This window comes from Cohnella sp. CFH 77786, assembly GCF_019400745.1.
GTDB lineage: Bacteria > Bacillota > Bacilli > Paenibacillales > Paenibacillaceae > Cohnella.
This window is the reverse complement of sequence record NZ_WJIB01000012.1, coordinates 1-57,671: the sequence shown is the minus strand read 5'-3', so window position 1 is coordinate 57,671 and position 57,671 is coordinate 1. Positions and strand designations below refer to the sequence as shown.

General features: G+C 59.7%; 47 protein-coding genes and 1 riboswitch (1 of these 48 running past the window's edge). Of the genes, 38 read left to right on the top strand and 9 right to left on the bottom strand.

What is annotated here, in order from left to right; translation table 11 throughout:
• On the top strand, positions 1 to 1,109 hold the 3' portion of the coding sequence (locus GE107_RS18110; protein WP_219641403.1) for a response regulator. 112 nt of this gene lie to the left of the window's left edge; the window shows 1,109 of its 1,221 coding nt (coding positions 113-1,221); its start codon lies beyond the left edge, outside the window; its stop codon occupies positions 1,107 to 1,109.
• A 714-nt stretch (positions 1,110 to 1,823) separates the two neighbouring features.
• On the opposite strand, the gene GE107_RS18105 is transcribed toward GE107_RS18110, so the two are convergent.
• A complete protein-coding gene (locus GE107_RS18105; RefSeq protein ID WP_219641402.1) occupies positions 1,824 to 2,015 on the bottom strand; it encodes a hypothetical protein in 192 nt (63 codons plus the stop codon).
• Between the two features lie 158 nt (positions 2,016 to 2,173).
• On the opposite strand from GE107_RS18105, the gene chvE reads away from it, so the two are divergent.
• From chvE to GE107_RS18045, 12 genes are all read left to right on the top strand, one after another.
• Positions 2,174 to 3,271 (top strand): multiple monosaccharide ABC transporter substrate-binding protein, encoded by a 1,098-nt coding sequence (chvE, locus tag GE107_RS18100; protein ID WP_219641501.1) that lies wholly within the window; start codon positions 2,174 to 2,176, stop codon positions 3,269 to 3,271.
• 82 nt (positions 3,272 to 3,353) lie between these two features.
• On the top strand, positions 3,354 to 4,883 hold the full coding sequence (mmsA, locus tag GE107_RS18095) for a multiple monosaccharide ABC transporter ATP-binding protein (RefSeq protein ID WP_219641401.1): 1,530 nt from the start codon (positions 3,354 to 3,356) through the stop codon (positions 4,881 to 4,883).
• A gap of 4 nt (positions 4,884 to 4,887) precedes the next feature.
• A complete protein-coding gene (gene mmsB / locus GE107_RS18090) occupies positions 4,888 to 6,051 on the top strand; it encodes a multiple monosaccharide ABC transporter permease (protein ID WP_219641400.1) in 1,164 nt (387 codons plus the stop codon).
• Between the two features lie 179 nt (positions 6,052 to 6,230).
• Complete coding sequence (locus GE107_RS18085) at positions 6,231 to 7,208, top strand: substrate-binding domain-containing protein (protein ID WP_219641399.1); 978 nt, start codon at positions 6,231 to 6,233, stop codon at positions 7,206 to 7,208.
• A complete protein-coding gene (locus GE107_RS18080; RefSeq protein ID WP_219641398.1) occupies positions 7,205 to 8,671 on the top strand; it encodes a sensor histidine kinase in 1,467 nt (488 codons plus the stop codon). Before GE107_RS18085 ends, GE107_RS18080 begins: the two co-directional genes overlap by 4 nt.
• Complete coding sequence (locus GE107_RS18075) at positions 8,646 to 10,184, top strand: response regulator (protein ID WP_219641397.1); 1,539 nt, start codon at positions 8,646 to 8,648, stop codon at positions 10,182 to 10,184. The genes GE107_RS18080 and GE107_RS18075 overlap by 26 nt, the downstream gene beginning before the upstream one ends.
• Positions 10,185 to 10,290: 106 nt before the next feature.
• A complete protein-coding gene (locus tag GE107_RS18070; RefSeq protein WP_219641396.1) occupies positions 10,291 to 11,985 on the top strand; it encodes a methyl-accepting chemotaxis protein in 1,695 nt (564 codons plus the stop codon).
• 130 nt (positions 11,986 to 12,115) lie between these two features.
• The gene (gene xylF, locus GE107_RS18065; protein WP_219641395.1) at positions 12,116 to 13,210 is read left to right on the top strand and encodes a D-xylose ABC transporter substrate-binding protein; all 1,095 of its coding nucleotides are present in this window, start codon (positions 12,116 to 12,118) and stop codon (positions 13,208 to 13,210) included.
• 87 nt (positions 13,211 to 13,297) lie between these two features.
• Entirely contained in the window at positions 13,298 to 14,818 is a 1,521-nt protein-coding gene (locus GE107_RS18060; RefSeq protein WP_219641394.1) for a xylose ABC transporter ATP-binding protein, read from the top strand.
• Positions 14,815 to 15,993: a sugar ABC transporter permease gene (locus GE107_RS18055; RefSeq protein WP_219641393.1), complete on the top strand. Its 1,179-nt coding sequence runs from the start codon at positions 14,815 to 14,817 to the stop codon at positions 15,991 to 15,993. Before GE107_RS18060 ends, GE107_RS18055 begins: the two co-directional genes overlap by 4 nt.
• Positions 15,994 to 16,165: 172 nt before the next feature.
• Positions 16,166 to 18,673 (top strand): ATP-dependent helicase HrpB, encoded by a 2,508-nt coding sequence (gene hrpB, locus GE107_RS18050; RefSeq protein ID WP_219641500.1) that lies wholly within the window; start codon positions 16,166 to 16,168, stop codon positions 18,671 to 18,673.
• Between the two features lie 537 nt (positions 18,674 to 19,210).
• Complete coding sequence (locus tag GE107_RS18045) at positions 19,211 to 19,882, top strand: tetratricopeptide repeat protein (RefSeq protein ID WP_219641392.1); 672 nt, start codon at positions 19,211 to 19,213, stop codon at positions 19,880 to 19,882.
• A gap of 77 nt (positions 19,883 to 19,959) precedes the next feature.
• On the opposite strand, the gene GE107_RS18040 is transcribed toward GE107_RS18045, so the two are convergent.
• Positions 19,960 to 20,259: a hypothetical protein gene (locus GE107_RS18040; protein WP_219641391.1), complete on the bottom strand. Its 300-nt coding sequence runs from the start codon at positions 20,257 to 20,259 to the stop codon at positions 19,960 to 19,962.
• A 350-nt stretch (positions 20,260 to 20,609) separates the two neighbouring features.
• On the opposite strand from GE107_RS18040, the gene GE107_RS18035 reads away from it, so the two are divergent.
• Positions 20,610 to 21,791 (top strand): RluA family pseudouridine synthase, encoded by a 1,182-nt coding sequence (locus GE107_RS18035; RefSeq protein WP_255570603.1) that lies wholly within the window; start codon positions 20,610 to 20,612, stop codon positions 21,789 to 21,791.
• A 63-nt stretch (positions 21,792 to 21,854) separates the two neighbouring features.
• Here GE107_RS18035 and GE107_RS18030 read toward each other — a convergent pair whose 3' ends face one another.
• The 3 genes from GE107_RS18030 to GE107_RS18020 are packed head-to-tail and all read right to left on the bottom strand — an operon-like array spanning position 21,855 to position 25,331.
• The gene (locus GE107_RS18030) at positions 21,855 to 23,114 is read right to left on the bottom strand and encodes a hypothetical protein (RefSeq protein ID WP_219641390.1); all 1,260 of its coding nucleotides are present in this window, start codon (positions 23,112 to 23,114) and stop codon (positions 21,855 to 21,857) included.
• Positions 23,104 to 24,273: a glycosyltransferase family 4 protein gene (locus GE107_RS18025; RefSeq protein WP_219641498.1), complete on the bottom strand. Its 1,170-nt coding sequence runs from the start codon at positions 24,271 to 24,273 to the stop codon at positions 23,104 to 23,106. The genes GE107_RS18030 and GE107_RS18025 overlap by 11 nt, the downstream gene beginning before the upstream one ends.
• Before the next feature lie 14 nt (positions 24,274 to 24,287).
• Positions 24,288 to 25,331, bottom strand: coding sequence for a nucleotidyltransferase family protein (locus tag GE107_RS18020; protein WP_219641389.1), 1,044 nt, complete (start codon positions 25,329 to 25,331; stop codon positions 24,288 to 24,290).
• A gap of 547 nt (positions 25,332 to 25,878) precedes the next feature.
• Between GE107_RS18020 and GE107_RS18015 the strand changes: the two genes are divergently transcribed.
• Positions 25,879 to 27,675 carry a phospholipid carrier-dependent glycosyltransferase gene (locus GE107_RS18015; RefSeq protein WP_219641388.1) on the top strand — a complete coding sequence of 599 codons (1,797 nt, stop codon included), beginning with the start codon at positions 25,879 to 25,881 and terminating at the stop codon, positions 27,673 to 27,675.
• A gap of 26 nt (positions 27,676 to 27,701) precedes the next feature.
• Positions 27,702 to 28,712, top strand: coding sequence for a glycosyltransferase family 2 protein (locus tag GE107_RS18010; protein ID WP_219641497.1), 1,011 nt, complete (start codon positions 27,702 to 27,704; stop codon positions 28,710 to 28,712).
• A gap of 109 nt (positions 28,713 to 28,821) precedes the next feature.
• On the opposite strand, the gene GE107_RS18005 is transcribed toward GE107_RS18010, so the two are convergent.
• Positions 28,822 to 29,709 (bottom strand): LysR family transcriptional regulator, encoded by an 888-nt coding sequence (locus GE107_RS18005; protein ID WP_219641387.1) that lies wholly within the window; start codon positions 29,707 to 29,709, stop codon positions 28,822 to 28,824.
• 395 nt (positions 29,710 to 30,104) lie between these two features.
• Between GE107_RS18005 and GE107_RS18000 the strand changes: the two genes are divergently transcribed.
• Entirely contained in the window at positions 30,105 to 31,133 is a 1,029-nt protein-coding gene (locus GE107_RS18000) for an asparaginase (RefSeq protein ID WP_219641386.1), read from the top strand.
• 265 nt (positions 31,134 to 31,398) lie between these two features.
• Positions 31,399 to 31,542, top strand: a complete 144-nt coding sequence (locus GE107_RS17995; protein WP_219641385.1) for a hypothetical protein — start codon at positions 31,399 to 31,401, stop codon at positions 31,540 to 31,542.
• Positions 31,543 to 31,872: 330 nt separating this feature from the next.
• On the opposite strand, the gene GE107_RS17990 is transcribed toward GE107_RS17995, so the two are convergent.
• Positions 31,873 to 32,739 (bottom strand): AraC family transcriptional regulator, encoded by an 867-nt coding sequence (locus tag GE107_RS17990; protein ID WP_219641384.1) that lies wholly within the window; start codon positions 32,737 to 32,739, stop codon positions 31,873 to 31,875.
• Positions 32,740 to 32,912: 173 nt separating this feature from the next.
• Between GE107_RS17990 and GE107_RS17985 the strand changes: the two genes are divergently transcribed.
• The 12 genes from GE107_RS17985 (at position 32,913) to GE107_RS17930 (ending at position 46,520) form a co-directional block, all read left to right on the top strand.
• Positions 32,913 to 34,094: a galactokinase gene (locus GE107_RS17985; RefSeq protein ID WP_219641383.1), complete on the top strand. Its 1,182-nt coding sequence runs from the start codon at positions 32,913 to 32,915 to the stop codon at positions 34,092 to 34,094.
• A 1-nt stretch (position 34,095) separates the two neighbouring features.
• Positions 34,096 to 35,082, top strand: coding sequence for a UDP-glucose 4-epimerase GalE (galE, locus tag GE107_RS17980; RefSeq protein ID WP_219641382.1), 987 nt, complete (start codon positions 34,096 to 34,098; stop codon positions 35,080 to 35,082).
• Positions 35,083 to 35,100: 18 nt separating this feature from the next.
• A complete protein-coding gene (locus GE107_RS17975; RefSeq protein ID WP_219641381.1) occupies positions 35,101 to 36,684 on the top strand; it encodes a UDP-glucose--hexose-1-phosphate uridylyltransferase in 1,584 nt (527 codons plus the stop codon).
• 134 nt (positions 36,685 to 36,818) lie between these two features.
• Positions 36,819 to 37,751, top strand: coding sequence for a DUF4380 domain-containing protein (locus GE107_RS17970; protein ID WP_219641380.1), 933 nt, complete (start codon positions 36,819 to 36,821; stop codon positions 37,749 to 37,751).
• 328 nt (positions 37,752 to 38,079) lie between these two features.
• Entirely contained in the window at positions 38,080 to 38,883 is an 804-nt protein-coding gene (locus GE107_RS17965; RefSeq protein WP_219641379.1) for a creatininase family protein, read from the top strand.
• 19 nt (positions 38,884 to 38,902) lie between these two features.
• Positions 38,903 to 39,700, top strand: a complete 798-nt coding sequence (locus GE107_RS17960; protein WP_219641378.1) for an ABC transporter ATP-binding protein — start codon at positions 38,903 to 38,905, stop codon at positions 39,698 to 39,700.
• A 21-nt stretch (positions 39,701 to 39,721) separates the two neighbouring features.
• Positions 39,722 to 41,071: an FAD-binding oxidoreductase gene (locus GE107_RS17955; RefSeq protein WP_219641377.1), complete on the top strand. Its 1,350-nt coding sequence runs from the start codon at positions 39,722 to 39,724 to the stop codon at positions 41,069 to 41,071.
• A gap of 6 nt (positions 41,072 to 41,077) precedes the next feature.
• Complete coding sequence (locus tag GE107_RS17950; protein WP_255570601.1) at positions 41,078 to 41,965, top strand: ABC transporter permease; 888 nt, start codon at positions 41,078 to 41,080, stop codon at positions 41,963 to 41,965.
• Positions 41,966 to 41,999: 34 nt separating this feature from the next.
• Entirely contained in the window at positions 42,000 to 43,319 is a 1,320-nt protein-coding gene (locus tag GE107_RS17945; RefSeq protein ID WP_255570600.1) for an amidohydrolase family protein, read from the top strand.
• Between the two features lie 117 nt (positions 43,320 to 43,436).
• Positions 43,437 to 44,525, top strand: a complete 1,089-nt coding sequence (locus GE107_RS17940; RefSeq protein WP_219641376.1) for an ABC transporter substrate-binding protein — start codon at positions 43,437 to 43,439, stop codon at positions 44,523 to 44,525.
• Between the two features lie 6 nt (positions 44,526 to 44,531).
• Entirely contained in the window at positions 44,532 to 45,227 is a 696-nt protein-coding gene (locus tag GE107_RS17935) for an NAD(P)H-dependent oxidoreductase (RefSeq protein WP_219641375.1), read from the top strand.
• Positions 45,228 to 45,254: 27 nt separating this feature from the next.
• A complete protein-coding gene (locus tag GE107_RS17930; RefSeq protein WP_219641374.1) occupies positions 45,255 to 46,520 on the top strand; it encodes an amidohydrolase family protein in 1,266 nt (421 codons plus the stop codon).
• Positions 46,521 to 46,688: 168 nt separating this feature from the next.
• Here GE107_RS17930 and GE107_RS17925 read toward each other — a convergent pair whose 3' ends face one another.
• Positions 46,689 to 46,910: a DUF1128 domain-containing protein gene (locus GE107_RS17925; RefSeq protein ID WP_219641373.1), complete on the bottom strand. Its 222-nt coding sequence runs from the start codon at positions 46,908 to 46,910 to the stop codon at positions 46,689 to 46,691.
• Positions 46,911 to 47,034: 124 nt separating this feature from the next.
• Between GE107_RS17925 and yyaC the strand changes: the two genes are divergently transcribed.
• The 8 genes from yyaC to GE107_RS17885 all read left to right on the top strand — a co-directional run bounded on the left by yyaC (position 47,035) and on the right by GE107_RS17885 (position 56,350).
• Positions 47,035 to 47,607 carry a spore protease YyaC gene (yyaC, locus tag GE107_RS17920; protein WP_219641372.1) on the top strand — a complete coding sequence of 191 codons (573 nt, stop codon included), beginning with the start codon at positions 47,035 to 47,037 and terminating at the stop codon, positions 47,605 to 47,607.
• Positions 47,579 to 48,373 carry an alpha/beta fold hydrolase gene (locus GE107_RS17915; protein WP_219641371.1) on the top strand — a complete coding sequence of 265 codons (795 nt, stop codon included), beginning with the start codon at positions 47,579 to 47,581 and terminating at the stop codon, positions 48,371 to 48,373. Before yyaC ends, GE107_RS17915 begins: the two co-directional genes overlap by 29 nt.
• Before the next feature lie 32 nt (positions 48,374 to 48,405).
• Positions 48,406 to 49,068 (top strand): DUF6483 family protein, encoded by a 663-nt coding sequence (locus GE107_RS17910; RefSeq protein ID WP_219641370.1) that lies wholly within the window; start codon positions 48,406 to 48,408, stop codon positions 49,066 to 49,068.
• Positions 49,069 to 49,205: 137 nt separating this feature from the next.
• Positions 49,206 to 50,390, top strand: coding sequence for a class I SAM-dependent methyltransferase (locus GE107_RS17905; protein WP_219641369.1), 1,185 nt, complete (start codon positions 49,206 to 49,208; stop codon positions 50,388 to 50,390).
• Between the two features lie 155 nt (positions 50,391 to 50,545).
• Entirely contained in the window at positions 50,546 to 52,207 is a 1,662-nt protein-coding gene (locus GE107_RS17900; RefSeq protein WP_255570599.1) for a histidine kinase N-terminal 7TM domain-containing diguanylate cyclase, read from the top strand.
• A gap of 16 nt (positions 52,208 to 52,223) precedes the next feature.
• Positions 52,224 to 52,898, top strand: a complete 675-nt coding sequence (locus GE107_RS17895; protein WP_219641368.1) for a GGDEF domain-containing protein — start codon at positions 52,224 to 52,226, stop codon at positions 52,896 to 52,898.
• 104 nt (positions 52,899 to 53,002) lie between these two features.
• Positions 53,003 to 53,093, top strand: a riboswitch (cyclic di-GMP riboswitch).
• A 209-nt stretch (positions 53,094 to 53,302) separates the two neighbouring features.
• Positions 53,303 to 54,001, top strand: a complete 699-nt coding sequence (locus GE107_RS17890) for a PilZ domain-containing protein (RefSeq protein WP_219641367.1) — start codon at positions 53,303 to 53,305, stop codon at positions 53,999 to 54,001.
• Positions 54,002 to 54,193: 192 nt separating this feature from the next.
• Positions 54,194 to 56,350 (top strand): O-antigen ligase family protein, encoded by a 2,157-nt coding sequence (locus GE107_RS17885; protein WP_219641366.1) that lies wholly within the window; start codon positions 54,194 to 54,196, stop codon positions 56,348 to 56,350.
• 677 nt (positions 56,351 to 57,027) lie between these two features.
• Here the strand turns inward: GE107_RS17885 and GE107_RS17880 are convergent.
• The gene (locus GE107_RS17880; RefSeq protein WP_219641365.1) at positions 57,028 to 57,339 is read right to left on the bottom strand and encodes a dehydrogenase; all 312 of its coding nucleotides are present in this window, start codon (positions 57,337 to 57,339) and stop codon (positions 57,028 to 57,030) included.
• Positions 57,340 to 57,671: the final 332 nt, after the last annotated feature.

The window sequence follows — 57,671 nt, the reverse complement described above, 5'->3', positions numbered from 1 at the left end:
CGGAAGCGGAGGACGGCGAGGAAGCGCTGGAGAAGGCTTTGGCGCATGATGTCGACGTCATGCTCGTCGATTTGAACATGCCGATCATGAACGGGATGACGCTGATTCGGGAAGTGAGAGAGAAGCTTCCCGGCTGCCGCATCGTAATCGTGAGCGGCCACGACGAATTCGGTTACGCGCAGCAAGCCGTTCATTACGGCGTGGACGAGTACATTCTGAAGCCGGCCAATCCGGCCCATCTGAACGAAGTGCTGCGGAGAATCGGCCGGCAGCTCGAGGAGGCTGTGAGGCAGGAGAAGCATCTGGAGCTGGCGTCGCGCCAAATCCGCAAAAACATTCCGCTTCTGCGGGAGCGGTTTTGCAACGAGTGGATCGAAGACGCAATCGGAGTGGAGGAAGTGGCCGAGCAGCTCCGCTTTCTCGAATTGCCGGACCGGGCGCCTTCCATGTTCGGCATCATCCGCTGGCCCGAGGTCGACCTGGGCCAATCGGTTCGAACCGAGCGCGACCGGCAGCTGCTTCTGTTCGGGATCGAGAATATCGCAGAAGAGCTGGTGCATCCTTGCCCGAACGTGCTGTTCCGCGACTCGCTCGGCTTTATATGTTGCATCGTCTGGGATTCCAGGGACGTCTCTCTGTTCGGGAAAGTCGAACAGTCGGTGGGCAAGTATTTGCAGCTTCAGGTTGTGGCGCATGCCGAACAAATCGAGGGCGGGTTCGAAGGCGTCTCCCCGGCCTACCGCAATGCGCGTGGAGGCGTCTACAAAGAGGCTGCCGTGTCGCCGCTCGTCCGGCGGGCGAGGCAGTATTTGCGCGATCATTTCGACGATCCGCGGTTATCGCTGGATAATACGGCGAAGGCGATCGGCGTTTCCTCCGTTTACTTGAGCCGATTGTTCAAGCAGGAGCTCGGCACGACGTTCGTCGCGCTGCTGACGCAGATCCGCATCTCCAAAGCGGTGCAGCTGCTGAGTTCCACGAGCCGAAGCATCGCGGAAATCGCGGAAGCCGTCGGCTACGAGTCGCAGCACTATTTCAGCACCGCCTTCAAGAAGGCGGTCGGCGTCTCGCCGATCCGGTATCGGAAGGGCGAGTCGGCCGACGAGTGATCGGTCAGGTTGCGGGATTGAGCGGCTTAAGAGGCAGTCGGCGGAAATGAGCGGTGATTTGCGAGTTTGAGCGTCTGCCTGCGGGTTTGAGCGTCGGCTGGGGGGGAGCGTCGGCTGGGGGGGAGTGTCTGCCTGCGGTTTTGAGTGTCGGCTGGCTGTCAAAGTGCTCCCCCCCGGCGGCGCGTAATAACGTTTACTGTACAACGTATCTACATCGGGTCGTACCCGCACGTTAAGCTCCTCCCGCGAGCTTAACTCATCATCCGCACCCCCGTACCGCACGTTAAGCTCCTCCCGCGAGCTTAACTCATCATCCGTACCTCGTACCCGCACGTTAAGCTCCTCCCGCGAGCTTAACTCATCATCCGCACCCCCGTATCCGCACGTTAAGCTCCTCCCGCGAGCTTAACTCATCATCCGCACCCCCGTACCCGCGCGTTAAGCTCCTCCCGCGAGCTTAACTCATCATCCGCACCCCCGTACCCGCACGTTAAGCTCCTCCCGCGAGCTTAATTCGCCTAGATGGGTTTTCGGACGAGAAAGAGAAGATAATTACTTTACTCCGGCGCTTGGACGGGGTTTCGACGAGTAAGGGAAGAAATTTGCTCCGGCGCCCGGAAGGGAAGAAAGTTGACTCCGACGCTTGGCGCACCTCCGTTTCCGTACGTTAAGCCCTTCTCGCGAGCGTATCTCACCCCCGGCAGGCACCAGGCGTTAGAAGTGACATGACGCCGTTTCTCGACGTTGGTGTTTCGGCGCAGCTTCAACGATGGCGAAATAACGCTGTTGCTCATCACCATCACATCCAAAGATGAGGTTGCGCCAGCGCTCTTTGTCACATACGATACGCGCCTTCACCGATGATGACGGGGCAGCGTGGGAAATCACAACCGCATAGGCTCCCATCTCACCCCGCCAACCCCACTTGCTCCGCAAGAAAGGTTATGTTTTTAAAAAAAGTTGTCGATTTCGTCAAAAGACGGGCTCTCCTCCTCCGTGGTACAGTCATACCAGACCATATGGAAGGGGAGTTTGAAGTGAAAAAAGTACTGACAGTCGCCCTCATGATCGCGCTTGTGTTCGCGCTTGCGGCTTGCGGCGGGAGCAAAAACGAAGGAGCGGCGTCCCCGAGCGAAAGCGCGGCGTCTTCCAGCGCAGCAGCGGGCGGCGGAGACAAGGGTACGATCGGAATCTCGATGCCGACCAAATCGTCCGAGCGTTGGGTGAACGACGGCGCCAACATGGTGAAGGAGTTCGAAAAGCTCGGTTACAAGACGGACCTTCAATACGGCGAAGACGTCATCGAGAACCAAGTCTCCCAAATCGAGAACATGATCACCAAAGGCGTTAAGCTTCTCGTTATCGCCGCCATCGACGGCGAATCGTTGACCGACGTGCTGCAAAAAGCGGCCGACGCGAAAATTCCGGTCATCGCTTACGACCGTCTGATCAAGAAAACCGAACACGTCGATTACTATGCAACGTTCGATAACTTCAAAGTCGGCGTCCTGCAAGCTTCCTATATCGAAGAGAAGCTCGGCCTGAAAGATGGCAAAGGTCCTTTCAACATCGAGCTGTTTGCCGGATCCCCGGACGACAACAACGCTTACTTCTTCTTCGACGGCGCGATGAGCGTGCTGCAGCCTTACATCGACAGCGGCAAGCTGGTCGTCAAATCCGGCCAGACGAAATTCGATCAAGTCGCAACGCTTCGTTGGGACGGCGGCGTAGCCCAATCCCGGATGGACAACTTGCTTTCCGCCCACTACACTTCCGCTAACGTAGACGCAGTCCTGTCGCCGTACGACGGCATCACGATCGGTATCCTGTCCTCGCTGAAAGGCGTTGGCTACGGCACGGCCGACAAACCGCTGCCGGTCACTTCCGGCCAGGATGCGGAGGTCGCTTCGGTGAAATCGATCATCGCCGGCGAGCAAACTTCGACGGTATTCAAAGATACCCGCGAGCTTGCGAAAGTGGCGGTTAACATGGCGGATGCGGTACTGAACGGCAAGAAGCCGGAAATCAACGACGAGAAAACGTACAACAACGGCGTCAAAGTCGTTCCGTCCTACCTGCTCGTTCCGGTTTCCGTCGATAAATCCAACTACAAACAAATTCTCGTCGACAGCGGCTACTACACCGAAGATCAACTGAAATAAGGATACGGAAAGATTTCGTGACGGCCGGCAGCGGCCGTCGCGAAATTTATACGCAATTTCAAAGGAAAGGCCGGGTGAACGTATGGCAGGCGAAATCCTGGAAATGCGCGGCATCACGAAAACTTTCCCCGGCGTCAAAGCGCTGGAGAACGTGAATCTGAAAGTCAAGGAAGGCGAAATTCACGCCCTGTGCGGCGAGAACGGAGCCGGCAAGTCCACGCTCATGAAAGTGCTGAGCGGCGTCTATCCTCATGGCTCGTATGAGGGCGACATCCTGTTCAAAGGGCAGACGTGCGAGTTCAAGGACATCAAGCAAAGCGAAAGCTTGGGTATCGTTATTATCCATCAGGAGCTGGCTTTGATCCCTTATTTGTCGATCGCGGAAAACATTTTTCTTGGGAACGAACAAAAGCGAAACGGCATCATCGACTGGAACGAAACGATCGTACGGACGAGAGAGTTGCTCGCGACCGTCGGATTGAACGAAAATCCGAACACGCTCATCACGAGTCTCGGCGTAGGCAAACAGCAGCTCGTCGAAATCGCCAAGGCGTTGTCCAAGAAAGTGAAGCTGCTCATCCTGGACGAACCGACGGCTGCGCTTAACGAGGAAGACAGCGAGAACTTGCTGAAGCTGATCCTTCAATTGAAGGGACAAGGCATCTCCTCGATTATCATTTCCCACAAATTGAACGAAATCGCCAAAGTGGCGGATTCCATAACGATTTTGCGCGACGGAAAAACGATTGAAACGCTCGACATGCGCGCGGACGAAGTGACCGAGGACCGGATCATCAAAGGGATGGTCGGCCGCGATTTGACGCAGCGCTATCCCGAACGCGTTCCCCAGATCGGCGAGACGATTTTCGAAGTGAAAAATTGGACGGTATACCATCCGCAGCACGACCGGAAAGTGATCGACAACGTTCATATGCATATTCGCCGGGGCGAAATCGTCGGGATTGCGGGGCTCATGGGTGCCGGACGGACTGAGCTTGCGATGAGCATTTTCGGCCGGTCTTACGGCCGCAACATAAGCGGGCAAATCGTGAAGGACGGGCGCGAAGTGCAGTACCGCTCGATCAGCGACGCGATCGATAACGGCGTCGCCTACGTAACCGAAGACCGGAAACAGTACGGCCTCATCTTGATCGACGACATCAAGCGCAATATCTCGCTGGCGAACTTGAACAAAATTTCCCGCCGCGCCGTCGTCAACGAAAACGAAGAAGTCGTCGTCTCCGAGACGTTCCGGAAGAAGATGAATATCAAGACGCCGAGCGTCCTGCAGAAAACGGGCAATCTGAGCGGAGGCAACCAGCAGAAGGTCGTGCTCAGCAAATGGATTTTTTCCGAACCGGACATTTTGATCCTGGACGAGCCGACCCGCGGCATCGATGTCGGAGCCAAGTACGAAATTTACACGATCATTAACCAGCTGGCCGCGGAAGGCAAAGGAGTGCTCGTCATTTCGTCGGAGCTGCCGGAAATTCTCGGCTTATGCGACCGCGTCTACATCATGAGCGAGGGGCGGATCACCGGGGAAGTGAACCGCAAGGACGCGACGCAGGAGAAATTGATGAGATACATGACGAAAGGCAAGGGGGAGTGACACGATGGATGTCTTGAAAAGCATGTTCAAAAGCAATGTCCGGCAGTACGGCATGATCGTCGCGCTCGTGGCGATCACCGTGCTGTTCCAGATTATGACGGACGGCATTCTGCTGAAGCCGCTCAACGTCACGAACATTATTCAGCAGTACAGCTTCATCCTGGTGCTCGCGATCGGCATGGTCATGGTCATCATTACCGGCCATATCGATTTGTCGGTCGGGTCGGTCGCCGCGTTCGTCGGTGCGGTTGCCGCCGTCATGATGGTCGATTACGGCATGCCGTTCTACGTCGTGATCGTGCTGTCCCTCATTATCGGGGGACTTGTGGGAGCTTGGCAAGGATTCTGGATCGCGTATATGAAGATCCCCTCGTTTATCGTAACGCTGGCAGGCATGTTGATTTTCCGCGGTCTGACGATGGACGTTCTGGATGGTCAATCGATCGCCCCGTTTCCGAAGCTCTTCCAGAAAATGAGCAACGGTTTTCTGCCGGACTTTGGCGACGGAAAGCTGCACACACTGTCGATCGTGCTCGGTATCGGTTTGTCGATATTAACCATTCTTCAGGAAATTCGGGATCGCCGCACCCAGCAGAAATACGGCTTCGACGTTCTGCCGCTGCCCTTGTTTTACGCGAAGCTTGTCGCCATCGCAGCCGTCATCAACTTGTTCACGTATGTGCTGGCCCAGTATAAAGGGATTCCGTTCATTCTCATAATCCTGTTCGTGCTCGTCGTCGTGTACTCGTTCGTCATGAAGAAGACCGTCATGGGCCGCCACACCTATGCGCTCGGCGGCAACGAGAAAGCGGCCATGCTGTCCGGCGTCAAGACGAAACGCGTCACGTTCTGGGTGTTCGTCAACATGGGCGTTCTCTCCGCCTTGTCCGGCCTGATCTTCGCCGCCCGATTGAACGCGGCCACGCCGAAGGCCGGAGTCAACTTCGAGCTTGACGCGATCGCGGCCTCGTTCATCGGGGGGGCGTCCGCATCCGGCGGTATCGGAAGCGTAATGGGAGCGATCATCGGCGGTCTCGTCATGGCCGTCATGAACAACGGCATGTCGATCATGGGCATCGGCATCGACAGGCAGCAAGTCATTAAAGGGCTCGTGCTTATGCTCGCCGTCGCTTTCGATATTTACAACAAGAAAAAGAACGCCGTTTAACGCACCGCCGCGGCACGATCGTTTCCGGACTCCTCTCGGGGAGTCTTTTTTGCTTATGGCTCCGGGTCGGCGAATGTGATGGAACCGCAAAAATAAAGGAGGACAACCCGGCAGCACATTTGCTATGTTAGAGTATATCGAAATGGAAGCGTTAACAGCGGAAAGGGAAGGGAAGCGTCTTGCGTAAACTGGTGATCCTGCTCGTGTCCGCCTTATGCGTGGTCCTCTTTTACTTTACTCTGAGCTCCTTCATCAAAGTGTTCCATTACGACTTGACCGTACCTGCCCAATCCGGAGGTACGCCTCCACGATACCGGCTCGTCTTGATTACGCAGGAATTGGACACCCCGTTCTGGAACAAGGTGGGGACCGGGGCGCTTCAGGCAGCCAAGCAAAACGGTGCGGGCCTCGAGGTGTGGGGGAGCTACGGCAAGAATCGGGAGGATTTCCTGAAGAAAATCGAAATCGCCATCGCATCTCATGTAGACGGCATCATCGTGCAGGGATTGGAAGAGGAAGAATTCAATCGGCTGACAACCGTCAAAGCGGCCGAAAAAGGAATCCCGGTCATTACCGTCGCCAATGATGTGCCGATGGAGGAGAGCCTACGCCGAACGTATGTCGGATCCGACCATTACAAAGCGGGCCAAATGATCGGCAGGCGGCTGCTGTCCGATATGGGTACCGCAGGCCATGTCGTGTTGATGGGCTCCAATCGGGAAGAAGACTATCAGCGTCGGCGCATTAGCGGCATTCTGGATATTTTGAAAGCTTATCCGAACATCCGAACCGAAGTGGTGACCGCGGGCGAAACGAGGGAGGAGGTCGTCCAGAAGACGAACGAGATCATGAACAAAGAGCCGAATGTCGATGCTTTCATTGCCGTTGCGGCCAATAACGCCGGCGCGATGATCCAGGAGATCGACAAACGCGCCAAGGTGGAGAAGTATCACGTCTATTCGTTCGACGACAGCCCGGAGACGTTAAGGCTGTTGAAACTAGGGAAAATCGACGCCTTGATCGAGCAGTCTCCCGACAGGATGGGGGAACTGAGCGTGAAGCTGATGATCCAATGGTTAAAGGGAGAATCGTTCCCGCTCGATTATAACGGTTACTTCACGGATATCCGTATGCTGCGGGCGGAGGATCTCCGATGAACAGCATCCAGAAAAAGATTTTGACGCTATCGGCCATCGTCTTGTTTATCATGGTGCTCATATGGGTCGTTCTCATTTATTACAATCAGAAGACGCAGGATCAATACAACCGAATCTTGCAGCGCTACTTGCAAATGAATGAGGTGACCGCCACCAGCAATCGGATGGTGACGGCGCTCAACAATTATTTGCAAGATCCGTCCCAGCTGCATTTGGGCGAGCTGAACGAGAGCAAGCGGAGGCTGCAGGAGGCGCAGGGCCAAATCTCCAGGCTGCAGAACGGCGGGAACGCCTTTACGTTGACCAATTACGTGAATCTCATCGACAGTTTCGTCGAATCGACGAACCGCTCGGTCAAGTCGGCGGACGAGAAGAACAACGAGGATTCCCTGAACTACTTTACGGAAGCGACGCGGTTCTCGAACTATATCTCCGATACGACGCTCACGCTGCTGGACAAGGAATTGAAAACGTACGACCAGTTTTACCGGGGCATCATCGAGCAATCGGAAGAACTGAAGAAGCTGGGGCTGTGGATGCTCGCCCTCATCACCGTCTTGCTGCTTGTGTTTACTTATTGGTTTTCGCTGAGCATCACCCGTCCGATACAGAAACTGACGATGGCGGCCAAGGAGCTGTCGCGCGGGAGGTTCGACCTGGAGATCGAAGTTCCCTCGAACGATGAAATCTCCTTCCTCGCCAAAACGTTCGACCGGATGCGGATCAACATCAACAATCTGATCTCGGAAATTCAGCAGAAAGCCCAATTGGAAAGCGAACTGCAGAAGAACAAGCTGTTGCTTCAAGAAAGCCAGCTGCGAAGCCTGCAAAGTCAAATCAACCCGCACTTTCTGTTCAATACGCTCGATACGTTATCCAAAAAAGCTTATCTGGAAGGGTCGGAGGAAACGAGCGATTTGCTGGCCAGCGTCGCCGGACTGCTCCGGTACAACCTGAAGCGGTTGGATCGTTCCGTCTCCTTGTACGACGAGGTCAAAGTGATTCTTCAATATATCGACATCCAAAAGGCCCGATTCACCGATCGCCTGCGGTTCGTACAGGAAACGGACAGGTCTTGCTTTCATGTCCAGCTTCCGGGGCTGACGCTGCAGCCGATCATCGAGAATGCCGTTATTCATGCGGTGGAGCCATTGGAGGAAGGCGGTTCGATTACCTTCCGTGTACGGGACGGGGAAGACGCGGTCATCGTGGAGATCGAGGATAACGGGGTAGGCATGCCGGAAGACAAAATCAGGAACATTCTGGAGGAACGCGTTCCTGTCGCGGAAGGTCATTCCACGGGGATCGGGTTCAGCAATGTCGTCCGCAGGCTGCGGTTATTCTACGGACGCGACGATGTAATCGACATCCGGAGCGAACTTGGCCGCGGCACCAAAGTGATCCTGAAGCTACCGAAGGAAAGGGGGATCGGATACGATGCTCAAGCTGTTAATCGTGGATGACGAACAGATCGAACGGGAAGGGCTTATTGCCATTCTGCGCAAAGGGTTTCCGGATCTGGTCATGGAACAGGCGAAGAACGGAAGGGCCGCCGTCGAGATGGTTCCTTCCTATCGGCCCGATCTCGTCCTGATGGATATTAAAATGCCGGGCATGAGCGGATTGGAAGCCGTGGAGTTGATCGGCTCCGAATATCCCGACATCAAGTTCATCATGGTAACGGCTTACGATACGTTCGAATATGCTCGCAAAGCGCTCAAGCTCGGGGTGAAAGATTACTTGCTCAAGCCGAGCAAAGCGGGCGAAATCATCGAGACGGTCGGCAAAGCGCTGGGCGATATCGAGCGGGAACGGACCGAACGGAAAACGAGAACGCAAGAGATGGACGCGCTTCGGAAAATGCTGCCGATCGTCGAAGCCGACGTCGTGACGCAGCTGTTGTTCGATCACGTGCACGAGGTGCACCTGGATGAAATGGTCGGGCTGCTCGGCGCACGGACGGCTAAAGAGGCCTTCGTCATGCTGATGATGCTTCTGCCGGGTTCGTCCGCGGATGCCTTCTACGCGAGCGTCAAGGACAAGATGAGACAGCTGGGCAATGGCTGGGTCGGGGCCATGTCCGGACGCCAAATCCCGTTAATCGTCTTCCGGGAACCGGAGAAGTCTTACCGGTCCCAAGCGGCATCAGTCGTTCAGCAGCTGCTGGCAGTCAAGCAACGGGTGCCCGGTACGGATTGTTTTATCGGGATCGGCAATCCGTACGGTTCGTTCGGGCAAATTCGCCTGTCCTATCGGGAAGCGTTGTTCTGCTCGGCAGATCCGGGCCTTCCGTCCAGGCACCGTTTCTTCGAAGATATGCCGCCGTCAACGGATTTGAAAGAGGACACTCGATCGGAAAAACGATTGCCGGAACATGTCCGTTTCGGAGAATGGGATCAGATTGCGGCGGCCGTGTCGGGGTTGATCGGCCGTTATGAGACGGCGGGTGCCGGGCTTGTTCAAGTCCAGCAGAGAGTGCTGGAATCGTTGTGGGTCGTCTTTCGCACCCTCCTCGAAATGGGGGTCGAGGCGGACCGCCCGCTGTTCTCCTTTCAAGTGCAGGATTACCGGCAACTCCGTACGGAGGCGCAATGCCTGCTTGAGCGGATGAAGGAGGCGGCGCAGGCGCACAGGAGCCGTCTGGAACCCGATGCGGTGCACGAGATCAAGCGGTATATCCAAGAGCACTCGCAAGAGGAAATATCGCTCGAGACGATCGCCAAACGCGTCGGTCTCAGCCCGTTTTACATCAGCAAGATGTTCAAGGAGCAGCTTGGCGTGAACTATATCGATTTTCTCACCGAGTGCCGCATCGAGAAGGCGAAGACGTTCATGCTCGACCCGGAATTCAGCCTGAAGGAAATCGCCTTCGAGGTGGGCTACAACGATCCGAATTATTTCAGCAAAGTGTTCAAAAAAACGACCGGCGTTGCCCCTACGGACTACCGAAATACCCTCCTTGGCAAAAAAGTATAGAAGATTGCAAAAAGTGACAGGCGATTTCTGTCGCTTTTTGGTTTTTCCGTGTTACTCTCTCTTCACGCCGTGCAGGCTGTGAATCCGGATGAAGGGGGGAAAACACTTGAAGATCTCCACGCGCCTGATGCTCGGTTTCGGTGTCCTTTGCCTGTTCTTGACCGGGATCGGCGTCTTCTCGCTCTATACGATGAGGAGCGTCAATGCCGGGACGGATCAGATTGTCCGCAACTGGATGCCCGCGGTATCCAAGGCCTATCGGATCAAACTCGCCGCCATCGACATCCACGAGCGGCTGAGGAAGCTGATTGAGCAGCCGAACGAAGCGGACGAACGGAAGTTGAAAGAAGCGAAGACCGGACTTCGATCGCTGGTGGACGCCTACATCGCCGAGACGAACTCGGCGGCCGGGAAGGACGCCGCCAGCCGTTTCATCATGAGCTACGAGGGCGGAGAAGCGAACGACAACCAAATGCTCGAGCAGGCCAAAGCAGGCAACGTGAAAGGCGCGCTCCTGCTGTATGACGAATCTGGCGCCAGGCTGTTCGAAGACGTCAACCGCACGCTGGACGAGCTGATTCAAATCAGCGAAACGGAAGCCGCGGCTGCCGGAACGGCCAATGAACGGCAGTATGCAAGGGGCTGGCAAATTATCGTCGGAGCCTTGGTCCTGGTCGTTCTGACCGCCGTAACGCTGTCGCTCTGGACGATCCGGTCCATTCTGAATCCGATCCGCAGCATCAACGCGATATTGGCGAACTTGGCCGGCGCCAAAGGGAACTTGCGCGAGCGAATCCGGCTGAATTCGGGCGATGAAATGGAAAAAATGGCGGACAACGTCAACCGGGTGCTGGAGACGGTGGAACATCTGGTGATGCAGATCCGGGCCACCACGATGGAAGTCGCCTCTTCCTCCACGCAAATCGACGACAACTGCCGGCAGCTGGCCGGCGCAACGGAAGAAATATCCGCTTCCGTCGTAAGCTTGAGCGAGAAAGCCATGTCGCAAGCCGAGCGGACGCAGGCCTCCAGACTCCAGGTCAAGGAGTATTTGGACAAGCTCGGCCATATGGCGGGCAAGGCCGAAGAAACCTACGGACTGGCGCTCCGCGCGGCAGAACGTACGTCGCAAGGGAACGAGCAAATGGGGGCCTTGCTTGAGCGAATGAACGCCATTACGGCACAGAACGATACGGCGGCGCGCACCTTGGATCATTGCCGGACATTGCTCGAACAGGCCGAAAAGGTGAATCTGCTGGTTCAAGCGATATCGAATCGAACGAACATTCTATCCTTGAACGCGGGAATCGAAGCTTCCCGCACCGGCGCTCATGGCAAAGGATTTGCCGTCATTGCCGAAGAAGTCCGCAAACTGTCGGGAGAGTCGAGAAACTCGGCCCGAAGCATCGTCGGTTTGCTCGATGACATGAGACGGGCAATGGATACGTTATCCGAGCAATTCCAGGACAATACCGGGCACATCACGGCCGGGAGCGAACAAATCCGGCAGATGACGGCAACGTTCCGGGAGATCGGAGAGACGAACGAAACGGTCATGAAGAACGGGAAGCAAACGAAGGAAGAAGCCGAACGGATGCTTGTCACCGCCGGGGAAATCGCCGGCGTCTTCGAAGGCATCGGCAGCTTGTCGGAAGAACAGTCGGCGGCGAGCCAGCAAATTACCGCGTCGGTAGAGGAGCAGCTCGGCAGCACGCAGCTCATCGGTTCGTTCACCAACGAGCTGGCCGGTCAGGCCGACCGGTTGAAGAAGCTGGTGGAGCAATTCGATACCGGGTCTTGACGGGTGTTAAAAAAGTGCAGGCAATCGCAAAAGATTCCAGAATTCCATTCCGCATAGAAACCGCATATCCGTTATTCTTCATATGTAAGCCTTTACAACATTACATTTATTCGAAAAGGGAGAGAAGAGAATGAAGAAGGGTTTTGCGAAAAACGGGGCAGCGCTGCTTATTTTGGCACTTGTACTCGTGCTTGCCGCTTGCGGCAAGAGCGGCGGCAGCGAGGGCTCCGCTTCGTCCGACAAACCGGCGGCAAATTCGGCGGCCGGCGCGGATGCGAACAAAGACGGAAAAATCAAAATCGGATTCTCCATGGATACGCTGCAGGAAGAGCGCTGGCAGAAGGACCGGGATCTGTTCAAGGCGGCAGCGGAAGCGCTCGGCGCGGAAGTGGAAGTCCAATCCGCCAACAGCGACGACGCGAAGCAGATCGCGCAAGCCGAGTCCTTGATCTCCCAAGGCGTGGACATCCTCGTGGTCGTTCCCCACAACGCGGAAGCGACGGCGGCGATCGTGGAGAAAGCCCATGCGGCGGGAATCAAAGTCCTTGCGTACGACCGCTTGATCAAGAACTCCGACGTGGATTTGTACGTCTCCTTCGACAACGAACGGGTAGGCGAAATGCAAGCGGAAGCGATTACGAAGATTGTCTCCAAAGGCAAGTTCGTCTACATCGGAGGCTCCGAAACGGACAACAACGCCCATCTGTTCAAGAAAGGCGCGTTCAATGTTCTGCAGCCGCTGATTGACAAAGGCGACATCCAGATCGTCTACGACCAGTTCACGAAGGATTGGAACCCGGCGAACGCGCTCGCCAACATGGAGAACGCGCTCACGGCCAACAACAACCAGATCGACGCGGTCGTGGCCGCGAACGACGGTACGGCCGGCGGCGTCATCCAGGCTCTGGCGGCGCAGGGCCTGGCAGGCAAAATCCCGGTCTCCGGCCAGGACGCCGAGCTGGCAGCCGTTCAACGGATCGTGGAAGGCACCCAGACGATGACGGTTTACAAACCGATCAAAGCGCTGGCGGAGAAAGCGGCCGAGCTTGCGGTGAAACTGGCCAAAGGTGAAGACGTTGGCGCCGACAAGAAAGTAAACAACGGCAAAATCGACGTGCCGTCCGTTCTCCTCGATCCGATCTCGGTCGATAAATCCAACATCGACGCGACGGTGATCGCCGACGGATTCCACTCCAAAGAAGACGTCTACAAAAACGCGAAATAACGAGGATGAGCGAGAGGGGAAGAAGTGAAATCGACATTTCACGCTCTTCCCCTCTCCCCATACGCAAGGACGCGAGGTGAGAAAGCGATGACCGCCGTATTGGAAATGCGAAATATCACGAAGGAGTTTCCCGGCGTCAAAGCGCTGAACGACGTCAACTTCATCGTCAAGAAGGGCGAGGTTCACGCTTTGTGCGGAGAGAACGGCGCGGGCAAATCGACTTTGATGAAAGTGCTCAGCGGCCTGTATCCGAGCGGGACCTATGACGGTCAAATCCTGATCAACGGCGAAGAGAAGCATTTTCATAGGATCAAAGACGCGGAAGAAGCCGGCATTTCGATTATTTACCAAGAGCTGGCGCTGGCCAAGGACCTGTCGGTCGGAGAAAACCTGTTTCTCGGCAAGGAGCCTGCCCGATTCGGGATCATCAATTGGGAGAAGGTCTACCGGGAAAGCGAGAAGTGGCTGCGCGAGGTGGGACTCGACGTGAGTCCGGAGCAAGTCACGGGGACGCTTGGGATCGGCAAACAGCAGCAGGTCGAAATCGCCAAAGCGCTGTCGAAGAACGCCAGCATATTGATTTTGGACGAACCGACGGCTGCGCTCACGGAACAGGAAGTCGACATACTGCTCGGGATCCTGCGGGAGTTCAAGAAACGGGGAGTGACATGCATTTACATTTCCCACAAGCTGAACGAAGTGTTTGCGATCGCGGATTCGATAACGGTGCTTCGGGACGGCCGCACGATCGGTACGTATCCGGCTTCGGAAATCAATGAGGACCAAGTGATTTCCTTGATGGTGGGACGGGAACTGAAGGAGCGTTTTCCCCGTATTCCGGCGCAGCCCGGCGACGTGGTGTTAAAGGTCAAAGACTATTCGGTGATGAACCCGGATCTTCCGGGCAAGAAAGTGATCGACAACCTTTCGTTCGAGGTTCGCAAAGGGGAAATATTCGGAATTGCCGGATTGATGGGCGCAGGGAGAACGGAACTGGTCATGAGCCTGTTCGGTTCCTATGCCGGAGAGAGCCGGGGCAGCGTGGAAATCGACGGGAAACCCGTGCGCGTCAAAAATTCGCGGCAAGCCATCCGTGAAGGGCTGGCACTGGTGTCCGAGGATCGCAAAAGATACGGTCTGGTGCTGGGGATGGATATCAAAAGCAATGTGACCATGGCCAGCATGAGGGCGATTTCGAATGGCGGGGTCATTAACCATAATCAGGAAATCGCAAGCGGCAACGAATATATCCGCTCCATGAGAATCAAAGCGAATTCGGTGGAGACGATCGTCGGAACGCTCAGCGGCGGCAATCAGCAGAAAGTCGTGCTCGGCAAATGGCTGATGACGAATCCCAAGATTCTGATCCTTGACGAACCTACGAGGGGTATCGATGTCGGGGCCAAATTCGAAATCTATAACATCATGAACGATTTAATCCGTCAGGGTGTCTCGATCATCATGGTTTCCTCCGAGCTTCCGGAGCTTCTTGGCATGAGCCATCGGATCATGGTGATCTCGGAAGGGCGTAAGGTCGGGGAATTCAAGACCGAGGAAGCGACGCAAGAGGCGATCATGACGGCCGCAACGGGGGGGAATAAGAAATGAACGCAAAAACGGAAGCCGTGTCGGCGCAAGCGGCGGGCAAACGGCAAATGAGCTGGTTTAAGTTCGATGCCCGCGCCTACACGATGATCGGGGCTTTGCTGTCGATCTGGGTGTTGTTTTCTTTGCTTCACGAACGGTTTTTGACGCCGACGAACTTGTCGAATCTATTCCTGCAAATGTCGGTTACCTCTATTCTGGCGATCGGGATGGTTCTCGTCATCGTCGCCGGCCATATCGATTTGTCGGTCGGTTCGCTTGTCGGTCTGACGGGCGGCATCGCGGCGATTCTGAACGTATGGTACGACTGGAACACGGTGCCGGTCATTGTCGTAACCGTCGCCACCGGAGCGGCGATCGGCTTCGTTCAGGGCTGGATCGTGGCCTATCGGGCCGTTCCGGCTTTCATTGTCACGTTAGGCGGTATGCTCATGTTCAGGGGAATCTTGTTCGGTACGACAGGCAGCGTGACGATTGCGCCGCTGACTCCTTCCATGAAAGCGATCGGACAAGAATACGTCGCGGATCTCGTAGGTTGGGTGCTGGGCATTGCCGCTCTGGTCGTTGCCGCCTTCCTGGTGCTTCGGAAACGCGCCTCGCGCATGCGCTACGGTTTCCCGGTCGAGCCGCTGGCCGTCGGCGTGCTGCGGATGGTGCTGATCGGAGCGTTCATTCTGGGATTCGTCTATTTAATGAACAGCTATAAAGGCATTCCCGTTCCTTTCATTATGGTCGTCGTACTGGCGCTTGTGTTCACGTTTATCTCCAAAAACACGACGTTCGGGCGCCAAGTGTATGCGATCGGAGGCAACGCGGAGGCGGCAAGGCTGTCGGGAATCAACATCAAACAGCGGGTATTGCTTGTCTTTGTCCTCAGCGGCACGCTCGCCAGCATCGCGTCGCTTGTCCTGACCGCCCGCGTCAACGCGGCGACGATGAGCGCCGGCCAGAACGCCGAGCTTGACGCGATCGCGGCCTGCGTCATCGGAGGCACCAGCCTGATGGGAGGTGCCGGCACGATCGTCGGCGCATTGATCGGCGCCCTGGTCATGGCCAGCCTGGATAACGGCATGAGTCTGATGAACATGGAGTCGTTCTGGCAATACATCGTCAAAGGCGCCATCCTTGTCCTCGCCGTGTACGTGGATATTTACAGCAGGCAGAGGAAGAAAGTGTAGCGCAGACTTGGCGTAATACGGTATGCGGAATGGAGCCGTCGGGGCCGGAGCCCCGACGGCTCCATTCATCGTTGCGCGGATTTCCCGAAAGGCGAGGAATCCTTTTTTACATCGAAAAGGGAACATGTTACGCTGTAAGCAGAAGCATGATCAATGGAGGCGCAGCTTGTTGATCCGGGAATTGCCTGTGGAATCCTCGTTACCTGAATTGAAAGAGGCGTTGTCCTCGGGCCGGAACGCGGTGCTCGTCGCGGCGCCCGGCGCGGGCAAGACGACGCGCGTTCCTCTCGCGCTGCTGGAGGAGCCGTGGCTGTCCGGGCGGAAAATCGTGATGCTGGAGCCCCGGCGTCTTGCCGCCCGCAGCGCGGCGCGATACATGTCGTCCGCGCGCGGGGAGCCCGTCGGGGGCACGGTCGGCTACCGGGTCCGATCGGACACGAAAGCCGGTCCCCGGACGAGGATCGAAGTGGTGACCGAAGGCGTCCTGACCCGAATGCTGCAGCAAGATCCGGGTCTTGACGACGTCGGTCTCGTCATTTTCGACGAGTTTCACGAAAGGAGCTTGCAGGCCGATCTCGGATTGGCCTTGTGTTTGCAAACGCAGGATTTGCTCAGGGAGGATTTGCGGCTGCTCGTCATGAGCGCCACGATCGAGGCCGAGCCTGTCGCCCGCCTGCTCGGGAATGCGCCGGTCGTCGTCAGCGAAGGCCGTCAATATCCGGTAGAGACGTTGTACCGTCCTCCCGCGAGACCCGGCCTGCCGATCGGGGAAGCGCTCGTGCCCGCAGCGGCCGAAGCGCTGCGGGAGCGGGACGGCGACGTGCTCGCGTTCCTGCCCGGCATGGCGGAAATCCGGGCGGCGGATCGTGCGCTGCGGGCCAAGCTCGGCGAGGCGGAGCTGGCCTCGGTGCGAATCTATCCGCTGCACGGAAGTCTGCCGCCCGAGGCGCAAGACCGGGCGCTGGCTCCTTCCGCGGAGGGAGAGCGCAAGATCGTGCTGGCCACCTCCGTCGCCGAAACGAGCTTAACGGTGGAAGGCGTCACGGTCGTCATCGACAGCGGTCTGGCGCGGGTATCCCGGTTTTCTCCTCGTACGGGGATGACCCGGCTCGAGACGACGGCCGTTTCGATCGCGTCCGCAGACCAGCGGAGGGGACGGGCTGGCCGGTTGGCCCCTGGCGCTTGTTACCGGCTGTGGAGCGAGGAAGAGCATCGCCGGCTGCCGCCGTCTTCGGCGCCGGAAATCCGTGAAGCCGATCTCGCCCCGCTGGTGCTCGAGCTGGCGGCGTGGGGGACGCCGGATCCGGGAGAGATGAAATGGCTGGATCCGCCGCCCGGACCGGCCGTGCAGCAAGCCCGCGAGCTGCTTGCGTCGCTCGGCGCTTTGTCGGCAGGCGGAGCGATTACGCCGCATGGGCGGAAAATGGCCGAGTTCGGCATGCACCCGAGGCTGTCGCATATGATTTTGCAGGCGCTGCCGCTTGGCCTAGGCGCGCTGGCCTGCGACATGGCCGTTCTGCTTGGCGAGCGGGACTTCGCGAGGCCGGCGGGAGGCGGGCCGGCAGACGCGGATTTCCGTCATCGGTTGGAAACGCTTCGGGGCCAGGGTTCCTGGATCGCGGACGAAGGCGTACGCCGACGGTTGGCAGACGAAGCCGATCGGCTGAAGCGGGAATGCGGCGCGAAGACGGGGGAAGACGGGCGGACGGAGCGCGGGGGAGACGCATACGGCTTGCTGCTCGCGTTCGCCTATCCCGACCGGATCGGGCGCCGCCGGGATGGCGGCAAATTCCTGCTCAGCGGTGGCCGCGGCGCGGCGTTCGCCGAAGGGCAGCCGCTATCCCGCGAAGAATGGATCGTTGCGGCGGACGTGGAGGACTCCGGGACGGAAAGCCGGATCCGGCTGGCCGCCCCGGTCGCCTTGACCGATTTGCTGGCGCATTTTCCGGAGGCGGCAACCGAGGAACGCTCCGTCCTGTGGGACCGGGAGGCACGGGCGGTTCGCGCGCGCATCCGACGCAAGCTCGGAGCCTTGCTTCTGGAGGAAATCCCGATGGCTTCCCCGCCTTCGGACCAGGTGACCCAGGCTCTGATGGCGGGGATTCGCGATTTGGGCCTCGATGTGCTGCCATGGTCGCGCGCCGCGAGGCAGTACCAGGAGAGGGCCGTATTCGTCCGGCGGAGCGACCCGGCTTGGCCCGATTTGTCGGACGAGGCGTTGCGCGCGTCGCTGGAGGAATGGCTGGCTCCCTATGCCGGCGGCATGAGGAGCTTGGCCGATTTGCAGCGCGTGAATCTGAAGGAGGCGCTCGAATCGCGGCTTCCCTGGCATCTGCGCCGGGAGCTGGACGAGCTCGCCCCGACGCACTGGTCGGTGCCGAGCGGGTCGCGGATTCCGATCGACTATTCCGATCCCGACTCTCCCGTACTCGCGGTGAGGCTTCAGGAGCTGTTCGGGTTGCCTGAAACGCCTCGAATCGCGGGCGGTCGCGTGCCGCTGGTTCTGCACCTGCTCTCGCCGGCCGGGCGTCCGGTCCAAGTGACGCGGGATTTGGCGAGTTTCTGGCGGGACGCCTATTTCGAAGTGCGCAAAGACCTCAGAGGCAGGTATCCCAAGCACTACTGGCCTGACAATCCGCTCGAAGCCCAAGCCACCCGCCGGGCGAAACCGCGACAATAACCGGTATTTGCCCCTATTCGCCCATTTCGAGTCCTATGGCGTCACACCGAACCGAATTCAACCCGTGGCCTTATCGGTCATGGGTTTTTCCTCGCTTGTGTCACTATCCCTTTTGCTCAGGATGAGGCTGTCGATGAATGGAGGACGGCGAAGCATATCATGGTGCTGGCTGAGCGGGGCTTCGGGCAGAGGAGTTGTTCGAAAAAATCGAGTAACTCGAGCTGCTCGCGATCCCCCTTTCATGCTTTTGGGATTTTTTTCGGTGCAATTCCGTTCACAGATCATTTGTTGTCGGTTGAAATCAGAAGGATATTGCCAGCCTTCATGTGCGATCAAACTGAGCGAAGGGGACAGCGGCTCGAAGCGGGTCTGAGCGAAAGGGATTATGGATAACCGGGAAAAAATCGAGAAAGGAACCACACAATCGAACCAATCGAACCGTATCAGACTTCAACCCGATTGCGCGATGGAATATTGTGATATGATGAATAAAACGAACAAAGCGAATCATGGAAAGACGGCGGGAGGAGGGCGGCTGTGAAACTGTTTCTGTTGTTCGGCGCGCTCTGGTGGTTATTCGGCAATCCGTTCGTCGCCATTCTGGTGCTTCTGGCGGTGCTGTATCTGCTCGAAAGGCGGTTTATCGGCCTGTCGCCGAGCATCGTCCGCCCTTTCCGCAGGCGAAGCGCCATTGCCAAATGGAGACGTCAGCTTCAAATGAGCCCTTATGACGTGTCGGCGAAATCCGAGCTCGCCCGCCTTCTGATCGAGGGCCGCCAATTCGCGCAGGCGCGCGAGGTCCTTCTGGGGATCCAGTCCCAATCCGAACATTCCGCGGAATATTGGAGCGACCTCGGTACGTGCGAGTTGGCGCTCGGACGGCTTCCGGAAGGGGAAGAAGCGATGCGGAGGGCGCTTTCCATCAGCCCTAGGGTCAAATATGGCCAGCCTTACTTGCGTTTGGGAGAAGCCTGGTCCAAAGCGGATCCGGCCAAAGCGCTAGGTTATCTGGAAGCTTTCAAGGAGGTCAATTCTTCTTCTTGCGAAGCCTACTACCGTCTTGGATCCCTCTATGCGGAGTTGGGCAAAAGGGAAGAGGCGGCCTCGGCGTTCCGGGAATGCCGCGAGCTGTACGCGTCGCTGCCCCGTTATATGAAGCGCAAGGAGCGCAAGTGGGCATTGAAAAGTTTGCTGCGGGGACAACGTTAGGCGATCGCCAAGGGGAGCCGGCATCCGTAAACGCCCGGCTCCCCTATGAACTGTCGCAATCGTCGGCAAGCATCAACTTAGTCTCCGACTTCCTCGGATTCGGCCGTTTCCTGCGTGTCGGCGGCGACTTCCGCCAGTCCCGGTTCATCGGCTTCCGCAACCGCTTCCTCGGCAACGGTTTCCTCTGTAACTTCGTAGGCGGCTTCTTCGGTCGCTTCCGCATGGATTTCGGCGACTGCTTCCGATTCTTCGGAAACTTCCGCCGCCGCTTCGGTTTCTTCGGTCACCGCTTCCGCTGCGATTTCGGCTTCTTCCTCCGCCGTTGCATCCGCTTCCAATTCTTCTACCGCTGCTACTTCTTCTTCCTGGATGTCCATTCCGATTCCCTCCCGCGAGATGTTGGGGACAAGCCCCTATTCATCACGTTAGCGCCTTGTCCAGAAAGTGGCAACGGTGTTATTTTGAAGGATAATGGCGGTTAGCCCCGAAAGCGGGACTTTCCGTGCCCGTTCCGGTTATCTCGGCAAAAATTCCGACGATTTGCGGGTGCTGCGGGGAGCTCGAAAGGTGTCCGTTTTCAACCGGAGAACGCGAAAGATGTAACGGGGACAACCCTGTCCGCGTTTGGGGAGCAAGATTGCCGGCATTTGACTTTCCGGGTGTCTTCCCTTATATTGGTCGGCGACGGCTCTGCGGCGGAAGCGGGGCACGGAACGGAGGATGCAGCATGAGAGGAACCGGGCGCAGCGGCCCCCGCAGACCCGATCGAGGGGATGGCGGGGAGAGAAGGGACAGCCGATCGGATCGTAAACGGAGATCGGAGCCGGTCGGAAGGACGGACAGGGGAACGCTCCGGCAGACGGATCGGAAACGGGAGCCGGAGCTAGGCGGAAGAACGGACAAGGGAGCGCGTTCGGAGGGAAGCCAAGACCGGCTTTCCCCGCGTTTGGGCGGTACCCGGACCGGCAAGCCGCCCGCCCGCGGAGGTTCGGGCGAAGGTAACGCGCGCAGCGCCGGGGGAGCGGCCGCCGGGCTTAAGATGGGCCGGATCAAGGGCGAATGGATGGAAATCCGGCTGCCCGACACGCTCGCCGGTGCTCCGATGCAAGCCGTGCTGAAGCAGCTGCCGCTTCCGCCGAAACTAGCCTCCAAGCTGGTGCACGGCAGAGGGCTGCTGCTGCAAGGTCCTGTTTTGCGGCTGCACCTGTTCCCGCGGGAACGTCTCGACTTCCCGCCCGACTGGATGGAGCTCAATATCCTCTACGAGGATGAGTTTACGCTCGTGGTCAACAAGCCTTCCGGCATCGAAGTGCATCCGAGCGAGCAAGGCCAGCGCCGGACGCTGGCGCACGGCGTCGCGGCTTATTATGAGATGAGCGGGCAAACCTTGCGGGTCCGTCACATCCACCGGATCGATAAGGAAACGACGGGCCCCGTTCTGTACGCCAAGAACGAATTTGCCCACTACCAGTACGACAAGGCGATGCGGGAGAAAAAAATCGAACGCATCTATCTCGCCTTGGCGGAAGGCGTCATCCCCCAGGACAAGGGAACGATCGACAAGCCGATCGGACAGGATCGCCACCACTCGACCAGGCGCCGGGTCAGCGAAACCGGCGACCCCGCGGTGACGCATTACCAGGTTGTCGAACGTTTCGGGGACCATACGCTCGTTCGGCTGCGGCTGGAAACCGGGCGTACGCATCAAATCCGCGTCCATCTGGCCGCGATCGGCCATCCGCTGGCCGGAGACGGCATGTACGGCGGCACGCGCAAAATCATGTCCCGCCAAGCGCTGCACGGAGAACAGCTCATTTGGCAGCATCCGTGGACGGGAGAGCGGCAGCAGGTCCGCGCTCCGCTTCCGGACGATTTCACCCAGGCGCTCGAGAAACTCCGAAAACGGTAAGCAAGAAGGTGCCCGGCAGCAACGGCTGCGGGCACCTTCTTCTTTGCGATTTGGCAAACCGTTTCAAATTCCCGGCCTGCGGCACAAAGCCTCCGTCATCAAATAGGAGATCGTCGCCTCCGCCCCGCAGTTGATGTTAGGCCCGGATTCCATCAGCCCGTCGCAGCAGCTGCCGTCGCGAGGGTCGCACATCGGCTCCCGCTTGTCGTTATGGCCGTAAAACCAGGCGAGAGCCGAATCCCGCATGTCCCTCAAATGGACGATTTTCTCGGCCGGGGATGAATCGCCTTCGACCGGAAATCGGTCCAAGATTACGCCTCCTCGTCTACGCTCGGATATCGGCCCGGCGCGTCCGGCCGCTTTCGCCACGGACGCGCTCGCGACGAGCGGGTCCGGCTCTCCGGCATCCTCCTTGGCCGCTTGCGTGAGCGCGATCGCCGCTTCCTCGAGCGCCAGCGCCAGCTTGAACATCTCAAGCGGCTGCTGATCCCAGCGGCTGACGGAATGCGGCGTGCCCCAGCCGTCGTTGCCGATCGGCCGCAGCCAGCCTTCTTCCGCCGTCATCATCTGCAGCAGGAAGGCGAGGCTGTCGAGCCCGTTCCGCAGCGTTTCCTGCCGACCCGTGATGCGGTAGGTCCGCAGCATCGCCCAGGGCAGCACTCCGTTGCTGTAGGTCATGGCCGGCTCGAACCAGCGCCAGCTGCCTCCTGCAAAATGCCGGAATTCCTCGTTCATCACCCTCTCGTATTTTTCCATGTGCTCGATCATCTCTTCCTTCCACGAACCCGGAAGCTCGATCGTCCCGTTCGCATGGGCTTCGAGCATATGGGCGCAAGCGGCCATCGTAAACGCCTGGCCCCGCCGCGAATCGATCCGGCTCAGCGTCGGCATCGCACGCTGCACCATCACGTGGGCCGTGTTCGGAAGCGAGCCTTCGAGACGCACCCAAGCGTCGGCGACCGCCCAGACGGCTCGGCCCTGGCAGTCGTGCGACAGCGCCTCCGGTTCCGGCGTCCGGTTGTACGCGACGTTGTTATGCCACCAGCCGTCCTCCCGCTGGTTCCATAAGAGAAAGGCCATGTAAACTTCCGCCAGCTCCGTCAATTTGGCCCGGTCATCGAAGCTGATCGCATCATTTCCCAGAGACAGCCATTCGGTCACGACCCAGAGGGCGCGGGCGTTGTCGTCCGTCGTATAGCCTTCGACGCGGCGCGGAATGCGGCCGAGCGCATGCTCCAGAAGTCCCGTATCGTCCGTCAAACGGCGCAGATGGGCGAAAGAGGGCGGCGCATGGCGCTGCAGCACGGCTCTCTCAGCCGACATCGGCGATTTTCACCTCATGTGCCATGGAAACTTGCGCGAACAGGTCCAGGTGCTGCGCTCCCACCTGCGGCCAATGCATCGATCGGCCGATTTCCATGATGACGCGCTCCCATCGGGCGAGCAAGCCCGGATAGGAGAACAATTCGATGATTTTGGCGCTCCAAGCCTGTACGTCGCCGTAGGGGAGGAGCATTTCCTCATGGCCCTGCACGAGGTCGCGGGCATAGCAATAAGGCGTGGAAAGGATCGGACGTTCCAGGCCCGCCGCATAGGCGAGCGTTCCGCTCGTGATCTGCTGCATGCCGGGATAGGGAGTGACGTACAGGTCGCAAGCGGTAATGAGCGAGGACAGTTCATCCTCCGGAATGTAGCGGTTGATCATCTGCACATGATGCTTGAGGCCAAGCTCCTCGATTAACGCGATCAGCTCCTCGCGATAGGCTTCGCCTTCGTTCCGGCAAACCTCCGGATGGGTCGCGCCGGCAATGACATACAGCAGGTCCGGCACCGCCTGCACGGCTCCGGCCATGGCCCGCAGCGCGAATTCGATTCCTTTGCTTCGGCCGAGCAGCCCGAACGTGAACAGCACCTTGCGGTTCTCCCAGCCTTGGGCCCGCCGGGTAACGCCTCGGTTCGAGCGGCTCGGCACCGGCGTCCCGTGCGGGATGAACGATATTTTCCCCGGCGGGATGCCGAAGCCATCGTGAAGATAACGGATCGCTTTGCGGTTCATCACCAGCAGATGGTCGCTCCACTCTGCGATCTGCTGCTGAACCGCGGCGTAGGGCTCCATCGGATGCTCGAAAACCGTGTGGAACGTCGTGACGACCGGTTTGGTGACCCTTTTCAGGAACTCCAGCACGTGGCTTCCGGCATCCCCGCCGAAAATCCCGAACTCGTGCTGCAGGGAAACGACGTCGACGGAGCTTTGGTTCACCGTTTCGGCAAGTCTCCGATACTCTTCGACGTCGGGTTTGATCAGGGGCCACATCCAGGGCTCCCGATAGTCCGGAAGTTCCTCCTCGTTGCATACGGCGATAACCGGGTCCTGTGGACGGTTTCCTTTGGCCAGGTTCACCGCGTCGCGAAGATGGTGGGTGTAAGTGGCCAACCCGCATTTTTTCGGTACGTACGTGCTGACATAGGCGATTTGAGGCAAACGTCCGTTCAGGGTCACTGGCGCTGCACCTCCAGAATTCGATTGCAAACCGCTTCGTGAAGAATGTGGGGGCCGACATGCATGCCCGATCCGAAAATGCACTCGTTCAGCTGGGCGCCGCTGCGGATTTTGCAGCGGTCCCACAGGATCGAACCGACCAGCCGGACATGGCTTCCGATTCGGCTTCCGTTGCCGATTACCGCATAGGGACCGATGACCGAACGATCCCCGATCGTCACGTCGCTTCCGATCATGACGGGAGGAACGAAGAGGACGCCGTGGCCGATGCGGACATTTTCTCCGCACCAGATTCCTTTCTCATCCCCGTCTTTCCCGTCGATCGGCAGAGGGAACCTGCGGTCGAGCAAATCCCAGTGCAGCTGACGGTAACGGGCTTTCGTGCCCATGTCCATCCAATAGCCGCCGATCGGATGGCCGTAGACGCCGCTGCCGTTTGCGATCAGCAGGGGGAACGTTTCTTTCTCGATCGATACCGCGCGGCCCGCAGGCACGTGATCGAGCGCTCTGCGTTCCATAATGTATATGCCGGCGTTAATCCGTTTTGACGGCGCCTCTTCTTTTTTTGGTTTTTCGACGAACCGGACGATCCGCCCGCCGCTTTCCTGTTCCACGACTCCGTAATGGGAAGGATCGTCCACTTCGGTTAAGCAGATCGTTACGGCTCCCCCGTTAACCGCGTGGAAACGGAGCGCCGCCGCCAGATCGACCTGATGGATAATGTCCGCGTTCACGACGAGGAAGCGGTCGCCAAGCAGCGGCTCCGCGTTTTTGATCGCGCCGGCCGTGCCCAGGAGCTCTTTTTCGACCGCGTAGTCGATCCGCACGCCGTATTTGGTACCGTTTCCGAGATGGCTTTCGATGATCTGGCGGTAATGCTTCACGGCGATCACGAACTCGCTGATGCCTTGTTTTTTATAATGCAGGAGCAAATGCTCCAACCAAGGTTTGTTCCCTACCAATGCCATCGGTTTCGGAAGATTCTCCGTGAGCGGGCGCAGCCTGGTCCCCAATCCTCCGGCGAGGAAGAGTGCTTTCATGCGTGGATCAGCCTCCGTTTTGTTTGGGATCCCCGAAGGGTCGACTGACCTTCTAGTAACGCCAATAACGCCGGATCGAATCGGGCCGGAAGAAAAAAACGGCGCTTCCCGTCCCGCTGCACGCGTGGGAAACGCCGTCTATACTGGTAGGTTAGGTTGCGCATTCAAATTGCGTCCCGGAGTCGAATGGTGGATTCTCTTTCCCCCTGGCATGCCCGGCATGCGCGTTCATCAGCCGCCTTTGGGCTTGCATTTACTTTACCGGAATCAGGAAGGAATTTCAATCCTTATCCAGATGGCATGTCCGCGGACGAAAAGACAAAGACCCGGGTAAACCAAAATAAAACGCGCCCTTTCCCGGGCGAACGCTTTCGACTACAATAGGGAAAGATACAGGCGGGCGACGCCCGCCGCGTTCGGAAGGTGGGCGGACGAGGGCGGCGCGCGGCATCGGCGGCCAGGCCCCCGGCGAGGGGGCCCCTGCGCCCCTCGCCCGCGGGGCCCCCCCCCCCCCCCCCCTTCCGCCAGGAGAGGGAGCGGGGACGGAATGGATTTGTCGAACAGCGTCAGATCTTCGCCGGTATCGTTCGGCGAAGGCGGGGAGACCGGCCGGGCCGACCGAAGCTGGAAGCCGCTGGATTGGTTTTTGGTGTTGCTGCTCACCTTGACGGCGGCCATCACCTCATTCTGGGATCTCGGAGACCGGACAGGCGCCCAGACCTACTGGAGACCCGGCGCAAGCGGCGAAGGCTTCACCGTCGATTTCGGCAAGCTTCGGCCGGTCGACCGGCTGAATCTGTACGAAGGTCCCGGGGCGCGGGGCAAAACGAGAATCGAATGGTCCGCGGACGGACGGAAATGGGAGCTTTACGCCGAAATCGAGCACAAGCACAACCGGGTGTTCACCTGGAAGTCCGAGGATAAGTCGGTGGAAGCGCGCTACATGAGGTTTACGACGGTCAGCCCGGGCTATACCTTATATGAAGCCGCCTTTTTCACCAAAGGGATCGCTTCCCCGCCGATTCCCGTGGCGCAAGTGACGGATAACGGGAAAACCGATCCGGCGGACGAGGGCACCCCCAACCTGGTGTTCGACGAGCAGGAGTACGCGCCGTACCGGCCGGATTACCGCAACAGCATGTATTTCGATGAGATCTATCACGGCCGCACCGCCTATGAATTCGTGGAACGGATGGAGCCGTACGAAAATACGCATCCTCCGCTCGGCAAGGTGATTCTCGAGCTCGGCATCCGGCTGTTCGGCATGACGCCGTACGGCTGGCGGTTCATGGCCGCCGTCGGCGGAACGCTTATGGTGCCGGTCATGTACGCCGCGGCCAAAGGAATGTTCGGACGTACGAGATACGCCTTCCTCGCCGCGCTGCTGCTGGTGCTGGAAGGATTCCATTTCGTGCATTCCCGGATTACGAACGTCGATATTTTCGGCGTGACGTTTACCATCGTCATGTACTACGCCATGTACCGGTTCGGCGAAACGGCGTGGCGCAGCGGCGGTTTCCGGCGGGGCCTCGGATGGCTCGCGCTCAGCGGCGTCTTCTTCGGATGCGCGGCGTCGGTCAAGTGGAACTATATGTACGGCGGGGCCGGGCTTGCGATCCTGTTCATCCTGGGGCTCGCGCGCAAGATCCGGGAGGCCAGGGCGGAAGGCAGCCGCCGCGCGGCCAGACGGACCGTGCTGACGCTGACGGCCGCCGCGGTGTTCTTCATTGCCGTTCCCGCGAGCATCTATTCGGCCTCGTACATTCCGTTTGAGCGGGCGACCAAAGCGCAGGACGGCTTGAAGGATCTCTGGCAGTATCAGATCAACATGTACAATTATCACAAGGGTGTCAAAGAACAGCATCCATACGCATCCAAATGGTACACGTGGCCGCTGATGCTGCGGCCGGTCTGGTATTACGGCGGCAAAGATTTGGCCCAAGGCGAGGCACAGAGCATTGCGGCCATCGGGAACCCGCTCATCTGGTGGGGCGGACTCGTCGCCATGCTGGCCTCTTGGTGGATCGGCTGGAGACGAAGGGACCGGGTCGTGCTTACGATCGCCGTCATGTACTTATCCTTCTACGTTCCTTGGATGGTGGCTCCGCGAAGCATCACGTTCTTGTACCATTACTTCCCGATGGTCCCGCTGCTCATTCTGTCGATCGTCTGGATGATGCGTTGGTGGGAGGAACGGTACCGGAACGGTCGGCGCTGGACGGCCGCCGTCGTCGTCATTGCCGCGGGGCTGTTCGTCTGGTTTTATCCCGTGCTCGCGGGCGTTACGATCAGCCGCTGGTGGATGAACGTCTTCATCCGCTGGCTGCCCAGCTGGGGCTTCTGAGAAAAAGACGGTTTAAGCATATGGGCATGAAAGGGGTGACGGACGTGGGCGAACCTTGTTTCCTGTCCGTAGTCGTACCAATGTACAATGAAGAAGAGGTTATCGAAACGACCTACCGCCGGTTGACCACCGTGCTGGAGAAAATGAACGAAAATTACGAGCTCGTATTCGTCAATGACGGCAGCCGCGACCGTACCGCCGATATCGTGAGGGGGATTTGCGAGGCGGACAAGCGGGTCAAAATGGTGGATTTCTCCCGGAACTTCGGCCACCAGATCGCGGTCACCGCCGGCATGGACTTCGCGACGGGACGCACGGTCGTGCTGATCGACGCCGATTTGCAGGACCCTCCCGAGGTCATTCCGGAGATGGTGAACCGCTGGCGTGAAGGCTATGACGTCGTCTACGGCAGACGCATCGCCCGCCGCGGAGAAACCTGGTTCAAGAAAGTGACGGCGGCCGCCTTCTACCGCCTGCTGCGCGCGATGACCTCCGTCAGCATTCCCGTCGACACCGGGGATTTCCGGCTGATGGACCGCAAGGTGAGCGAGACGTTGTCCTCCATGCGGGAGCGCAGCCGGTTCATCCGCGGCATGGTAAGCTGGGCGGGGTTCCGCCAAACTTCCGTCGATTACGTGAGGGAAGAGCGGTTCGCCGGGGAGACGAAATACCCGCTCCGCAAAATGCTGCGTTTGTCCGCGGACGCGATCACGTCCTTCTCGACGAAGCCGCTCAAGCTGGCCGGCATCCTCGGATTCCTGCTGTCGGCGGCCGGCTTCGTCTATTTGCTGGTCGTGCTGTACTTGCGATTGTTCACGAACGCGACCCAGCCGGGCTGGACTTCGCTGATCGTGATCAGCCTGCTGTTCCACGGCATTACGTTGTCTCTGCTCGGGGTGCTGGGCGAGTATATCGGCCGCATCTACGAAGAAGCGAAGGGCCGGCCGTTGTACGTGGTTGCGGAAGCCGTCAACTTCGACAAGCGGCAGGAGCGTTCTCTCGAAGAGGCCGGAGCCGCTTATCGGCAGCCGGTTTAGGAAGGGAAAAAGAGCCGTCCCGTCCTGTAAGGGCTTGGGGCGGCTCTTTGTCTATGAGGTTAGCGGAGAACCGCTTCGGACGCCCGCCGCGGCCGCGTAACCTCCGTGCTCACGCGCTCTCCGCTTCGGTCTCCATCAGCAGGTCGATCATATGGCGGATGGACGGATCCAGCCATTTTTTCTTGTGGTAGACGATTTGCGTATAGAAAGTAATCTCGTGATGTTTGAAAGGGAGCGCGATGAGCCTTCCCTCCTCGAGTTCCCGGACGACGGCGATGCGCGGCAAGAGCCCGATGCCGAGGCCGAAGGAAACGCATTGCTTGATCGCTTCCAGACTTCCGAACTCATTGTACACGTGGTATTCGACTCCGTGGTCGCGGAGAAGCCGTTCGAAGGCGCCGCGGTAGGCGCAGCCGGTCTCGGTGGCGATGTAGGATTGACCGGCCAGCGCCGCGACGTCGACCGCGCCGAGCTTGGACAAGGGATGGCCGGGCTCTGCCACCAGCACGAGCGGCTCTTCGCGGATGATCAAGCTGTGCAGGTCGTCGTCCGCGAACGGCCGGTCGACCATGATGCCGAGATCCAGTTGGCCGGAGCGGATGCCTTGCAGGATGCCCGCCTCCAGAAGAGGGTATACTTGCATGCTGATTTGGGGGAACGCGTTCCGGAACCGGCAAAACACGTCGGGCAGGAAAAAAGCGATCAGCGACTCGATCGTGCCGATCTGAAGATGTCCTTTGACCTGCCGGGAAATCCGGTTCTTGGACTCTTCGTACAGTTCCAGAATCCGGCCGAACGTTTCGTACAACTGCTCCCCCGCCGACGTCAGACGCATCGATCTTCCGATCCGCTCGAACAGCACGACGCCGTATTCGATTTCGAGCTTCTGGATATGCGTCGTGACGCTGGACTGGACGTAGCCGAGGTTTTCCGCCGCTTTGGTGAAGCTCTTGCACCGGGCCGCTTCCATGAAGGATTTCAAGTAAATCAAGTCCAAGCTCTTCACCGCCTCGTGGCCGGCGATCGGGAGGAGGACCGGGCGATGACGCCCAGAAGCAATCCGAAGGATAACGGCCGCATTCGCGCCGGCCTGGGACGGACAGCGTCACCGTGCGGATCCTCCAAGCGATTTTTCCGTTCGTATTCCCTCACGCCGTTTTCCCATATTCTATAGGCGGCAAAGTCGTGGATCAACATTTTTTTCGCCCCCTCGCGCTGTTTGGAACCATGGTATCACCTGGGGGGCAAGGGGAGTTATCCAACGTTTTGCATGGGATCGATCGATATTTTCGATGGAAGCGCGACCATGCCGGGCATTCGATTTGCGCGGGCCTTCGTTTTGGTGCATATTCAATGAGGGAAAGACATTCACGGCAGGACGGAGAAGGTACGATGGAGCAACGTTTGCTTGCGGATTCGAAAATGGGAGATGTCCCGCTGGTCGGCGTCACGAGGGCGGGTATTCTGGAAAACTTGCATCGGGGGAGATTTTGCGTCGTTTCCGCGGAGGACGGGAGCATCCTTGCATCCTCCGGGGACGTGGAGGCGTTGACTTATGTGCGGTCCACGGGGAAACCGCTGCAGGCGATCGCTTCCTTGCTCGGCGGAGTCGAGGAGAAACTGGGGTGGGGAGACCGGCACTTGGCGCTGATGGCGGCTTCGCACCGGGGATATCCCGGACAAATAGAGGCTTTGGCCGAGATGCTGTCGTCTTCGGGCGTGCCGGAGGAAGCCCTCGTATTCCGCGCTGGGAAGCCGATCGCTTCGGAGCCCCGCGACGCCTGGGCGCGGGAAGGCGGGCAGCCGCGGAAGCTGTTCCACACTTGCGCGGGCAAACATCTCGCCATGATGGCGTGGAGCCGTCTGGAAGGCTGGCCGCTGGAAGGCTACGCGGAGCCGGACCATCCGTCGCAGCGGGAAATCCTGCGGCGCGTTCTGGCTTGGACCGATACCGAAGAGACGGAATGCCGAATCGGGCGCGACGGGTGCGGCTTGCCGGTGGCGGCGATTCCGATGCGCCGGATCGCGCTCGGCTATGCCAGGCTGGCATGTCCGGACGCGGCGCCCGGGGATCGCGGGGCCGCGGAAGCGGCGAACCGAATCGCCCGGGCGATGAATCGCCATCCGGACTTGGTCGAGGGGCCAGGTCGGCTCGCCAGCCTGCTGTTGGCGGATCCGAACGTCGTCGCCAAGAGCGGGGCGCAAGGGCTGTTTGCCGTCGGCCTGCGCCGCGAAAGGCTGGGGATCGCGGTTCACCTGTCGGACGGGACCGAAACGGCGTGGGCCTATGTTGTCCTGAGTTTGCTGGAGCGTTATGGCGGCGTGGCGGCGGAGACGGCCGCTCGGATCCGGGAACGTTTCCCGGCCGAACTCCGCAATGACGCGGACGCTTTGGCCGGCCGTTGGGAAACGCTGATCTAAGCCGCTGGGCCGCGTACCAAGTGGTGGGGGCTATTGTCCGAAAACCCGGTTGGAGAAATGCCGAGCAACAGTTGTCGAGGTTTAAGCCTGCGAGATCGGCTTAATGTGCCGGATCAGAGGTGGTTGGCAAGGTTTAGGCCTGCGAGCTTAAAGTGGTCGGCATGATCGAGCCGGTCCGGTATAAGCCCGCGGGGCGAGCTTAAAGTGGTCGGCATGATCGAGCCGGTCCGGTATAAGCCCGCGGGACGAGCTTAGAGTGGTCGGCATGATCGAGCGGTCCGGTATAAGCTTGCGGGGCGAGCTTAAAGTGGTCGGCATGATCGAGCGGTCCGGTATAAGCTCGCGGGACGAGCATAAAGTGGTCGGCATGATCGAGCCGGTCCGGTATAAGCTCGCGGGACGAGCTTAAAGTAGTCGGCATGATCGAGCCGGTCCGGTATAAGCCCGCGGGACGAGCTTAAAGTGGTCGGCATGATCGAGCCGGTCCGGTATAAGCTCGCGGGACGAGCTTAAAGTGGTCGGCATGATCGAGCCGGTCTGGTATAAGCTCGCGGGACGAGCTTAAAGTGGTCGGCATGATCGAGCCGGTCCGGTATAAGCTCGCGGGACGAGCTTAAAGTAGTCGGCATTTGCGAGTCCGAGCGCCTAACCGTTTGTCCGCCTGCCCGCATTCGTGCCATTCCTGCCCGATCCTTCGACGTCCCGTCGCGCTGAGAATCCCGGTCCGGTCGTTCCGGCTTCACGATTGCCCGAAACGCGCGACGGCGGCGCGGTAATCCGTCGGAGATTGCCCATGCCAGCGTTTAAATTGCTTCGAGAAATACAGCGGGTCCTGGAAGCCGACGGAGGAGGCCACTTGCTCGATCGTCAGCTCGGGCCTTTCGCGCAGCAGCCGCCTGCCCCGGTCCACGCGGTGCCGGGTCAAGAACGTGGCGGGCGACAGGCCGGTACGCGCCTTGAACAGCCGGGACAAATAGGCCCGATTGTATCCGAGCGCCTCCGCCATGCCTTCGATCGTGACCGGCTCCGCATATTGGGCGGACAAGTAGTCGATGATTTGGCCCACGAGCTCTTCGCTGTGGGAAGAGGGACGCAGCGGAGCGGGCACTTCCTCCTCCGTCCGTTCCTGCAGCGAGGCCAGCAGCAGGAGCAAGTGACCTGCCGCCTCCAGCGAGGCGGACCGGTTTCTCGCCAGGAACGTTTCATAGATGGTCCGGCACCGCTCCGCGGGTTCGCCGCTTGCCCCCGTGCTTACGACGGGCCGGCCGGAGCCCAGCCCCGCCGATTCTACCATGGCGGCTGCGCTTGCTCCGGTAAACGCCACCCAACGGTATTGCCACGGATCCTCTTCGTCGGATACGTAACTGGCCAGCTGGTTCGGCGGGATCAGAAACGTGTCCCCCGCCCCCAGCCGCGCTTCGAAATCCTCCAGACGAAAAATTCCGCAGCCGGATGTCACATGATGAAGCAAAAAATAATCCGCAACCTTCGGACCCACGCGGTGGCCGGGCTTCGTCTGGCTCTCCCCGGCGAATAGCACCGTCAACTGCCCCGCCTCCACGCTTACGGGGTTGGAAACGACCCGGTAAGTCGGCGTGATCGACATGTTCGCTCCTCCTTTTTCAACCTATATTGTAACATTTCCTCCTCTACACTGCCTGCACTTAAGTCACATTTCTCCATGTGAACGGCACTTCACGCCATTTTGGTTCGGGCCGCGTTTCTTATATACTCGAAGTAGAATCCAACGACTATAAGAGAAACGAAGGTGGCCAATCGATGGCAAATCTCGCTGAACTGAAAACGAAGTTCCTGGAGCAATACGGCGGCTCCGCAGACGGAATCGCGGTATTTCAAGCTCCGGGCCGGGTGAATTTGATCGGTGAGCATACCGATTACAACGGCGGGTCCGTGTTTCCTGCGGCTTTGACGTTCGGGACGACCTTGCTGGTCCGTCCGCGAGAAGATCGCAAGCTTGTTTTCGCGACGACGAACTTTCCGATTTCCCGGGAAATTTCGACCGAATCCGTTGTCTTCGACGAGTCGGACGACTGGGTCAACTATCCGAAGGGCATCGTTTGGGAATTGGCGCAGCGGGGGATTCCGTTGACCCGCGGGTACGATTTCCTCTACCACGGCGAAATTCCGAACGGAGCCGGCTTGTCGTCTTCCGCCTCCATTGAGGTGGTCACCGCCTACGCATTGCTTGCGATGGAAGGAAAGCCTGTCGATACCGTCGAAATCTCAATATGGGCGCAGCATGCGGAAAACGAATTCGTCGGCGTGAAATGCGGCATCATGGACCAGTTCGCGGTGGCGAACGGGAAGAAAGACCACGCGATCCTGCTCGATTGCGATACGCTCCGTTATGAGCTTGTGCCATTCCGGTCCGGAGATTACCGGCTGGTCATCGGCAATACGAACAAGCGCAGGGGGCTGGTGGATTCGAAATACAACGAACGCCGGTCCCAGTGCGAGCAAGCCGTGAACGATTTGCGCGCCGCGTTTCCGGATTTGCAGCTGTTGGGGCAACTGACGCTGGAGCAGTTCCGCGCGAACGAGTCGCTCATCCAAGACGAGACTGTACGCCGCCGCGCTCGCCACGTCGTGGAGGAAATCGACCGGGTTGCGCGTTCGATGGAAGTCCTGAAGGCCGGGGATCTGGCCTCGTTCGGCAAACTGATGAACGCTTCGCACGATTCGCTTCGGGATTTGTACGAGGTGACGGGCGACGAGCTTGACGCCATGGTGGCGGCGGCGCGAACGGTTCCGGGCGTGCTCGGTTCCCGCATGACGGGGGCGGGCTTCGGCGGCTGCACGATTTCGCTCGTCCATCAAGATTCCGTGGAACGGTTCATTGCCGAAGTAAAAGAAAAATACGAAGCCGCGACCGGCCTGCATCCCGATTTCTACGTCTGCGACATCGGCGACGGCGTTCGTCAATTGAAGGAGGAGGCGTAACATGGCGGTATTGGTTACGGGCGGAGCGGGATATATCGGCTCCCACACGGTAGCGGCGTTGCTGGAGAAGGGCGAGCAAGTCGTGATCGTCGACAATCTGTATCAAGGACACCGGGAAGCCGTGCTGGGAGGCAAGCTGTACGAAGGGGATTTGCGCGACGAAGCGTTCCTGGCCCGCGTGTTCGAAGAAAACGAGATCGACGGGGTGATCCATTTCGCGGCGAACTCGCTGGTCGGCGAGAGCATGAAGGACCCGGGCAAATACTATCACAATAACGTGTATGGGACGCTGTGCCTGCTGGAGCAGATGAAAAAAGCCGGCGTATCCCGCATCGTGTTTTCGTCCACCGCGGCGACCTACGGCGAGCCGGAGCGGGTCCCGATCGACGAGTACGACCGCACCGTACCGACGAACGCGTACGGCGAAACGAAGCTGGCGATGGAAAAAATGATCCGTTGGTTCGACGTCGCCCACGGCATCCGTTCGGTGTCCCTGCGTTACTTCAACGCGGCGGGAGCGCATGAAGGCGGCCGCATCGGCGAAGATCACCAGCCGGAAACCCATCTGATCCCCCTCGTTCTTCAAGTGGCGCTCGGACAGCGCGATGCGATTTCGGTGTTCGGGGACGACTATCCGACGGAAGACGGCACTTGCATCCGGGATTACATCCACGTCAGCGATTTGGCGGACGCGCACATTCTGGCGCTGGAACGGCTCCGCAAGGGCGGGGAGAGCGCGGTCTACAACCTGGGCAGCGGCCAAGGCTTTTCGGTCAAACAGGTCGTGGAAATCGCGCGGGATGTGACGGGGCATCCGATCCCGGTCCGCGTCGAGGCCCGGCGGGCCGGCGATCCAGCGGTGCTGGTCGCTTCTTCCGAGCGGGCGAAGCGGGAGCTCGGTTGGAACCCGAGCCGCGCGCGGCTGCAGGAGATCATCGCGAGCGCTTGGAAATGGCACAACGCCCATCCGAACGGCTACGGAAAATGAACGGAGGAACCTTCCAACATGTCTGACACCACGGAATTGTCCGATATTCAGCCAGAGGTGACCACCGGCGTCCATATCGAGCGGCTGATCGCGTTTTCTCTGTCCCGCGGGTTGCTCCAACCGCTCGATGCGGAAGCCGCCCGCAACGCGCTGCTTGATTTGTTCCGGCTTTCCGAACCGGCCGAGACGGACGTGGTTGCGGAGACGGAGGAGTTGCCGGACAGTCCGGTTCCGCTGCTTGAACCGTTGCTGGACGAAGCGGCGCGGCTCGGACTGATCCCGGACGACACGCTGACTTACCGGGATTTGTTCGATGCCCGGATTATGGGCCTCCTGTTGCCGCGGCCGTCCGAAACGGAAAGGCTCTATCTCGATCGGCGGCAACAAGACGGCGTCATGGCCGCGACCGATTGGTTTTATCGGCTCAACATCGACGCCAACTATATCCGGATGGACCGGATTCGCAAGAACGGCTATTGGCGTCATGCGACAAGCGACGGCGAGCTGGAGATCACGATCAATTTGTCCAAGCCGGAGAAGGATCCTCGCGAAATCGCGTTGCTGAAGACGCTGCCGCCGGCCCGGTACCCCAAGTGCCTGCTGTGCAAGGAGAACGTGGGCTACGCGGGCAGACCCGACCACCCGGCACGGCAAAACCTGCGGATTCTGCCGCTCGCCCTGCAAGGGGAAAACTGGTATTTCCAATATTCGCCGTACGTGTACTATAATGAACACAGCATCGTGTTCCGGGGCGAACACGTGCCGATGAAAATCTCTCCGGAAACGTTCGCCCGGCTGCTGGATTTCGTCGAACAATTTCCCCATTATTTCATCGGTTCCAACGCGGATTTGCCGATCGTCGGGGGTTCGATTCTGAACCACGACCATTTTCAGGCGGGGCGGCATGTCTTTCCGATGCAAACCGCGTCCGTCTCGGACTGGTTCGCCGTATCGGGCGAATCGGCAGTCCGGGCGGGAATCGTACGCTGGCCGATGTCGGTGCTCCGCTTGCGCTCGCAAGACCGCGGCGCGCTGCTTCGGGTATGCGGCAAGGTGCTGGCCCGTTGGCGGGACTACTCCGACCCGTCCGCGGATGTCTTCGCCTATACGGGAGAGACGCCCCATAATACGATTACCCCGATTGCCCGCTTGCGAGACGACGGGGAATACGAGATGGATCTCGTGCTTCGCAACAACCGGACGAGCGATGAGTTTCCGGACGGCATCTTTCATCCGCATCCGGAGCTGCACCACATCAAGAAGGAAAACATCGGCCTGATCGAAGTGATGGGGCTGGCGGTACTGCCGGGCCGGCTGCAGGAAGAGCTCGCGGCGATCGGCGCGATCCTGAGCGGTACGTCCGCTTACGACCCGGCCGCGCTTGCGGAAGCCGGACATCCGCTTCACAAGCATGCGCCATGGATTTCCGAGCTGGTTGCCGAACACGGGCTTTCCCTTGCGGCCGACCAGACCGAAACCGTGCTGCGCGCCGCTGTCGGAAACAAGTTCCATGCCGTGCTGTCCGACGCCGGCGTATTCAAATCGGATGCTCGAGGCCAAGAGGCGTTCCGCCGTTTTCTGGGTGATTCAGGAATGATTTAATTCATCATCCATCCTTTTCCGAATCCCCTTCGATAAAACGTCTATCCGTCCGAAAAGGACGGCGTAGCCGTTTTACTTGGCATTCGGGTTTGAGAAAGTAAGGGCTGTTTTCCAATCAGAAGGAGAGTGGACGTATGGCTAAGGTTACGAGCGAAGTGATTCGGCATGAACGCTGGGGGCGCTGCGTTTCGATCGGCAATGGCAGCGTGGAACTGCTGGCGACGCTGGATTTCGGACCGCGCATCATTCATTTGTCTTCCGCTGGCGGATCCAATCTGTTTTACGAGGATTCCGAACGCAAAATCGCGGACGGAGGAGAAGCTTTCGCTCCGGTCGGCGGGGGCTCTTGGCATCTGTACGGGGGACACCGGCTTTGGACGAGCCCTGAGCGCGTGCCGCGGACCACATACCCCGACAATGAACCCGTGGAGTGGGAACCGGCCGGCGAGAACGGTATCGTGCTTCGCGCCCCTCGGGAACGCTGGAACCAGGTGACGAAGGAAATCGAGCTGCGTCTGAGTCCGGACGGTCCGACGGTACAGGTCGTCCACCGGGTGACGAACAACGGCGCATGGCCGATCCATTTCGCGCCTTGGGCGCTGTCCGTCATGAGCACCGGCGGCAGGGCCGTCGTGCCGATGACGGGAACGGACACCGGGCTGCTGCCGAACCGCCGATTGATTCACTGGCCTTACAACCGCCTCAACGATCCGCGGATCACGTTCACCGAATCGGAACTGATCGTCGACCAAGGGGACGGACCGACGCCGTACAAAATCGGTACGGACAACGAAGCCGGCTGGGCGGCGTACAGCAACCACGGGGACACGTTCATCAAACGCTATCGCCCGGTTCCGGGCGGCTCGTATCCGGATTTCGGCGTTTCCTTCGAAATGTACACGAACAGCTTCATGCTGGAGTTGGAAACGCTCGGGGAATTCCGGGAGGTCGAATCGGGAGAAACGGTCGTCCACGAAGAGACGTGGCAAGTCGTCGCCGGGCTGGATTTGAAGCAAGGGGGCCCTTCGGAAGCCGTATCCCTATTGGAGCCTTACCTTAAAGGTTAAGAGACATCATGAATACTTGGATGGCAGCGCCGGGCTAACCCCGGCGCTTTTTTCATGCTGACTGACCTTGCTCCGGCTCTAAGGAAATGACGCAGCAGGATCCGGAGACCGACCGTGGCGCGGCAGCCTCATTCAAAAGGAGATAGATGGGCCGGGCAGACCCATAACGTCACGATTTGTGAAATTTACGTCATATAACATGACGCAATAATGGGCATATCGCACACTTGTAAGTGTTTTACGTTAGCATATTTAACGAAATAATCAGAATTTATTGAATCGACAAAATATAACCTCACATAATGGACACATGGGAGGTGCATGCAACATGGCATTCCGTTACGACGGAAAGGCGTATCACCGTCATTTTTTGCCTCGGCTCACGACCCGCCAGATCGAAGCGATGCCGAAGGAGAGCGTTCTGATCGTTCTGCCTGTGGGCGCCGTCGAACAGCACGGGCCGCACATGCCGGTCTATACCGATACGTTGCTCGGGGAAGCGTTGATGGCCGAGGCGTTCGAACATTTGGCCGATGACGCCCCGATCTGGCTTCTGCCGTCCGTCGCGTACGGCAAGAGCACCGAACATATGGAATATCCAGGGACGATTACGTTGTCGGCGCAGACGCTGATGAACGTTTTGCAGGATATCGCGTCTTCCCTGGCGCGCAGCGGGTTCCGAAAGCTGCTCCTGTTTAACACACATGGCGGAAACGCGGATTTGCTCGGCATGATGGCGAGAGAAATCCGGATTTCCACGGGACTTGCGGTATTCCGGCTGGATCCGGGCGCGCTGCGTTTCAGCGACGAATTCATCGACGAGGCGGAGAAGGCAGCGGGCATTCATGCCGGGGACGTGGAAACCTCTCTCGTGTTGGCGATCTGTCCGGATTGGGTGCAAGCGGACTTGGCGCCGAGGGAACTGCCGCGCTTCCCCCAGTCCCCCGCGATCTCCTTCCGCGCCAAATCGTTCGCGTGGACGATGCGGGACATCTCCCGCAGCGGTATCGCCGGAGATGCGACCCAAGCGAATGCGGTCAAAGGAGCGGCCATGTTGGAGGCGGCGGGCGAACGGCTCGCCGAGGCGCTGATGGAAATCGCGGCATTCGACATGGAATCGCTGAAAGCGTAACGGCCGGAGGTGAAGGCAGATGGAATCTTTACAAACGTATGCCCCTCTCGGCGATTCCGGCGCGCAGCATTTGGTGCGGATGGAGGGGTTGTCCAAAGTATACCCGAATGGGACCGTCGCGGTGCAAGACGTCAATCTCGCCATTCGGGAGGGAGAGTTTCTCAGCTTCGTCGGCCCTTCCGGCTGCGGCAAATCGACCATTTTCAAAATGATTACCGGACTTACAGGCCCGACGGGCGGAATGCTGGAGGTGCTGGGCACCTCCCCCAAACAAGCGCTCAAGCGGAGCGATACGGCCTTCGTGTTCCAGGATCACACGCTGCTGCCCTGGAACACCGTGATCGACAACGTGACGCTGCCATTGGCATTGCGCGGCGTGGCACGGAAGGAACAGAGGACGGAGGCGGAACGGGTGCTGGAGCTCGTCGGGCTGAAGGACTACGCGAAAGCGATGCCGCGCCAGCTTTCGGGCGGCATGAAGATGCGCGTGTCCATCGCGCGGGCGCTCGTGTCCCGTCCGAAGCTGCTGCTGATGGACGAACCGTTCGGCGCACTGGACGAAATCACGCGGCAAACGCTGCAGCTCGAGCTGCTGAACATTTGGAGGCAGGATAGGAAAATGACGGTTTTGTTCGTGACGCACAACGTGTTCGAGGCCGTTTTCCTGTCGACCCGGGTCGTCGTCATGACGCCCAGGCCGGGGAAAGTCGCCGCCGTCGTCGAAGTGCCGGTACCGTATCCGCGCGACGAAAATTTCCGGACGACGCCGGAATTCGGTCAGCTCGTCCGCGCCGTTTCGGAAGGCTTGAAGCATTGAACCCTCAGGGAGGTGGAGAAAATGGCCGCTGGGTGGCAAGAAGAGATCGCGGAATTGGTAGGAGCGGATCGATTGCTGCTCGATCCCGGGCAGCTGGACAAATTGTCCAAGGATTATTATTGGTACTCTCCGGTGCTGGAACCGCTGCTGCGCGATAAGAAAGCCGACGGAATCGTCGTTGCCGGATCGGAGGAGCAGGCAGCGCAAGTGCTCGCGTTCGCCTGCCGCAACCGTATTCCGGTTACGGTACGGGGGGCGGGCACGGGAAATTACGGCCAGGCGGTTCCGCTTGAGGGCGGCATCGTGCTCGACGTGAGCGGACTCGACCGCATTCTCGAAATCTCGGACGATTATGCCCGGGTGCAATGCGGCGTCCGGCTGGGCGCGCTGGAAAAAAAGCTGCGCGAGGCCGGCCGGGAGCTCCGGATTTATCCGAGCACGTTCATGAAGGCGACCGTGGGCGGGTTCGTCTGCGGCGGATCCGGCGGAATCGGCTCCATCACATGGGGAAATCTCTGGGACGGCAACGTGCTCGAAGCCGTCGTGCTCACGATGGAGGAACAACCGCGGAAACTCGTCATCGCCGGAGCGGAGCTGGCCGCGTACATCCATAACTACGGAACGAACGGCGTGGTGACGGAACTGACGATCCCGACCGCGCCGCGAACCGACTGGGTGCAAACGGTGGCTCAATTCGGCGATTTCGAAGACGCCTGCCGGTTCGCCCATGCGGTGTCGCTCGACGACTCCATCGGCAAACGGCTGGTCACGCCGGTGGAATGGCCGATACCGGCTTATTTCACCCCGATCGTCAAACATTTGGAACCCGAATCGAGCGCTTGCCTGATGGAGACCGCGGATGGCAGCGAAGGCGCCTTGGCCGAATACGCGGAACGGTTCGGCGGCCGAATCGGATACGTCATCCCAGCCTCCCAATATCGCAAAACGATCGGCCTGTCCGATTTTACGTGGAATCACACGACTTTGTGGGCGCTGAACAAAGACCCTTCCCTGACGTATTTGCAAGCCGGTTTCCATTCCGCCGATTTTCTCGAGCAAATCCGCAGCATCAAATCCCGGTTCGGCGGCGAAGTGCTCCTGCATCTCGAATTCGTCCGTTCCGCCGGCGTCGTGATGCCCGCCGCGCTTCCGATCGTACGGTACACGTCGCACGAGCGGCTCTATGAAATCATCGCCTATTTCCGTTCCATCGGCGTCGGGATCAACGACCCGCACACCTGGAGGCTGGAAATGGGCGGCCGGGGGGAATTCGACGGCATGATCCGCGCCAAACGGACGAACGATCCGCTCGGCCTTCTCAATCCCGGCAAGCTGCAGGTTCCTGCGGCGGAAGCCATGCGAGGAGAGTGAGAGAACATGTCGGAAAACATTGCGTCCCAGAACCTGAACGTGGACATGGACGTGCAGGCGCGTTCTTCGGACTCGAGAGGAGGGGCGCGGGGAGGCGTATCCCTTCGCCTCAGGACCTACGGGAAACAGCTGCTCCCGCCCGCTCTCGCGTTCGCCGTTTTCGTCGGGGGCTGGGAACTCTTTTGCCGGCTTGCCGGAATCAAACCCTACCTGCTGCCCAAACCTTCCGATATCGTCCATGCCGCCGCGGAAAACGCCCCGAACTTATGGGTTTCCGTTTATACGACCATCTCGGAAGCGGTGCTCGGCTTCCTGATAAGCATCGTGCTGGGCGTCGGCTTCGCCGTCCTCCTGGCAAGCTCCAAGCTGATCGAGCGAAGCGTTTATCCGTACGCGATCATCATGCAGACGATCCCGATCGTCGCCATAGCCCCCCTTATCGTCATCTGGTTCGGCGCCGGCATGAACGCGATCGTCATCATCGCCTTTCTGATCGGTTTCTTCCCGATGCTGTCCAATACGCTCGTCGGCTTGAATTCGACGGACCATAACATGAAAAACCTGTTTCACCTCTACAATGCGTCGCGTATGCAAACGATGTTCCGACTCCGCATACCGGCCGCCCTTCCGTATATCGTTGCGGGACTCAAAATCTCCTGCACCCTCGCCGTCATCGGAGCGATCGTAGGCGAGTATATCGCCGGCATCGGCGGAGGCAACGGAGGTTTGGGTTACGCCATCACGGTGTCGGCCTCCCGTCTGCAAACCGCGTATTTGTTCGCTTGCGGCTTGTCGGCTTCTCTGCTCGGCATCGCCTTCTTCCTCCTCGTGAACGCCTTTTCCAAATGGATGCTCAGCTCGTGGCACGAATCGGAGATGGGCTCGGAAGGGTAACGCGCGACTAGCCGAGAAAGGGGAGGTGACGGCCATGCCGCCGCATGCAGCCGATATGGAAGCCATAAATGTGAGATTGCCGCTGACGGACCGGGAAGGTTTGTTCCGTTTGGCGATCCGGGACGGCCGTTTCGCCTCCATTGAGCCTCAGCCGGAATGGATCGTTTCGGAGCGGCATGTCCCGATCGGCTCGCTGAGCCTGGAACGGCTGGGTGCCGCTGCCGCGATCGACCTCCAGGGCAGGGTCATGCTGCCGGGGTTCGTCGATGCGCACATGCATTTGGACAAAGCCTACTCGTTGCCTCATGTCGGCAACCGTTCGGGAACGCTGCTGGAAGCGATCGAAAACTACCGCTCGGCAGCCCCTTCATTCAGCAAGGAAACGATCCGCGGCAGGATTGTCAAGGCCGCGCTGAACGCTGCATCGTTCGGGACGACGGCGCTGCGAAGCCATCTGGACGTCCCGCTGATGCACAGCCGCGAGCTCGCCATGCGGACCATCGAAGCGGCTTTGGAAGCGCGCGAAATGGTGAGCGAGTACGTCGGCATCCAATTTTTCCCCATGTATTACCACGATCCCGGGAGAGAGCGCGAGTTGAACGAGTTCGCCGCGGAAACGCTCCGTATGGGCATCGACGGCGTCGGCGGCGCCCCGCATTTGACCCCGGATCCAGCCGGAGGCATCGATTGGGCGTTCCGGACGGCGCTGGCTTTCGATAGACCGATTGATCTGCACACCGACGAATCGGACGATCCGGAAGTGAAGACGATCGATATCTTGTGCGATTACGTCCTGCGACACGGTTACGCGGGCAGGGCGACGGCGGGTCATCTCTGTTCGTTGTCCGCAATGGAGCAGGGAGAGGCGGACCGCCTGATGGGGAAAATGGCGTCAGCCGGCATCGGAGCCGTTACGTTGCCTGCCGTCAACCTGTACCTGCAAGGCCGAGGTGACCGGGGCAACGTCCGGAGAGGCGTCACCCGGGTTCGCGAATTGCGGAAGGCGGGCGTACGGATCGCGGCCGCTTCCGACAACATCCAGGATCCGTTCCATCCGTTCGGACGCGGGGATCTGCTGCAAATCGGCCTCATGACCGCTTACGCGGCTCATTTGGCGGGGGAGGAGGACCTGTACGAGGTGCTTCGGATGCTGACAGAATTGCCGGCCTCGATACTCGGGCTTCAGGATTACGGAGTTTCGGCGGGCAAGCCGGCAGGCTTCGTCGTGCTGGATGCCGCGTCGGCCGAGCAGGCGCTCCAGGAGCTGCCCTCCTCGAGATGGGTGTACAACAAGTCGCGTTGGATTCACGCGTCCGAAACCCGCAAGGAATGGGCGGATCCGCATATGGCGTAGGGCCGCCGCCGGCTGATGAACGCGGACGCCGAAGCCGAGTCGCCGGTCTTCATGGTGCCGATCCGCACGAGCGGCGGGTGCACATATACAATCGATAGGGAAAAGGGAGGAACCAACATGATTTACCGGAAATCGGAGCGTCGATCCAAGCTGCTCTCTCTTTCGTTGCTGCTCATCGCCGTGCTTGCGCTTGCCGCGTGCGGAGCCAAGAATGACGCGGCATCCTCGGAGAGCGCTTCTTCCGCCGGAAGCTCCGCGCCCGCTTCTTCGCCGGCCGCGTCTTCCGCGGCGTCAGAATCGCCTTCGGCGTCGCCGAAAGAGCTGACGAAGGTAACCCAGGTGACGAACTGGTTCGCGGAACCCGAACACGGGGGCCAGTACGCCGCCCTTGCCAAAGGATTCTACAAGGATGCCGGCCTCGACATGACCATCCAGTCCGGCGGGCCAGGCGTATCGTCCACGCAGCTCGTCGGCTCCGGCAAAGCGGAATTCGGCATGGGCCAAGCGGACGAGATTTTACTTGCGCGGCAGAACGGCATTCCGCTCGTCGCGATCGCCGCGATTTTCCAGAAGAATCCTCAAGGCATCATGTTCCATAAAGGCAAGATCAAGAACCCCTCCGAATTGAACGGACGCAAAGTGTACGTCTCCAGCGGGTCCACCTATTGGGAGTTCCTGAAGAAGACGTATAAGCTGGATAAGGTGCAGGAGCTCAAGTACACGGGTTCCTTGGCCAACTTCGTTGCCGATCCGGAAGCCGCGACCCAGATCTACATCACTTCGGAACCGTTCACGATGCAGCAGGAGAAGGTGGACGTCGATTACTTCCTGAACTATGACCTGGGCTACAAGCAATACGGGAACATCCTGTACACGACGGAAGATTACCTCAAAAACCATCCCGATATCGTGAAGGCGTACGTCGAAGCTTCTATCAAGGGATGGACCTACTACAAAGACAACGCCGAGGAAATCAACAAGGTCATGCAGGAGAAAAATCCGGATCTGAAGCTCGAAGCGATGGCATTCGGCGCCGAAGCCCAAAAACCCCTGATCTACGAAGGGGACGCCGCGGCGAACGGAATCGGCTACATGAGCGCGGATATTTGGTCGGGATTGCAGAAGCAGCTGATCGATCTAGGCATTCTCAAAAGCGAGGAACCGGTGGAAAAAGCGTTCACGAACGAGTTTCTGCCGGGCAAATAAAGGAGCATGGCAAACGTTCTGATCGTCTATTTCAGCGCCTACGGACACATGTACCGGATGGCGGAAGCGGCGGCGCGCGGGGTGGAGGGAGCGGGACATGCGGCGAATGTGATGCGGATTCCGGAGTTCCGTCATCCAGACAACGTGACGGCGCTGCTCGACCATCCGAGCCGCAGGCAAGGCGGCCAGGACGATCCGGTTTCGGGTGCGTTCCGCACCGGAGCGAGATGGGAGAAATACGAGAAGGCGCTGGAGGAACAGAAACGCGTGCCGGAAGCGACGACGGACGACTTGCGGGCGGCGGACGGGATCGTATGGGGGTTCCCGACGTATTACGGCTCGATGCCGGCCCAGGTCAAGTTGTTTTTGGATCATTCGGGAAGCTTGTGCGCAGGCGGCGAGCTGGAAGGCAAGCCGACGGGCGTCATGACGAGCGCCGGTTCGATCCATACCGGGCATGAGGCGACGATTCTGACCTCCATCGTTCCGCTGCTGCATTTCGGCATGATTTACGTCGGACTTCCTTATTCGCAAAATCCGGAGTATTTGACCGCCGACGCGATCGGCGGCTCTCCCTACGGGCCTTCGACTTTGGCCGGGCCGGACAGCTCGCGCACGCCCGACGAACGGGAACTGCGGATGGCCGCCAGGCTTGGGGCCAGAGTCGCCCGGTTCGCCGAAGCGGTCAAGGGGATCCGATAATCGAAGCAAGCGATCGGGGATGGGGAAATGGCGGAACTTTTCGATCTGATAATCCGAAACGCCCGGTTCGCGAATGCCGGGACTTCCGCCGACATCGCCGTAGACGGGGGAATCGTCGCCGCGACGGGAGATTTGGCGGACGTCCGCGCGGCAACGGAGATCGACGCGGATGGAATGCTGGCGCTGCCTCCGTTCGTCGAGCCGCACGTTCACTTGGACACGGTGCTGACGGCCGGAATTCCCGCCTGGAACGAGAGCGGCACGCTGGCCGAAGGGATCGCCCTCTGGTCCGCCCGCAAGGCAAGCTTGACTAAGGCGGACGTGCTGTCCCGGGCGGAAGAGGCGATTCGCCTTCTTGTCCGGCACGGCGTGCTGCACATGCGGGCGATGGTGGACATCAGCGATCCGAAGCTGACGGCGCTCGAAGCGGTGCTGGAGCTGAAGGAGCGCTACAGGGAGCGGCTGACCGTCCAAGTGACCGCGTTTCCGCAAGACGGGATCGAGAGCGGACCCGGCAACGAAGAACGTATGGAGGAAGCGCTGCGCATGGGGGCGGAAGCCGTGTCCGCCGTGCCGCATCTGGAAAGCACGCGCGAGGACGGGGTGTTGTCGCTGCGCAAAGTTTTCGCTCTGGCGGAGAGGCGGCATGCATCCGTACACGTCTTCTGCGACGAGACGGACGACGGGGAATCGCGGTTTCTCGAGGTTTGCGCCTCGCTGGCGCTCTCGACCGGGCTTGAGTCGCGCGCCGCCGCCGCGCACGCGAACGCCGCCGCGTATTACAACGAGCCGTATTTTCAAAAGGTGCTCGGTGCGGTGAAGCGGTCGGGCATGTCCATCGTCGCGTGTCCGCTGATCAACAGCGTGATGCAGGGGCGGTACGACGCCTATCCCAAAGGACGGGGAGTTACCCGCATCCGGGAATTTCACCGCGCGGGGGTGAACGTCGCCCTGGCGCATGACGATATCCGGACGCCGTTCTATCCGCTCGGGACGGGCAACCCGCTGGATGCCGCCCATATGGCGGCGCATCTGGCCCACATGACCGGGCAGCGGGATCTGCGCGATTTGATCGGCATGGTCACCACCGGCGGGGCCAAGGCGATGAACCTGGGTACAGCTTACGGATATGCCGGGGGTTTCCTCGCGCCGGGAGATCCCGCTTCGCTGCTGCTGTTCGAAGCCGGAAACGAGGGGGAATTGATCCGCGACCGCCCGGCGCCGCGGTATGTGATCTCCCGAGGGAAAATGCTGGCCGAGACGCTGCCCGCGCCGACCTGGCTAGGGGTATGAAGGATAAACGACAATTCGGCTGGCGCATGGAGATCCGCGCAATCCACTACTTCGAAAAGCGAGAATAAAAGTGAAGGTTCCTCCAGTCGCCGCCGGAGGAACCTTTTTCCATCCTCAACTCGCTCGAAATTCCGTCAGTGAGCCCGAGATGCGCGGCTTCGCGCCAGGTCAGCCCCGCAACCGTCCCAGCTCGGAGACGATCGCCTCGACTTCGCTGATGCTGAAGCGGTCCTTGGAGGTCACCATATCGTAAATGTCCTTGAGATCCTCGTATTTGCTCGCGTCGAAGCTTGAAGCTTGCATCGCGGCCCCGGTTGCCATCCGCAGCTTCGTTTTGATCGTTTCGATCATGAACTCTACGTTGGCTTGCGTCGGTTGCGATAAATCCATGCCGATCTTCCTCTCGAATGGGGATGCCCTTATTGTAACACAGGATTTGGCGTTGCGCGTTCCCGCGTGGTAACCTGATAGAAAAGAACCGGCCTAGCTGGGAACAAAATGGGGAAACGATACGATGTTGGAACCATGGCCCGATCATGCGGTCCGCGTGGACGGAGCGGGGCTCGCGCGATTTACGGATCGGATCGCGGCACGCCACCCGCTGAGCGAGATGACCTTCCTGTGCATCGGCACCGACCGGTCGTCCGGGGATTGCCTCGGGCCGTGGGTCGGCACGCTGCTTGCGGAAGCAGGCTTCGAACGCGTCGTCGGCACGCTGGAGAATCCTTGCGACGCGGAGAAGCTTCCGGACGCGATCGCCGCGCTGCCGCCGTCCGGCATAATCTTGGCGGTGGACGCCTGCCTCGGCCGTCCGGAATCGGTCGGCGCCTACCTGGCGGCGGCGAATCCTTTGATCCCCGGCCGTTCCGTGGGCAAGCCTCTTCCTCCCGTCGGCGCGTTCAGCGTGGCGGGGATCGTGAACGCGGCCGGCCCGAAGCCCTATTGGTCGCTGCAAACGACGTCCGTGCTCCGCGTGATGAACATGGCCCGCGAGATCGCGGACGCGATCGTCCGGAGCTGGGAGCCCAAGCCGAAATCAAACGAAGGATGTGTTCAGGATGCCGAATACCAGTACCAACGCGGATGACCTTCCGGCATACCAAGAAACGGGGAGCGGCGTGCCGGTCGTACTGCTGCACGGATTTTGCGGGAGCGGGCGCTATTGGGACGATGTCCTGCCTGCGCTCTCGGCGAAATACCGCGTCATCGTCCCCGATTTGCGGGGCCATGGGGCTTCTCCGGCGACGGAAGGGGTCTATACGATGGAGCGTTTGGCCGACGATACGGCCGCTCTGCTGGATAAGCTGAACGTGGCCGAAGCTTTCGTGTTCGGCCATTCCTTGGGCGGATACGCGACGCTGGCGTTCGCGGAGCAATACCCCGGGCGGCTGCTCGGCTTCGGGCTCGTGCATTCCACGCCGCTGCCCGACACCGAAGCGGGGAGGGAAGGCCGTTTGAAAGCCGTGGATAAGATCCGCGCGGAAGGCATCCGGCCTTTCGTCGACGGACTGATCCCGAAGCTGTTCGCGCCGGAGCACCGGACGTCGATGGCGGACAAGGTCGCGGCGGCGCTCGAAATCGGCTATGCCACCTCGCCCGAGGGCGCGGTCGGCTGCTCCCTCGGCATGCGGGAGCGGCCGGACCGCACGGATGTGCTCCGGAGGACGGGGCTTCCCGTGCTCCTGCTCGCGGGGGAGCACGATGAGGTCATTCCGCCGGAGCGCAGGTTTCCGGTTTCCAAGCCGAATCTGTCCGCGGTGACGCTGCCGCAAGTCGGCCATATGGGCATGGTGGAGGATCCGGGGCGGTTTACGGAAGCATTGCTGGCTTTTCTCGGGAATCATGCCGGATAACCTTGACCCGAGCGGAACAGGGGGGAACGCGGTTGCAGGAACGTGACTATCTGATGCGGTTGATCCAGAGGGCGGCCCAAGCTCTCGGAACGATCATGGGGCTCCGCGAGCAGAAGAAGCAAGAGCAGGCGCTCGAAGAGATCGACGAATTCCTTGGCCGAGAGCTGCGCATGCGGACCCGGATGGCGATGGGATTGTCGGACGAAGACCTCCTGGCCATGCTGAGCGTGGGCGGCGTTCCGAATCCCGAATCGGTGGGGATCGTCGCCGCCTTCCTGCAGGAGGAGGCGGAGCTGCTGTCCGACCTCGGCCGAACGGAAGAAAGCGTGCCCCGATTCGCCAAAGCCTTGCGCCTCCAGCTCATCTTATTCCGCGAAAATGGCGGATGGAGCGGATATGAGGCCGAGGAGAGGGTCCGAAGGCTGCTCGAATCGCTCGCCCCTTACGAATGGGACGAACGGACGATCCGCGCCGTCTGGCAATGGCGGGAAGCAGCCGGGCAATATGCGGAAGCCGAGAATTTGCTGTACGAATTGCATGAAGTGCACGGAGCCGGGGCCGCGGAAGGCTTGGCTTTCTACGACAGGCTAGCCGCCCTGGACGACGACGCGCTGTCGGCGGGAGGACTGTCCCGTCCGGAGCTGGAGGAAGGCAGACGGCAATGGTCCGTGTTCACGAACGTTGCAGAAAAATAAATCGCTAAAAGTGAATGAGAACCTATCTGTACTTGGAAACTTTAACAGGAATGGAAAAGCCCCAAAAGGAATCGGAACTCCTGCTGGAATCGGGGGCTCTCCCAATCGGAAGAAGTTTTTCATAAGGAGTCGGCGGGATGAAAGATGGACATCAAGACCACGGCTGGCATATCTTCCTGAAAGAAGCCGTCGCCGGGCGGCTGCTGCTGCAGGGGACGTTCAGCCAGCCCAGGCGGAAGGACGCGGAGACGGCGCGCAAAGTCTCGATCCGTCCGCTGAAGCTCAAGAACGGGTTTTACTATCAATTCGAGCGGTTCGCCGGCAACCAGGCATTCCACGAGAACGTACCGGAAAACGAAGCCGCGGACAAGCTGATCGAGACGATGGCGCAATACCGGCAGGCGTTGATCAAGACGCCGGAGTCCGACGTCCAGCTGCTGGCGAACAAGAAAGGCGCCGTCGCCATGCTCCGGGGCAAACCGACCGGCAAACCGGAGCTCCGGGAGGCGTCGCACAACCGGGTCAAAACCTACGTGATCCCGGAGGGCGAGCCGGTCCCGTTCCTGGTCCGCCTCGGCGTCATGACGCCGGACGGCAAGGTAGTGAAGGCGAAGTACGATAAATTCCGGCAAATCAACCGGTTTCTCGAAATGGCGTCCGACGTGCTGCCCGACCTCCCGCGCGGCCGTCCGCTTACCGTCGTGGATTTCGGCTGCGGGAAGTCTTATTTGACGTTCGCCTTGTACCATCTGTTTGCGGTGAAGGAGGGGCTGCCCGTCCGGATCGTCGGGCTCGACCTGAAGGCGGACGTCATTCGGGAATGCTCCCGCCTGGCGGAAGATTTGGGCTGGGAACGGCTGTCCTTCTCCGTTGGCGATATCGCGGATTACGAAGGCGCGTCTGCCGTCGACATGGTCGTGACGCTGCATGCCTGCGATACGGCCACCGACGCCGCCCTGCTCAAAGCGATCGCCTGGAACGCTTCGGTCATTCTCTCCGTTCCGTGCTGCCAGCACGAGCTCTTCCGCCAGATCTCCCAGCCGGTGCTGAAGCCCATGCTGAAGCACGGGATTCTGAAAGAACGTTTCGCCGCGCTGGTTACGGACGCCATCCGGGCCAACCTGCTCGAGACGGCAGGCTACCGGACGCAAATCCTCGAGTTCATCGATTTGGAACATACGCCCAAAAACCTGCTCATCCGGGCCGTTCGGGGGAAGCAGGGAAGTTCGGAGGAGGTCCGCAAGGAATACGAGGCCTTCCGGGATTTTCTGGCCGTGTCTTCCTTCATGGAAAGGGAATGGCGGGAATGGCCGAAGTCATGATTCCGAGAGCGGAAGTGGGTCGATCGACCCATTTTTGTAGGTAAAAATTAGCTAAACCTTGTTGTCGGTAAAAGCTGCCATATGGTAAAATAACAGGAAGCTTGTCCGATCGGTGCTCTTCTTCAAGTGACCTTTCCGATGAAAAGGTGACCCCATTGGCATTTTTCTGGCCTGATATGTTGCTTTTCGTTTCCTTGCTCATTTTGTTCGTCTGCGTTCTGGCGTTTAATCGCATCACGCAAACGCACAAAGTGTATTTGGCGTTTCATTTCATCATGATGCTGTGGCCCTTCGGCCAATTCATGCTCTCGACGACAGGCTATCCCGAGGTTCAGAACGCCTACGTGAAGCTGTCTTTCACCGCCTTGTCGATGCTCGGGCCCGGGTGGCTTATTTTCGTCTTTTTCCTGACGGGCCGCGCCGCCATGCTCAAGGGCTACAAGACGATCCTCTATCTGCTTCCATCGCTGGTTTGCGTCGTCGGCGTCCTTTGGAATCCTGCACACATCTTCATGACGCCGGTCGGCGGTTCCTACCTCCATCGCGAATACGGCACGTTTTTCTGGCTGCTCGTCGTCATCCAATTCCTCTACTTCATCATTGCCCTGCTGATCATGTTCCACGCCCTGAAGTCGGTTAAATCGTTGAACCAGCGCAAGCAGCTCGCGATCGCCGTCATCGGGATATTCGTGCTGACCGGCTTCAGCGCCTTGGATTTGCTCATCAACGTCCTGCTCGCCCGCTGGATGCCGATCATCCCGGGCATGATGTCGCTCGGCATTCTGCTGTCGGATTGCTGTTTCGTGGTTGCCATCTACCGTTACGGGATGTTCGATATCCTCAGTATGGCGCAGCGGGACCTTTTCGCCCACATGGCCATGGGCATCATCGTGGTGGACGAGAACGGCAAAGTCATGGAAGTGAACCGCGGCGCCGCGCCGTTCGTCCGGGTGTCCAAGGGCGACGTTTTCGAGATGGAGAAATTCCTGTCCCCGTTGCAGACGCAAGGAGAGGTTAACGAATTTCTGTACAAATACCGAAATAATCCTCAGGAACGCATGCAGACGGAAATTACGCTTCAGGAGAACATCACCCGCCATGTGACGATCCAGATTTCCCCGATCCTCGACGACCGCAAGACGCTGATCGGACGGGTCATTACGTTCCATGACGTAACCGAGCTGCGCAAGCTCGTCGACGAGATGAACCGCAAGAACGAAGCGCTTCATGAGAGAAACCTTGAGCTCGTTACGATTCAGGAAGAGCTGTTCCGGGTCAATCAGAAGCTGGAGCAGATGGCGATTACCGACAGCCTTACGGGCTGCTACAACCGGCGTTACCTCATGCAGCAGATGGAGCATGAAGTGCTGCTGAACATGAGATACCGGATCCCGTTCTCGGTTTTCCTGTTCGACATCGACCACTTCAAACAGATTAACGATCGCTACGGCCATCTGGTCGGGGACGAGGTGATCCGAAGCACCGCCGGCATCGTGCGGGACAAGCTGCGGAAGACCGACATATTGGCCCGCTACGGCGGCGAAGAATTCACGATCTATTTGCCCCATACGGGCCGGGAACAGGCGGAGCTGCTGGCGGAACGCATCATGTACGCGATTAACCAGAACGTGGTGGACGCGGGGACGGAGAAAGTCCGGGTGACGGTCAGCATGGGGGTCGTGTCGGAAGAAAGCGACGATCTCCGTTTCGAGGATCCGAAGGAGTTTCTGCGGGAAGTGTTCGCCCGTGCGGACGCCGCGTTGTATCAGGCGAAGAACGGCGGTAGAAACCGCATCGTCTTGGCGCAAGAAGGATAGTCCGGAGGTGGGTGGGATGAGGCGAATCGGACAAACGGCCGGAATCGGACTGGCGTTCCTGTTCAGTGCCGCAGCGGCCGCCGCCCAATGGATCGGGAGCGGCAGTTCGGACGTTGCGATGTGGACCGGACTCGGGTTTGCCGCGGCCGCGGCCCCGATCGGCTGGTTCCTCGGGGGGCGTTACGACCGGCTGAAGGAGTGGGCGGAACGGGATTCGCTCACCGGAGCCTGCTGCCGCCGTTTTGTGCAGACAGCGTTTCCGCGGTTGGTCGCGCAGGCGGATCGCAGGCGCAAACGGTTCTCCGTGTTGCTGATCGACGTCAACGATTTCAAAACGGTCAACGACACGCTCGGTCATGCCAAAGGCGACGACCTGCTGCGCAAGCTGGCCGGCGCTTTGATGGATGCTGCGAAGCACGGCGAAATCGTGGTGCGATGGGGCGGCGACGAATTCCTGCTGCTCTGTCCGTATGGAGACCGTTCGGCGCTCGAAACGATGAGCCGGACCATCGGGGAGCGAATGGCGCAAATCTCCTCGCAATGGAACCGGCCGCTGTCGGTGTCGATCGGCTCTGCCGTATACCCGGATGACGGGCGTATGCTGGACGAGCTGGTGCAAGCGGCGGACAAGGGGATGTATGCCGACAAACACCGCCGCAAGGAAGCGGGTCCGCAGCGATTGAACGCTTGATCGGCGGATGGGCAGCCAGGTATATCGATTCTCTTAAACAGGAAATAGGACTTACGTGAGATTTGGATATATGGTACAATGGTATCAAATGGCATGATGATAATGTCGAAAAATGGCAAACTTGTCGAAAGATAAGGACGCAAAGCCACAGGGTCTACCGTTCGCCGGACGAACCATGACAGCCTGGCTGCCGATTCGTCCCGCGCATAGGGGTTCAGGCAGACAGGTGCTTCCATCGGAAGCCGCCTGTTTTTTTTGTTTTAGTGATTCGGAAAGTGTAAAAACCATCATACGCTTCCGAATGCACCTCCGATAAAACGTCAATCCGTCCGAAAAGGACGGCGTGGCCGGTTTACTTGGGGAGCATAGATAGAAACCGGCTTGGAGTCAGGAGGGAGCTTGCGATGAGAAACGGATGGAGCGCGCATAGCGGGCTGGCGGCCACAAACGGAGATCTTCTCCCGCTGAACATCCTTATGCATTGCCGAACGGTCGTGGAATCGCAAAATTTCGTGACGACCGGGTTGATGACGCACGTGGAAGGCGAATTGTTCGAGGTCGAGCTCAGCGAATTCGAAGCGTTCGAGCTGGGGGAGAAGGTCAAGCTCACGATTTACACGCCTGCGGGAATCCAGACGTTTCCCTCTACCGTTTTCGCCAAGTACGAGGGCGCGATCGCGCTCATCCAGCCGCCGGAAGTGCAGAAGCGTTTCGAAGAGAAGCGGGAATACCCTCGCGTCGAAGTGAAAGGCAGCGTGCAGCTCGTGGACGTGCCGGGTCCGGAAGGCAAGCCGCTGGAAGCCGTTTTGCGGAACATCAGCATCTCCGGCATCGGCTTCGCGGCGCCGGATTTGCCGGCGCTCATCCGGGACGCGAAGTTGAAAGCCACCGTGGAGCTCGGTTTCGGATTCAACTGCGAGCTGGAGATCGTGCGAAGGGAACTGCAAGAGGACGGGATCATGTGCGGCGCCAAAATGAACGTGCTCGAGCCGGACATGATGCGCCCGCTGCGAGCTTTTATTCTAAGGCAGCAAGTGGAACGGAACGTGCGGAACCGCAGGGAAAACGAAACGAAGAAACGCGCATCCTTTAGGAAGCCGTAGAGGAAAACGGTACGCAACGGTCGGGTCGAAGGTGGGTCTGGTCAAGCGAGCGCCTGAACCGGACGTTCGGGGAAAGGCGTATTGTTGGATTTCGAAGAATAGGACTTGATAGAAAAGGTTGCCGAATTGCGGCAGGTCTCCCATACTGGACCTGTCGTTTGTTTTTCATTCGGAATCGGGGGACTCGCCTGCATGGAGATTCGCATTTTCGTTAGAATGGCCGGGACGGCGGGCATCGCGGGAATACTGGGATGGGCGGCATGGCGGTACGGGCTGTTTTTCGACTCGGACGCTTACGCCGTCGAGCTCGTTTTGTTTGCGCTTGCCGCGGCCGTCATGCTCGCGGGGCTGGGGCTTGGACTTGAGTTTGGGCAGGGACTTCAACGGTACCGATCGGTACCGTTCTGGCCGCTGCTCCCGCTGGGAATGGCCGCATGCTACGGCATCGGGCTATTGTCGGTTCCGGCCTCGTACCAGGGGACGGTCGATTCCATGCTTCGCTGGACGGCGTTCGCCGGCTGGTTGACGCTGCTTACCCTGTGGTGGAGAAATGCCGGAAACCGGGCATGGGGGGAAGCGGCGATTCAAGCTTCGGGCGTTTTCCTGCTGCTCGGAGGATGGTTGGGCTGGTTCGGCTGGCTGCCGTTTCCGGAAATCGTGCTCCGATTCGACGATCCTGAGCTGTCGGCCGCAGGTGCCCGCCTGGGCGGGTTCCTGCAATACCCGAATGCGTATGGGGCCGTGATGGCTTTCTTCCTCCTGCGGCAGTGGCAGGGATGGGCGGGAGGCGGCAAAGCGGCGGCGGCTCTCGCAAGCCTGACCGCGGTTCCGTATGCGGGGGCGCTCGTCTTGACCGAATCGAGAGGAGCCTTGGCGGCTCTGCTCGCGGGATTGGCGCTCGGGGTGGCGCTCGCCGGCCAACGGCGCACGAGAATCAAACTTGTTCTGGGCGCGGCATGGACGGTCCCGGGAGGCTTCGCGGCGGCGCGGGGCGCTTTGCGGGGATGGAATGGCGGCGGGATGGAGGGGGCGTGGCTGACGGTCGCCGCGGTCGTTGCCGGTGCCTCCGTTTTGTACGGGCTCTGGCGGTGGTTGGAGCAGGCCGATCGGCAGGAAGAGGGTCTTCGGAAATTTCCGTACGCCCGCCAAGCGTGGATATCAGGAGCCGCGCTTCTGCTGCTGTGCGGAGCGATTATGGCAGGGTCGGGCTGGCTTGGGGCAGCCGGAAGGATTTCCGGCGGCCATTACGGTACCGCCGCCTCGAGGCTGCTGTTTTACCGGGACGCCTGGCGCATGTTCCTCGATTCCCCTTGGATCGGCTTCGGAGGGGACAGCTGGCGGACGTTGTTCGGGCTCTATCAATCCGAGCCTTATGTCGGCGGGGAAGTACATAGCGGGTATTTGGAGATTTTGCTGGATACGGGGCTGCTAGGCTTGGCCGTATTCGCCGGGATCTTGATCGTATGGGTTCGGAGGGTGTGGGAAAGGAAACGGGAGGCGCTGGCTCCCGCAGCGGTGCTGCTCGGCCATGCCGCCGTCGATTTCGACCTGTCTTATGCCGGGATATGGCTGCTGCTGCTTGCCTGGTTCGCGCTGTTCGCCGCGGAAGAGGAGGAACGGCCGGGATTGCGCAGGCCGGGCGCCGTTTGGGTCGCCGCCGGCCTCTTGGCCGGAGCGTCGGCGTGGGGCGCATGGGCGGCGTGGCACGGGGATGCCGCCGCCCGAGCCGTTGCCGCCGCGGACCGGGCGGCGGCCCCTGCCGCGCGCGAGGCGAAGCTGCGCGAGGCGCTTGCGGCGAATCCGGCGAATGGCCGGATTCGGGTGGCGCTCGCCCCGCTCCTGCCGCAGGCGGAGGAGCGGGAGAGCGTGCTGGCGGCGGGGCTGCGGTATGAGCCGCAGTCCGCGCCGCTGGTTCTATCGCTCGGCTTGGCGGAAGCCGAGCTGGGCAGGGCTGCGCAAGCGGAGGCGCGCTTGCGCGAGGCGCTGCGGCTGGAGCGGTTCAGCCGCGAGACGCAGACCGCCGCGATCGCCGCGATGACGCGTCTGGCGGAGACGCTGCGCTTTCGCGGCGACTCCGCGGGGGCCCGCTCGGCGGCGGAAACGGCCGTTTCCTTCTACGAGGAGTACCGCCGGCTTGTCCGCGAAGTGGCGGCCATGCGGAACCCGGCTAACGGCAGGCGCTTCGCCATGACAAGCGCTGCCGAATTTGGCGCGGCGAAAGCTTATGCCGAACTCGGCCGGATAAACGAAGCGCGCGTGCTGCTGCGCCAGTTGGTCGACAGAGAGGCAAGCGGGTGGAAGGAGCAAGCGGAAGAACTTCTGCGGAAGCTCGGAGATGGACCAGGGTGATGATCACCCTCGTTCGAGAGTTGCACCCAGCGCCAACTCGTGCTTCCGTTCTCCCGCCACCGCACGCAATAGCGTCCGACCGCCACTTTTTTGGCCGATTCTTGCGCTGCCGCATGAAATAGTGTCCGTCCGCCACTATTTTGTGCGATTCTCGCGCTGTAGCACACATTAGTGTCCGTCCGCCGCTATTTCGGCGATTCTCGCGCTGCCGCACACATTAGTGTCCGTCCGCCGCTATTCTGGGCGATTCTCACGCTGCCGCACAAAATAGTGTCCGTCCGCCACTATTTTGTGCGATTCTCGCGCCACTGCACGCAATAGCGTCCGTCCGCCACTGTTTTGGCCGATTCTCCCGCCACCGTACGAATTAGCGTCCGACCGCCACTATTTTGGCCGATTCTCACGCAGCTGCACGAAATAGCGTCCGACCGCCACTGTTTTGGCCGATTTTCCCGCCACTGCACGAAATAGCGTCCGACCGCCACTATTTTGGCCGAATCTCACGCAGCTGCACGAAATAGCGTCCGACCGCCACTGTTTTGGCCGATTCTCCCGCCACTGCACGCAATAGCGTCCGACCGCCACTATTTTGAACGAATCTTGCGCCACCGTACGAAATAGCGTCCGACCGCCACTATTTTTCGCCCCTCTTGTACCTGTTCCTCGCACCTGTCGAGTCACCCCCCGAATGCATCGCGGAACGCCTTGGACAATTGTACGGGATCGACCTCCCACAAGGCCGCGATATCCTTGCAAACCGCCTCGTCCCACCAATCCGCGAGCAATGTCCGGTTGCTGTGGTTCAACGTAACCCACTCCAAACGGCCGATGACCCGCTTGTAGTAAAGTTCGACCGCTTCTTTGACCTTTTCCGCGGGTACGTGATGCTTCAATCTTTTGAGCGTGCGGTACAATTCGTTGTCGCATGCCCGGCGGATGCTGCGGGGTGTGGGGAGCGGTGCCGTATGCTTTTCTTGTTTCATTCTCATGACGGAAAACCACCTCACCTTCTTCCGTTACCGTATGCGGAGAAGAGGAGGAAAGAGACAAACGAAAGCAAACGGTCGCAGAATCGTTGCCTACAATTTGAAGGCGCACCCCGCACCCCGCACCCCGCACCCCGCACCCCGCATCCGCATCCTGCATCCCGCATCCGCATCCGCATCCGCACCCCGCACCCCGCATCCGCATCCTGCATCCCGCATCCGCATCCGCATCCGCACCCCGCACCCCGCACTCCGCACTCCGCACCCCGCACCCCGCACCCCGCACCCCGCACCCCGCACCCCGCACCCCGCATCCGCATCCTGCATCCCGCATC

Excerpts from the sequence above, each read along its gene's own strand:
- GE107_RS17925 (WP_219641373.1), bottom strand. The coding sequence starts at position 46,910 with ATGGATTTATCGCAACCGACGCAAGCCAACGTAGAGTTCATGATCGAA.
- GE107_RS18080 (WP_219641398.1), top strand. The coding sequence starts at position 7,205 with ATGAACAGCATCCAGAAAAAGATTTTGACGCTATCGGCCATCGTCTTG.
- GE107_RS17915 (WP_219641371.1), top strand. The coding sequence starts at position 47,579 with ATGCCGAATACCAGTACCAACGCGGATGACCTTCCGGCATACCAAGAA.
- GE107_RS18055 (WP_219641393.1), top strand. The coding sequence starts at position 14,815 with ATGAACGCAAAAACGGAAGCCGTGTCGGCGCAAGCGGCGGGCAAACGG.
- galE (WP_219641382.1), top strand. The coding sequence starts at position 34,096 with ATGGCGGTATTGGTTACGGGCGGAGCGGGATATATCGGCTCCCACACG.
- GE107_RS17985 (WP_219641383.1), top strand. The coding sequence starts at position 32,913 with ATGGCAAATCTCGCTGAACTGAAAACGAAGTTCCTGGAGCAATACGGC.
- GE107_RS17905 (WP_219641369.1), top strand. The coding sequence starts at position 49,206 with ATGAAAGATGGACATCAAGACCACGGCTGGCATATCTTCCTGAAAGAA.
- GE107_RS17945 (WP_255570600.1), top strand. The coding sequence starts at position 42,000 with ATGCCGCCGCATGCAGCCGATATGGAAGCCATAAATGTGAGATTGCCG.
- GE107_RS18105 (WP_219641402.1), bottom strand. The coding sequence starts at position 2,015 with ATGGGAGCCTATGCGGTTGTGATTTCCCACGCTGCCCCGTCATCATCG.
- GE107_RS17950 (WP_255570601.1), top strand. The coding sequence starts at position 41,078 with ATGTCGGAAAACATTGCGTCCCAGAACCTGAACGTGGACATGGACGTG.
- GE107_RS17885 (WP_219641366.1), top strand. The coding sequence starts at position 54,194 with ATGGAGATTCGCATTTTCGTTAGAATGGCCGGGACGGCGGGCATCGCG.
- xylF (WP_219641395.1), top strand. The coding sequence starts at position 12,116 with ATGAAGAAGGGTTTTGCGAAAAACGGGGCAGCGCTGCTTATTTTGGCA.
- GE107_RS17890 (WP_219641367.1), top strand. The coding sequence starts at position 53,303 with ATGAGAAACGGATGGAGCGCGCATAGCGGGCTGGCGGCCACAAACGGA.
- GE107_RS17990 (WP_219641384.1), bottom strand. The coding sequence starts at position 32,739 with ATGTCGATCACGCCGACTTACCGGGTCGTTTCCAACCCCGTAAGCGTG.
- GE107_RS18030 (WP_219641390.1), bottom strand. The coding sequence starts at position 23,114 with ATGTCGGCTGAGAGAGCCGTGCTGCAGCGCCATGCGCCGCCCTCTTTC.
- GE107_RS17940 (WP_219641376.1), top strand. The coding sequence starts at position 43,437 with ATGATTTACCGGAAATCGGAGCGTCGATCCAAGCTGCTCTCTCTTTCG.
- mmsA (WP_219641401.1), top strand. The coding sequence starts at position 3,354 with ATGGCAGGCGAAATCCTGGAAATGCGCGGCATCACGAAAACTTTCCCC.
- GE107_RS18000 (WP_219641386.1), top strand. The coding sequence starts at position 30,105 with ATGGAGCAACGTTTGCTTGCGGATTCGAAAATGGGAGATGTCCCGCTG.
- GE107_RS17965 (WP_219641379.1), top strand. The coding sequence starts at position 38,080 with ATGGCATTCCGTTACGACGGAAAGGCGTATCACCGTCATTTTTTGCCT.
- GE107_RS17995 (WP_219641385.1), top strand. The coding sequence starts at position 31,399 with ATGATCGAGCGGTCCGGTATAAGCTTGCGGGGCGAGCTTAAAGTGGTC.
- GE107_RS17895 (WP_219641368.1), top strand. The coding sequence starts at position 52,224 with ATGAGGCGAATCGGACAAACGGCCGGAATCGGACTGGCGTTCCTGTTC.
- GE107_RS17880 (WP_219641365.1), bottom strand. The coding sequence starts at position 57,339 with ATGAGAATGAAACAAGAAAAGCATACGGCACCGCTCCCCACACCCCGC.
- mmsB (WP_219641400.1), top strand. The coding sequence starts at position 4,888 with ATGGATGTCTTGAAAAGCATGTTCAAAAGCAATGTCCGGCAGTACGGC.
- GE107_RS17960 (WP_219641378.1), top strand. The coding sequence starts at position 38,903 with ATGGAATCTTTACAAACGTATGCCCCTCTCGGCGATTCCGGCGCGCAG.
- chvE (WP_219641501.1), top strand. The coding sequence starts at position 2,174 with ATGATCGCGCTTGTGTTCGCGCTTGCGGCTTGCGGCGGGAGCAAAAAC.
- GE107_RS17930 (WP_219641374.1), top strand. The coding sequence starts at position 45,255 with ATGGCGGAACTTTTCGATCTGATAATCCGAAACGCCCGGTTCGCGAAT.
- yyaC (WP_219641372.1), top strand. The coding sequence starts at position 47,035 with ATGTTGGAACCATGGCCCGATCATGCGGTCCGCGTGGACGGAGCGGGG.
- GE107_RS18015 (WP_219641388.1), top strand. The coding sequence starts at position 25,879 with ATGGATTTGTCGAACAGCGTCAGATCTTCGCCGGTATCGTTCGGCGAA.
- GE107_RS17935 (WP_219641375.1), top strand. The coding sequence starts at position 44,532 with ATGGCAAACGTTCTGATCGTCTATTTCAGCGCCTACGGACACATGTAC.
- GE107_RS18075 (WP_219641397.1), top strand. The coding sequence starts at position 8,646 with ATGCTCAAGCTGTTAATCGTGGATGACGAACAGATCGAACGGGAAGGG.
- GE107_RS18060 (WP_219641394.1), top strand. The coding sequence starts at position 13,298 with ATGACCGCCGTATTGGAAATGCGAAATATCACGAAGGAGTTTCCCGGC.
- GE107_RS17955 (WP_219641377.1), top strand. The coding sequence starts at position 39,722 with ATGGCCGCTGGGTGGCAAGAAGAGATCGCGGAATTGGTAGGAGCGGAT.
- GE107_RS17975 (WP_219641381.1), top strand. The coding sequence starts at position 35,101 with ATGTCTGACACCACGGAATTGTCCGATATTCAGCCAGAGGTGACCACC.
- GE107_RS18020 (WP_219641389.1), bottom strand. The coding sequence starts at position 25,331 with ATGAAAGCACTCTTCCTCGCCGGAGGATTGGGGACCAGGCTGCGCCCG.
- GE107_RS18035 (WP_255570603.1), top strand. The coding sequence starts at position 20,610 with ATGAGAGGAACCGGGCGCAGCGGCCCCCGCAGACCCGATCGAGGGGAT.
- GE107_RS18040 (WP_219641391.1), bottom strand. The coding sequence starts at position 20,259 with ATGGACATCCAGGAAGAAGAAGTAGCAGCGGTAGAAGAATTGGAAGCG.
- GE107_RS17970 (WP_219641380.1), top strand. The coding sequence starts at position 36,819 with ATGGCTAAGGTTACGAGCGAAGTGATTCGGCATGAACGCTGGGGGCGC.
- GE107_RS18010 (WP_219641497.1), top strand. The coding sequence starts at position 27,702 with ATGAAAGGGGTGACGGACGTGGGCGAACCTTGTTTCCTGTCCGTAGTC.